Source organism: Asaia sp. VD9, from assembly GCF_037150015.1.
Taxonomy (GTDB): domain Bacteria; phylum Pseudomonadota; class Alphaproteobacteria; order Acetobacterales; family Acetobacteraceae; genus Asaia.
This window is the reverse complement of sequence record NZ_JBBCQM010000004.1, coordinates 172,457-230,127: the sequence shown is the minus strand read 5'-3', so window position 1 is coordinate 230,127 and position 57,671 is coordinate 172,457. Positions and strand designations below refer to the sequence as shown.

Annotated in this window: 49 protein-coding genes (2 of these 49 running past the window's edge); 23 read left to right on the top strand and 26 right to left on the bottom strand. The window is 61.1% G+C overall.

The annotated features are described in order from the left end of the window. Positions 1-181 carry the start of a sodium:proton antiporter gene (locus WFJ47_RS07370; protein ID WP_336761974.1) on the bottom strand. It extends 1,070 nt beyond the left edge of the window, so 181 of the gene's 1,251 nt are visible here — the first part of the coding sequence; the start codon lies at positions 179-181; the stop codon falls past the left edge of the window. A gap of 223 nt (positions 182-404) precedes the next feature. Between WFJ47_RS07370 and WFJ47_RS07365 the strand changes: the two genes are divergently transcribed. Continuing rightward, positions 405-1,118 carry a M23 family metallopeptidase gene (locus WFJ47_RS07365; RefSeq protein WP_336761972.1) on the top strand — a complete coding sequence of 238 codons (714 nt, stop codon included), beginning with the start codon at positions 405-407 and terminating at the stop codon, positions 1,116-1,118. Positions 1,119-1,166: 48 nt separating this feature from the next. Here the strand turns inward: WFJ47_RS07365 and WFJ47_RS07360 are convergent, their stop codons facing one another. Then, entirely contained in the window at positions 1,167-1,454 is a 288-nt protein-coding gene (locus WFJ47_RS07360) for a DUF1330 domain-containing protein (RefSeq protein ID WP_127101682.1), read from the bottom strand. Then, a complete protein-coding gene (gene nth, locus WFJ47_RS07355; RefSeq protein WP_408868628.1) occupies positions 1,451-2,137 on the bottom strand; it encodes an endonuclease III in 687 nt (228 codons plus the stop codon). The genes WFJ47_RS07360 and nth overlap by 4 nt, the downstream gene beginning before the upstream one ends. 115 nt (positions 2,138-2,252) lie before the next feature. Here nth and WFJ47_RS07350 point away from each other — a divergent pair, with 115 nt between their 5' ends. Beyond that, positions 2,253-4,067: an ABC transporter ATP-binding protein gene (locus WFJ47_RS07350; protein WP_336761970.1), complete on the top strand. Its 1,815-nt coding sequence runs from the start codon at positions 2,253-2,255 to the stop codon at positions 4,065-4,067. Between the two features lie 263 nt (positions 4,068-4,330). Further along, positions 4,331-4,960 carry a LysE family translocator gene (locus tag WFJ47_RS07345; protein WP_336761969.1) on the top strand — a complete coding sequence of 210 codons (630 nt, stop codon included), beginning with the start codon at positions 4,331-4,333 and terminating at the stop codon, positions 4,958-4,960. Here WFJ47_RS07345 and WFJ47_RS07340 read toward each other — a convergent pair. From WFJ47_RS07340 to WFJ47_RS07325, 4 genes are all read right to left on the bottom strand, one after another. Continuing rightward, on the bottom strand, positions 4,943-5,689 hold the full coding sequence (locus WFJ47_RS07340) for a hypothetical protein (RefSeq protein ID WP_336761967.1): 747 nt from the start codon (positions 5,687-5,689) through the stop codon (positions 4,943-4,945). The genes WFJ47_RS07345 and WFJ47_RS07340 overlap by 18 nt on opposite strands. A 31-nt stretch (positions 5,690-5,720) precedes the next feature. Beyond that, positions 5,721-6,338: an RdgB/HAM1 family non-canonical purine NTP pyrophosphatase gene (gene rdgB, locus WFJ47_RS07335; RefSeq protein WP_336761965.1), complete on the bottom strand. Its 618-nt coding sequence runs from the start codon at positions 6,336-6,338 to the stop codon at positions 5,721-5,723. Continuing rightward, positions 6,335-7,066 (bottom strand): ribonuclease PH, encoded by a 732-nt coding sequence (gene rph, locus WFJ47_RS07330; protein WP_264815279.1) that lies wholly within the window; start codon positions 7,064-7,066, stop codon positions 6,335-6,337. Before rph ends, rdgB begins: the two co-directional genes overlap by 4 nt. Before the next feature lie 101 nt (positions 7,067-7,167). Next, complete coding sequence (locus tag WFJ47_RS07325) at positions 7,168-7,962, bottom strand: MOSC domain-containing protein (protein ID WP_233582003.1); 795 nt, start codon at positions 7,960-7,962, stop codon at positions 7,168-7,170. Between the two features lie 80 nt (positions 7,963-8,042). Here WFJ47_RS07325 and hrcA point away from each other — a divergent pair, with 80 nt between their 5' ends. Next, positions 8,043-9,089: a heat-inducible transcriptional repressor HrcA gene (gene hrcA / locus WFJ47_RS07320; protein WP_336761962.1), complete on the top strand. Its 1,047-nt coding sequence runs from the start codon at positions 8,043-8,045 to the stop codon at positions 9,087-9,089. Between the two features lie 321 nt (positions 9,090-9,410). Next, entirely contained in the window at positions 9,411-9,641 is a 231-nt protein-coding gene (locus WFJ47_RS07315) for a (2Fe-2S)-binding protein (protein WP_336761960.1), read from the top strand. Positions 9,642-9,758: 117 nt separating this feature from the next. Here WFJ47_RS07315 and bfr read toward each other — a convergent pair whose 3' ends face one another. Both bfr and WFJ47_RS07305 read right to left on the bottom strand, forming a co-directional pair. Beyond that, on the bottom strand, positions 9,759-10,250 hold the full coding sequence (gene bfr / locus WFJ47_RS07310) for a bacterioferritin (protein WP_025885276.1): 492 nt from the start codon (positions 10,248-10,250) through the stop codon (positions 9,759-9,761). 331 nt (positions 10,251-10,581) lie between these two features. Further along, entirely contained in the window at positions 10,582-12,432 is a 1,851-nt protein-coding gene (locus WFJ47_RS07305) for a DEAD/DEAH box helicase (protein WP_336761956.1), read from the bottom strand. A gap of 254 nt (positions 12,433-12,686) precedes the next feature. On the opposite strand from WFJ47_RS07305, the gene WFJ47_RS07300 reads away from it, so the two are divergent. Both WFJ47_RS07300 and WFJ47_RS07295 read left to right on the top strand, forming a co-directional pair. Further along, positions 12,687-14,867, top strand: a complete 2,181-nt coding sequence (locus WFJ47_RS07300) for an FUSC family protein (protein ID WP_336761954.1) — start codon at positions 12,687-12,689, stop codon at positions 14,865-14,867. Positions 14,868-15,033: 166 nt separating this feature from the next. Continuing rightward, positions 15,034-15,993, top strand: coding sequence for a sugar phosphate isomerase/epimerase (locus WFJ47_RS07295; protein WP_336761952.1), 960 nt, complete (start codon positions 15,034-15,036; stop codon positions 15,991-15,993). 93 nt (positions 15,994-16,086) lie between these two features. Here the strand turns inward: WFJ47_RS07295 and WFJ47_RS07290 are convergent, their stop codons facing one another. Further along, a complete protein-coding gene (locus tag WFJ47_RS07290) occupies positions 16,087-16,734 on the bottom strand; it encodes a class I SAM-dependent methyltransferase (RefSeq protein ID WP_336761951.1) in 648 nt (215 codons plus the stop codon). Positions 16,735-16,811: 77 nt separating this feature from the next. Then, positions 16,812-17,438 carry a hypothetical protein gene (locus tag WFJ47_RS07285; RefSeq protein ID WP_336761950.1) on the bottom strand — a complete coding sequence of 209 codons (627 nt, stop codon included), beginning with the start codon at positions 17,436-17,438 and terminating at the stop codon, positions 16,812-16,814. 110 nt (positions 17,439-17,548) lie between these two features. Between WFJ47_RS07285 and dapF the strand changes: the two genes are divergently transcribed. The 9 genes from dapF to WFJ47_RS07240 all read left to right on the top strand — a co-directional run bounded on the left by dapF (position 17,549) and on the right by WFJ47_RS07240 (position 31,289). After that, on the top strand, positions 17,549-18,364 hold the full coding sequence (gene dapF, locus WFJ47_RS07280) for a diaminopimelate epimerase (RefSeq protein WP_336762084.1): 816 nt from the start codon (positions 17,549-17,551) through the stop codon (positions 18,362-18,364). Then, a complete protein-coding gene (gene mtaB / locus WFJ47_RS07275; RefSeq protein ID WP_336761948.1) occupies positions 18,361-19,605 on the top strand; it encodes a tRNA (N(6)-L-threonylcarbamoyladenosine(37)-C(2))-methylthiotransferase MtaB in 1,245 nt (414 codons plus the stop codon). Before dapF ends, mtaB begins: the two co-directional genes overlap by 4 nt. 1 nt (position 19,606) lies before the next feature. Further along, positions 19,607-20,569 carry a signal recognition particle-docking protein FtsY gene (gene ftsY / locus WFJ47_RS07270; RefSeq protein WP_336761946.1) on the top strand — a complete coding sequence of 321 codons (963 nt, stop codon included), beginning with the start codon at positions 19,607-19,609 and terminating at the stop codon, positions 20,567-20,569. A 552-nt stretch (positions 20,570-21,121) separates the two neighbouring features. After that, positions 21,122-23,854: a TonB-dependent receptor domain-containing protein gene (locus tag WFJ47_RS07265; protein ID WP_336761944.1), complete on the top strand. Its 2,733-nt coding sequence runs from the start codon at positions 21,122-21,124 to the stop codon at positions 23,852-23,854. A gap of 527 nt (positions 23,855-24,381) precedes the next feature. Then, positions 24,382-25,089, top strand: a complete 708-nt coding sequence (locus WFJ47_RS07260) for a hypothetical protein (RefSeq protein WP_336761943.1) — start codon at positions 24,382-24,384, stop codon at positions 25,087-25,089. Continuing rightward, positions 25,086-26,831, top strand: coding sequence for a ShlB/FhaC/HecB family hemolysin secretion/activation protein (locus WFJ47_RS07255; protein ID WP_336761941.1), 1,746 nt, complete (start codon positions 25,086-25,088; stop codon positions 26,829-26,831). Before WFJ47_RS07260 ends, WFJ47_RS07255 begins: the two co-directional genes overlap by 4 nt. 149 nt (positions 26,832-26,980) lie before the next feature. Next, complete coding sequence (locus WFJ47_RS07250) at positions 26,981-29,446, top strand: TonB-dependent receptor plug domain-containing protein (protein ID WP_336761939.1); 2,466 nt, start codon at positions 26,981-26,983, stop codon at positions 29,444-29,446. A gap of 2 nt (positions 29,447-29,448) precedes the next feature. Further along, positions 29,449-30,639 carry a HAMP domain-containing sensor histidine kinase gene (locus tag WFJ47_RS07245; RefSeq protein WP_336761938.1) on the top strand — a complete coding sequence of 397 codons (1,191 nt, stop codon included), beginning with the start codon at positions 29,449-29,451 and terminating at the stop codon, positions 30,637-30,639. Beyond that, on the top strand, positions 30,639-31,289 hold the full coding sequence (locus tag WFJ47_RS07240) for a response regulator (protein WP_336762082.1): 651 nt from the start codon (positions 30,639-30,641) through the stop codon (positions 31,287-31,289). Before WFJ47_RS07245 ends, WFJ47_RS07240 begins: the two co-directional genes overlap by 1 nt. A 21-nt stretch (positions 31,290-31,310) precedes the next feature. On the opposite strand, the gene WFJ47_RS07235 is transcribed toward WFJ47_RS07240, so the two are convergent. From WFJ47_RS07235 to gap, 3 genes are all read right to left on the bottom strand, one after another. Then, positions 31,311-31,763, bottom strand: coding sequence for a hypothetical protein (locus tag WFJ47_RS07235; RefSeq protein ID WP_336761937.1), 453 nt, complete (start codon positions 31,761-31,763; stop codon positions 31,311-31,313). 161 nt (positions 31,764-31,924) lie between these two features. Continuing rightward, positions 31,925-33,142, bottom strand: coding sequence for a phosphoglycerate kinase (locus WFJ47_RS07230; RefSeq protein WP_127101726.1), 1,218 nt, complete (start codon positions 33,140-33,142; stop codon positions 31,925-31,927). 27 nt (positions 33,143-33,169) lie between these two features. Beyond that, positions 33,170-34,189: a type I glyceraldehyde-3-phosphate dehydrogenase gene (gap, locus tag WFJ47_RS07225; protein ID WP_127101728.1), complete on the bottom strand. Its 1,020-nt coding sequence runs from the start codon at positions 34,187-34,189 to the stop codon at positions 33,170-33,172. Positions 34,190-34,360: 171 nt separating this feature from the next. Here gap and WFJ47_RS07220 point away from each other — a divergent pair, with 171 nt between their 5' ends. Beyond that, positions 34,361-34,846, top strand: coding sequence for a hypothetical protein (locus WFJ47_RS07220; protein WP_127101730.1), 486 nt, complete (start codon positions 34,361-34,363; stop codon positions 34,844-34,846). A 130-nt stretch (positions 34,847-34,976) separates the two neighbouring features. Then, positions 34,977-35,894, top strand: coding sequence for a formyl transferase (locus WFJ47_RS07215; RefSeq protein ID WP_336761934.1), 918 nt, complete (start codon positions 34,977-34,979; stop codon positions 35,892-35,894). 129 nt (positions 35,895-36,023) lie between these two features. On the opposite strand, the gene WFJ47_RS07210 is transcribed toward WFJ47_RS07215, so the two are convergent. Continuing rightward, positions 36,024-37,433, bottom strand: coding sequence for an RtcB family protein (locus WFJ47_RS07210; protein ID WP_336761933.1), 1,410 nt, complete (start codon positions 37,431-37,433; stop codon positions 36,024-36,026). A 177-nt stretch (positions 37,434-37,610) separates the two neighbouring features. Here WFJ47_RS07210 and WFJ47_RS07205 point away from each other — a divergent pair, with 177 nt between their 5' ends. Then, positions 37,611-39,191 (top strand): RNA repair transcriptional activator RtcR family protein, encoded by a 1,581-nt coding sequence (locus tag WFJ47_RS07205; RefSeq protein ID WP_336761931.1) that lies wholly within the window; start codon positions 37,611-37,613, stop codon positions 39,189-39,191. A gap of 136 nt (positions 39,192-39,327) precedes the next feature. On the opposite strand, the gene WFJ47_RS07200 is transcribed toward WFJ47_RS07205, so the two are convergent. The 3 genes from WFJ47_RS07200 to WFJ47_RS07190 all read right to left on the bottom strand — a co-directional run bounded on the left by WFJ47_RS07200 (position 39,328) and on the right by WFJ47_RS07190 (position 42,578). Further along, positions 39,328-40,386, bottom strand: a complete 1,059-nt coding sequence (locus WFJ47_RS07200; RefSeq protein WP_336761930.1) for a redoxin domain-containing protein — start codon at positions 40,384-40,386, stop codon at positions 39,328-39,330. 78 nt (positions 40,387-40,464) lie between these two features. Then, positions 40,465-41,895 carry a PLP-dependent aminotransferase family protein gene (locus WFJ47_RS07195; RefSeq protein WP_336761928.1) on the bottom strand — a complete coding sequence of 477 codons (1,431 nt, stop codon included), beginning with the start codon at positions 41,893-41,895 and terminating at the stop codon, positions 40,465-40,467. Further along, a complete protein-coding gene (locus tag WFJ47_RS07190; RefSeq protein ID WP_336761926.1) occupies positions 41,892-42,578 on the bottom strand; it encodes an NAD(P)H-dependent oxidoreductase in 687 nt (228 codons plus the stop codon). The genes WFJ47_RS07195 and WFJ47_RS07190 overlap by 4 nt, the downstream gene beginning before the upstream one ends. A gap of 203 nt (positions 42,579-42,781) precedes the next feature. Between WFJ47_RS07190 and WFJ47_RS07185 the strand changes: the two genes are divergently transcribed. Next, positions 42,782-43,246 carry a carboxymuconolactone decarboxylase family protein gene (locus WFJ47_RS07185; RefSeq protein WP_336761925.1) on the top strand — a complete coding sequence of 155 codons (465 nt, stop codon included), beginning with the start codon at positions 42,782-42,784 and terminating at the stop codon, positions 43,244-43,246. Between the two features lie 510 nt (positions 43,247-43,756). Continuing rightward, positions 43,757-47,056, top strand: a complete 3,300-nt coding sequence (locus WFJ47_RS07180; RefSeq protein WP_336761923.1) for a TonB-dependent receptor domain-containing protein — start codon at positions 43,757-43,759, stop codon at positions 47,054-47,056. A 119-nt stretch (positions 47,057-47,175) separates the two neighbouring features. On the opposite strand, the gene WFJ47_RS07175 is transcribed toward WFJ47_RS07180, so the two are convergent. After that, entirely contained in the window at positions 47,176-48,606 is a 1,431-nt protein-coding gene (locus WFJ47_RS07175; protein ID WP_336761921.1) for a protein adenylyltransferase SelO family protein, read from the bottom strand. A gap of 171 nt (positions 48,607-48,777) precedes the next feature. Here WFJ47_RS07175 and WFJ47_RS07170 point away from each other — a divergent pair, with 171 nt between their 5' ends. Beyond that, positions 48,778-50,223, top strand: coding sequence for a lipopolysaccharide biosynthesis protein (locus tag WFJ47_RS07170; protein WP_336761919.1), 1,446 nt, complete (start codon positions 48,778-48,780; stop codon positions 50,221-50,223). 7 nt (positions 50,224-50,230) lie between these two features. On the opposite strand, the gene WFJ47_RS07165 is transcribed toward WFJ47_RS07170, so the two are convergent. The 7 genes from WFJ47_RS07165 to WFJ47_RS07135 all read right to left on the bottom strand — a co-directional run bounded on the left by WFJ47_RS07165 (position 50,231) and on the right by WFJ47_RS07135 (position 57,240). Further along, on the bottom strand, positions 50,231-51,622 hold the full coding sequence (locus tag WFJ47_RS07165; RefSeq protein WP_336761918.1) for a hypothetical protein: 1,392 nt from the start codon (positions 51,620-51,622) through the stop codon (positions 50,231-50,233). After that, positions 51,619-52,773 carry a hypothetical protein gene (locus tag WFJ47_RS07160; protein ID WP_336761917.1) on the bottom strand — a complete coding sequence of 385 codons (1,155 nt, stop codon included), beginning with the start codon at positions 52,771-52,773 and terminating at the stop codon, positions 51,619-51,621. Before WFJ47_RS07160 ends, WFJ47_RS07165 begins: the two co-directional genes overlap by 4 nt. Continuing rightward, positions 52,766-53,320: a hypothetical protein gene (locus WFJ47_RS07155; RefSeq protein ID WP_127101750.1), complete on the bottom strand. Its 555-nt coding sequence runs from the start codon at positions 53,318-53,320 to the stop codon at positions 52,766-52,768. Before WFJ47_RS07155 ends, WFJ47_RS07160 begins: the two co-directional genes overlap by 8 nt. Further along, positions 53,317-54,225, bottom strand: a complete 909-nt coding sequence (locus WFJ47_RS07150) for a hypothetical protein (protein ID WP_336761915.1) — start codon at positions 54,223-54,225, stop codon at positions 53,317-53,319. The genes WFJ47_RS07155 and WFJ47_RS07150 overlap by 4 nt, the downstream gene beginning before the upstream one ends. Next, positions 54,222-55,595 carry a hypothetical protein gene (locus WFJ47_RS07145; protein ID WP_336761913.1) on the bottom strand — a complete coding sequence of 458 codons (1,374 nt, stop codon included), beginning with the start codon at positions 55,593-55,595 and terminating at the stop codon, positions 54,222-54,224. Before WFJ47_RS07145 ends, WFJ47_RS07150 begins: the two co-directional genes overlap by 4 nt. A gap of 328 nt (positions 55,596-55,923) precedes the next feature. After that, a complete protein-coding gene (locus WFJ47_RS07140) occupies positions 55,924-56,199 on the bottom strand; it encodes a hypothetical protein (protein ID WP_336761911.1) in 276 nt (91 codons plus the stop codon). A 195-nt stretch (positions 56,200-56,394) separates the two neighbouring features. Continuing rightward, complete coding sequence (locus WFJ47_RS07135) at positions 56,395-57,240, bottom strand: aldo/keto reductase (RefSeq protein WP_336761910.1); 846 nt, start codon at positions 57,238-57,240, stop codon at positions 56,395-56,397. A gap of 175 nt (positions 57,241-57,415) precedes the next feature. Between WFJ47_RS07135 and WFJ47_RS07130 the strand changes: the two genes are divergently transcribed. Beyond that, positions 57,416-57,671, top strand: partial view of a cupin domain-containing protein gene (locus tag WFJ47_RS07130; protein ID WP_336761908.1) — the 5' portion only. It continues 710 nt past the right edge of the window; 256 of the gene's 966 nt are visible here — the first part of the coding sequence; the start codon lies at positions 57,416-57,418; its stop codon lies off the right edge, out of view.

Sequence of the window (57,671 nt, the reverse complement as noted above, 5' to 3'; positions counted from 1 at the left end):
TGGGCAAGGTGTGCAGATCCACGCTCGGCAGGGCGATATCCAGCCCCTTGACGATCAGAGACATCACCAGCGCGATTAGAAGAATGCCGATCGTCATGGGCAGTTTGAGCAGCTTGTAGTTCAGGATGCCGCAAATCGTGCAGAGCGTCAGCAGGATCGCGAAAAGGCTGAGTGATGACATGGAATCTCTTCGTCGCTGGTGCCGGGGAGGGTCGTTTTACCGCAAGGAAACGTGAACGCACGCCCTTCGTCCAGCTTCTCACATTATGTCATCCGAGCGACCAGGCTTTGCCCTGCTGAGCATCCTCTCCCATTCCGTTCATTGCGATGACCTGTCCTATGGGCCTAGCTTCGAAACAGGACACAAAGTGTCGGTTGGTTTCGCATCAACGGAGGACATCTGTATGGGCAAGACGGGAAAGATCGCAAAAACAATCTGCATCACCCTCCTTATGACGGCACTACCTCATGCTGTATCGCGTGCTCAGGCCGCACCCTCAGATAAAAGCGCGCTTGCCGCCTATCAGCGGGAATTGCGATCCATGGGTCTGCCGCCGGGACTAGGGGATCTGGCCAAGCCTTCCGATCCGATACGTGAGGTCACGCTCGCCCCTCTTTTCCACGAGCCTTTTGTTTGTGGCGAGCATCCGCTGGGCCAGTTACTGGGGGCAGGCGATGCCTTGGGAACGGACTGCATGATTGTGGGGGGCGCCACGGATGAGACGCACGGCTACAACAGGTTCTACCGGGGACTGGGTGAGAAAAACGAAGACTGGTATGGCTGGCATAAGGAAGTTCACGCGCCGTTCGACTCAGTCGTGACCTTCGTTCACGTGAATCCGGTCACCAATCTGCCCGGCAGCATGGGCAAGCCACCCGCAAGTATCATCCTGTTCCAACGCGCTGACGGCCTGAACGTCGTCTACGCTCATATCACCGATATCCGCGTCAAACCGGGCGATCATGTCAGAGCCGGGGATGTCGTAGCCCTCGACGGTAATAATGGATTTGCGCGCAACCCACATGTGCATGTCGGTGCCTATAAGGGCACGGAGCCGTTCCAGATCCGCTGGGACCTCAAGGCCATGGGGGCCGTCCCGGCACTTCGCGCCAATTAGGCTTGTTTGAGCCGCCCCCGAACGGCTCAAACAACGATCCCAACCGGATCATACGCCTTCGACGATTGTCGCGCGATATTTCGCACCGGCAAAGCGATGCTCGCGCACCTTGCGATAGGCCTCGCCGTCATACCAGGCCAGAGCCGACTCCCGATCGGGGAACTCGACAATCACCACGCCATCGGGACCGGTGCCTTCAAGGGTCTCCTGGTCGCCATAGGCAGCCAGAATCTTGACCGGGTGGCCCTTGAACGTCTCGCCGACGAGACGCGAATAGGTCGCCATCTCCTCAGGATCGAGAATTTCTTCACGCGTAAAGACGATATAGGTGCTCATCCAGCTTCTCCTTTGTTGCTGCTGATCTGGGCCTTGAGCGGGAAAAGGCAAGGCGTGAAGGCAACGCAGCGTCCGCATTCAGGACTGCGTGCCTTGCATACATAACGGCCATGCAGGATCAGCCAGTGATGTGAGGGGCGGAGCATGTCAGGCGGGATACGCTTGATCAGCCCCTCTTCGACAGCGCGCGTCGTCTTGCCCGGCGCCAGCCCGGTGCGGTTTCCAAGCCGGAAGATATGCGTGTCCACCGCCATGGCACTCTCGCCGAACATCACGTTCAGCACGACGCTCGCCGTCTTGCGTCCAACCCCGGCCAGAGCCTCCAGCGCGGCGCGGTCTGAGGGAACCTCGCCACCATGCAGGGCCAGAAGCTGCTCCGAGAGCCTGAGTACGTTTTTCGCCTTTGCGCGCCACAGTCCGATCGTCCGGATATGCGCGGCAATGCCCTCCTCCCCCAGAGCCACCATGGCACGGGCATCGGGCGCGTCGCGAAAGAGCCCGATCGTGACCTTGTTGACCGATTTATCCGTTGCCTGCGCCGAGAGGACAACGGCCACCAGAAGCGAGAAGGCGTCGGTGTAAACCAGCTCGCTCTCGGCATCGGGCATGGACTCGGCAAGGGTGGTGATGAACTGGCGGGCCTGCGCGCGGGTCATGGCCCGCCTGGCCAAAGGAAGAGACATCAGAACCATTTCATCATGTTGCATAAGGGCGTTCGACACCCCACAATAAGCGCTTCCCGCCCGAGACTTCCAGTATGCCCGCCCGGTCGATCGTCAGGCGGAGGAGCTTTCTTTCGTGTCCGACACTGACCAGACTACCCGCCACAAGCGCGACATCGCGTTTGTCGATATCGTGCGCTTCGTCATGCGCCGCTGGCTGGAGCATCCGGCTTTTCTGACACGTACCGTGCTCGGGATCGGGCTCGCGACCATTGCCGATGTCGCGACACCTGTGCTGTCGGGTCGCCTCGTTACCGATATTTCCAGTCATGCGGGCGGCGGGCCGCATGATGCGGCTCAGACCGCTCTCCGCAACGACGCGCTTCTGATGGTGGGCGGGCTGATCGCTCTCGGGCTGGTCGGACTGCTCGGGCGGCGCTCCTCCTATCTGGGGATCACTCATCTCAGCCTTGCCATCATGCAGCGCGCCCTGTCGCAGGGCTTTGCACGCGTTCAGCGCTTCTCGACCGACTGGCATGCCAATAATTTCGCCGGCTCCACCGTGCGCAAGCTCACACGCGGCATGTGGGCCATCGACACCCTGGATGACACGCTGCTCCTGCTGATCGCTCCGGAAGTGCTGGTCCTGACCGGCACCACGCTCGTTCTGGCCTGGCACTCCCCTTTCATGGGGGCGGTGCTTGCGCTCTCGGTGGTGCTCTTTACCTGGCTCTCCGTGGTGCTGACGCTGCGCTATGTCGCGCCCTCCGCCCGCTCGGCCAATCGTTGGGACACGAAAGTAGGGGCAGCCATTGCCGATGCCGTAACCTGCAACGCCGTGGTAAAGGCATTCGGTGCCGAGCATCGCGAGGAGCGCCGTCTCGGGCGTGTTCTGCGTGCCTGGAGCGCGCGCACCGCACGTACCTGGATCAGGGGAACGAACAGCGCCAATCTGCAGGGCTTTGCCTCGCTGGTCATGCGCATGTCACTCGTCGCGCTTATCGTCTGGCAGTGGTGGCAGGGCAAGGCGGGGCCGGGCGATGTGGCCTATGTGCTGACCATGGTGTTTCTCGTGCAGGGCTATCTGCGCGATCTCGGCCAGCAGGTGAGCCAGGTGCAGCGCTCAGTCAATGAGATGGAAGAGCTTGTTGCGATTTTCGACGAGGCGCCCGGCGTTCAGGACCGTAAAGGCGCCCGCAAGGCCGCCTTTACCGAGGGGCGCGTCCGCTTCGAGAACGTGACCTTCCAGTATCCCGGACAGGACACGCCGCTTTACGAACATCTTGATGTCTCGATAGAGCCGGGTTCACGTGTGGCGCTGGTCGGGCCGAGCGGTTCGGGGAAGACCACTTTCACCAAGCTCATCCAGCGCCTGTACGATACGAGCGACGGGCGCGTGCTGATCGATGATGTGAATGTCCGCGACGTCACGCAGGAATCGCTGCGCGCACGTATCGCCATCGTGCCGCAGGAGCCCATGCTCTTTCACCGTTCCCTTGCCGAGAACATCGCTTATGCGCGCCCCGGTGCGACCCAGGCCGAAATCGAGCGGGCGGCGCGTCTGGCCAATGCCAGCACGTTCATCGAGCGCCTGCCGGAAGGCTATGCCACGCTCGTCGGGGAGCGCGGCGTCAAGCTGTCGGGCGGCGAGCGCCAGCGCGTGGCCATCGCCCGTGCCTTTCTGGCCGATGCGCCTTTGCTCATCTTCGACGAGGCGACGTCCAGTCTCGACTCCGAGTCCGAAGCTCTGGTGCAGGACGCCATGCACCGCCTGATGGCCGGACGTACCGTCATCGTAGTGGCCCATCGTCTTTCCACGGTCATGGAACTCGATCGTATTCTGGTCTTCAGCAAGGGCAAGCTGATGGAAGACGGAACCCATGGCGCGCTCGTGCAGCGCGAGGGCGGGATCTATCGCCGTCTGTTCGAACTACAGTCTCTCGAGGGCTAGGCCGCAACATGCATCCTGCACCGCCCTCCGGGGCGAGCAGACACTCCTGTCAGAGCATGATCAGGAGGGGGCGATCAGGGCGCGTCCGCTACGGCCCTGAGGCCGAATGAGACGATTGGGTTCGCACGGGCGCTTCATCGTCCGGATCTTCATCGAGGGGACTTCGAAAGCCTCCGCGCATTTTATGGGCTTTCAGGCGCGGTGGGCTGTGGCAGGGTTCGCCTGCACATTTTTCCCTCCTGCAAGACTTAGGGACGTCAATCATGACCCTGCAAACCTGGTGGCTCTTTGTCGTCACCGTGTTCTTCATCTCGGCTACACCGGGGCCGAACATGATGCACGCGCTGAGCCGAAGCGTTCAGGTGGGGTTCAGGCGCAGTATCGCTGCCATGGCGGGCTGTATCAGCGCGTTGCTCCTGGCTCTCGTGCTTTCGGTGGTCGGGATCGGGGCGGTGCTGGTGGCCATGCCGCATCTATTCGAGATCATCCGGTACGCAGGGGCAGGATATCTGGTCTATCTGGGTATCAAGGCCTGGCGGGCAAGCGATGATCCCGAGCAGCCCGAGGCGCTTGTGGAAGGGCGTGCGGTCATGACCCCTTTCATGCTGTATCGCACCGGATTTCTGGTCGGGATCAGCAATCCGAAATTGCTGCTTTTCGCGGCGGCGTTTTTTCCGCAGTTCATCGATCATCATCAGCCTGTCCTGCCGCAATTCGGCATTCTGGTCGTGACCTATCTGTTTTCGGATGGGTTGTGGCTGACGGTTTACGGGTTGGGTGGCCGTTCGCTCTCGCGCTTTCTGGCGCGCCGACCGGTCAGACGGGCATTCAACCGTCTGACCGCCATCGTGTTCGTGGCGTTCGGGATCGTGATCTTACGAGCGAAGGCGTGATGAGGCGACACCGTGGCGGGCGCTCAGCCCGGTGAGCGTGACCACCACCTGGTCGGGCGTCGTGCCGATGTCATCCACGACGTGAGCCCCGGTGCGGAACATGACCGGAATGGCGAGCGCCTTGGGCGCAAGGTGGAACTGGCTCTGCGTCCCGTTGATCTCGGTGCCTACCAACCCGTCCGGACGGGTCTGGAGCACGATATGCGCGCTATGGGTCGAGTCCAGTGTGCCGAGCGTCATGCCATTGGCAGTCGCCTCGTTGATCTGACCGTGCAGGACGATGCGATCGCCATCAACCAGAATGCGCATGACGGGCGCGTTATCGTCATCAGGCCCAAGCTCTGCCAGAATGACCGAGCCGCGCTTGGGAAAGCGGTCGATATGGATCGTGGTATCGAGCGACGCGCTTGCATCCTGTACCCGCCAGGGGCGGATTTCTGACAATTCGGTGCGCGGCTGGCGGGCATGATAGGCTGTTGGCTTGCGTGCCTCGCTGCTCAGCACGATGCCGCCCGGCACCAGACGATACGGAGCCGTCCCCTGAGCGAGGTTCTGCTTCTCGCCGAGTGAGGCGGCAGGCTCCACGGCAATGCTGAACGCCTTGGTCTCGCGCAGCTCGAAGCCGGCAGGGTCGAACGAGGGAACTGCAAGGGCAGCAAAAGCGACCATCTGCGACGCCGCCATGAAGGGAGCGAGCGCACAGGCAGCGAGAAGGAAGGGGCTCTTCATGGGGATGACTCCTGCAGGGGCTTCAGCATGTCTATGGCGCGACACAGCTTTCCAGAAACCGCGCCAACGCGCGACCCCGATGGCTGGTCGCATTCTTCTCATCCGCCGAGAGTTCGGCAAAACTGCGGCGCTCGCCCTCCGGGACGAAAATCGGGTCATATCCGTGCCCCTTATCGCCGCGCGGTGGCCAGCAGACCTGACCCGAGCAGCGTCCTTCGACAAAGCGCGTCACGCCATCGGGCCATGCCAGACAGAGCACAGCCACGAAAGCCGCCGAGCGGTCTTCATGTGCGCCCATTTCGTCATGAATACGCTGCATGGCATGCATCATGTCCCCGTCCGGACCGGCCCAGCGTGCGGAATACACGCCAGGTCGGCCATGCAGAGCCGAAACGCAGAAACCGGAATCATCCGAGAGCGCAGGCAGGCCTGTGGCTTCTGACGCGGCACGCGCCTTGATGGCGGCGTTGCCCTCAAAGCTGTCAGCCGTTTCCTCAGGCTCGGGCAATTCGAGTTCGGCAGCGGAGACAATTTCGATACCGCTCCCGGCCAGAAGGGCCTGGAATTCGACCAGCTTGCCCTTGTTATGACTGGCAAGCACGATGCGCTGGCCAGGATGCAGGCGACGGGACGCTTCTGCCTCGCTCATGCAACGCCCTCAAGTGCAGCGCGCTGCGCGTCGAACAGACGTGCCGTGCCGGTTTTGGCGAGTGCCATGAGGGCATTGAACTCAGCCTCGGAGAAGGGGGCGTCTTCGGCCGTGCCCTGAATCTCGACGATGCCGCCTTCACTGGTCAGGACGAAATTCGTATCGGCCTGGGCAGAGCTGTCTTCGATATAATCGAGATCGAGCACGGCGCCGGCTTCGGTCAGCCCGCAAGAGACGGCGGCCACCTGAGCACGCAGAGGCGAACGCTTGAGCACACCCGCCTTCACCTGCTTGTCCAGCGCAATGGCCAGAGCCACCCAGGCACCGGTAATGGCAGCACAACGCGTGCCGCCATCGGCGTTCAGCACGTCGCAATCGAGCGTGATGGTCATTTCACCCAAAGCGCGCAGATCGACACAGGCGCGCAGGGCACGGCCAATAAGGCGCTGAATTTCCTGCGTGCGGCCCGATTGCTTGCCTTTTGCAGCCTCGCGGTTGCCACGCGTGTGGGTGGCGCGCGGCAGCATGCCGTATTCCGCGGTGATCCAGCCTTGGCCCTGCCCACGCAGGAAGGGCGGCACGCGATTTTCGATGGAGGCCGCGCAGAGCACCTCCGTACCGCCCACGCGGATCAGAACCGAGCCCTCGGCATGGCGGGCGAAGCCCGGCTCGATCGAGACAGGACGGTTTTCATCGGCCTTGCGGCCTGAAGGGCGGGGGCTGGACATCGGATTTTTCCTCACTCAGTGGCGCAGGCGCGCATGCTCGGTGCAGCCTTAGCGCGTCAGACCCGGATTGACAAAGCCGACGGCCCTGGGCGCGTCTCTGCTCAGCCTAGGATTTCCACGACATCGCCCAGCCCGATCGACCCGCTCCGGCCGATCACGGCATTCTCCCCGAACATCACACCACCAGGGCGGAAGCGAAACCCGGTCAGTGTCTTGAGCGGCTCTCTCGGTACGGGGATCACGCCGGTTTCCTGATCGATGGTCGTCACGATGCAGCGGCTGCACGGCTTGACGAGTTCCAGCTCGACCGCTCCGATACGCAGCCGGGTCCAGTCATCTTCCCCCCAGGGCGTTTCGCTCTCGATCACGATATTGGGCCGAAAGCGTTCCATCGGAACAGGCTCCCCAAGTCGCGTATTCAGATCGTCCAGCGAGGCCGTATTGGTGACGAGCAGGGGAAAGCCATCGGCAAAACTCACACTGCCGAAATCCGTCGGTCGGGCTCGGTCCGGCTCAGCCATATGCACCAGACGGCACGGGGTATCGAGCTGCGCACTCAGCCAGTCTGCCGCCTCATCTCCGGCATCACGTGCCGCAATGGCGTGATCCTTCCAGACGCTGACAGTGCGCGCGTGGGCGTCGGGGGCAGGGGGCGCTACGCTGAGGGTAAGGCCAGGGTCCTGTGCCGCGCTCAGGGTCAGGATCTCGCCATCGAGCCGCGTCAGGATCAGCGCCATCGCCGGAAACTGACGCTGCGTCATGAACCGCCCGTCGGGTGTGATGACCAGCCAGCGCCTGTCCCCTCTGGGGCCCCAGGGGTCGAGATCCATCCGCTCGACATCGATCCGATGCAGGCTTTTGACAGGATGAATATATAAGGCTGCAATACGGGTCACGGTCACGACTCCAGATCCGGAATTTGAGGCAGGCAGACCATGGCCTTTCTCGTCGGGCGGGTCACGCGAAAGGGCAGGGCATGATCGATCTCTCCAACCTGCCGGGCGGCATGGATGCGCGGTCAGCCAACGTGCTGCGCGAGATTGTCGAACAGTATATGGAAACGGGTGATCCTGTCGCCAGCAAGACCCTGGCCCAACGCCTTACACCTTCTCTTTCCCCGGCGACCATACGCAATGTGATGGCAGAGCTGACCCAGGCAGGGCTCTTGTTCAGCCCGCATGTTTCGGCAGGGCGCCTCCCGACCGAGAAGGGGGTAAGGCTGTTTGTCGATGGCCTCCTGCAATTCGGCGCGCTGGACGAAACGGAAAGGGCCCAGATTGCGGGGCGTCTCGCATTGAGGGGGCGCTCGATGCAGGAGACCCTTGCCGAGGCCTCAACCATGCTGTCAGGTCTCTCGGCAGCCGCCGGTCTGGTGCTGGCACCAAAGGGTGATGGTGCGCTCAAGCATATTGAATTCGTGGCCCTTGGGCCGGGCAAGGCGCTGGTCATTCTGGTGGCGGCCGATGGCCAGGTCGAGAATCGGGTGATCGAAACGCCGCCTGGATTACCGCCTTCGGCTCTGGTCGAGGCTGGGAATTACCTGAATTCCCTTTTGGGCGATGTGACGCTCACGGCGCTACGACAACGTGTGTCGGAGCATCTGCAGCAGAATCGCTCCGATCTCGATGCGCTTGCCACGAGTGTGATCGAGAGCGGTCTGGCCATGTGGGACGAGCAGCATGGCACGCTCTATCTGCGCGGTCAGGGCAACCTCCTGACCGATATCACCGAGATCGAAAAACTCACCACGATACAAATGCTGTTCGAGCGTCTCGAGGCGCAGGAAACGATGTTGCGTTTGCTGCAACTCGCGCAGGAATCCGATGGTGTGCGGATCTATATCGGGGCGGAAAGCGGTTTTTTCGGCATGTCGGGCGTGTCGATGGTGGTGGCTCCGGCGCGTAACGAACAGAATCGTATTGTCGGTGCGATCGGGGTGATCGGGCCGACGCGCCTCAATTACGGGCGTATCGTACCCGTCGTGGATTACACGGCGCGCGTGATCGGACGCTTGCTGAGCTGATTTCGGATGCTCCGGTCCAGAAAAGGGGTCTCCTGACGACGGGCTCTGCCATCAGGGGCGCCATACGGGTCATAGCTTCAGCGCGAATGCCGATCCCGTGCGTAAGAGCTGGATGAGCAAGGTCCTGCCCCGCGATTCACAGGCGGTGGATGGATAGGGAGAAGAGGGCCGTAGATCGACGAGCAACTGAACTCCGTCTGCCGCTCTCCTCAGAGAGGTGAGGGTGGGTTGACATGTTTTTTAAGAATCGCTCGCAATTTATCTATTGAGAATTATTCTCATATGCTGTTAGGGTCGTGCCGTTCTGGAGTGGAATGGCTGATGATCGTCTGTTCGTGTAACGCCCTGACCAATCATGATATCGCCGACGCCGTTCGTCGGGGCGCCTCACGACCCAAGGAGGTTTATGCCTCCAAGGGCTGCAAGGCGCAGTGCGGCAATTGCGTACCGGGCGTCGTGTGCGCTTTGCGCAGCCTCATTCGTGAACGCAAGGAGGCCGCAATGGCCTTCGCCCCTGTTGACCAGGGTGCGGGTAGTGTCGCCTACGCCTGAATGGGGGCGGACCTAAAAGAAAACCCGCCAGCCTCTCGGCTGACGGGTTCTCCATCTCATCTTCGCAGTCTGGATCCTCGAGGGACACAGCTGACCCAGCGTTGAGTGCCGGAACGCTTACTCTGCCGTCTGTTCGGGGGCCGGCGAGGAGTTCAGCGTGATGTAGCGCTGGATACCGACCTGCTTGATCAGGTCGAACTGGCGATCAATGAAGTCCTCATGCTCTTCCTCATTGGCGAGGATGCGGATCAGCAGATCACGCGACACGTAGTCACGCACGCTTTCGCAATAAGCGATGCCTTCGCGCAGATCAGCCAGAGCCTTCTCTTCAAGCTTGAGATCGCAGGCCAGGATTTCCTCGACGCTCTCGCCGATCAGGATCTGGTTCAGGCGCTGCACGTTCGGCAGGCCGCCCAGATACAGGATGCGCTCGATCAGCCAGTCGGCATGACGCATCTCTTCGATGGACTCGTCATATTCCTTCTTGCCGAGCTTGGTCACGCCCCAGTGGTTCAGCGTGCGCGCATGCAGGAAGTACTGGTTGATGGCGGTCAGTTCGTTCGTCAGCTGAATGTTCAGATGCTCGACGACTTTCGGGTCCTTCAGCATGGAATGCTCCTTTCTCTGTCCTGTGGCGATGGGGCAGCACAAGGCTGTCCCTGACAGGCTGTGTGCAGTCCTTCAAGCATGGAAAAGATATCAGTGCAACAGAAATAACGTTGATGATAATAAAAGTATCGGTGTTGAGAATGACTCTCTTTATTTATACAGAATCAATAAACGAAGTTGATTTTCAGTCGCAACAACATCCCATATTCTGACTCTGCCTCTCAAACGCAAAACGCCCCGCACGAGGCGGGGCGTTTTGTGGGGCACATTCGAGGCGCGCCCGTTAGTGGGCCCGACAGGGCAGGCTCATATCAAGAGGAGGGCGGAAAGATCAGTAGCGCTTGCGCGAAGAGCCCTTGCCGTTGCCGACATTGCCGCCCTTGCGGAAGGACGGACGATCCCCGCCCCGGTCACCACCACGCTCCCCACGGTCACCACCGCGCTCGCCGCGATCCCCGCCACGCTCGCCACCGCGATCTCCACGGAAGCCACCCTTGCCACGGGGCGCAAAGCCCCCTTCACGCGGGCGGCGCGGTCCACGCGGCGGAGCGGACGGGCCGGTCGGTGCCGAAGCGGGTTCGATCTTTGCTTCGTCAGCATCCGCACCTGCCACGCAGGACCGGAAACGCTCGGCGCTATCGGGAGCGATTTCGAACAGGGTGTGCTCCACATCGATATGGATCGCCCCGATCTCGCTCTTGGTCACGCCGCCCAGACGGCAGATCAGAGGCACGAGCCATTTCGGGTCGGCACGTTCGTTACGTCCGATGGCGAGGCTGAACCACTCACCCCCGAGACGGTCCACGCGGCCGGTGAATTCACGCGGAGCGCGATCGTCACGGGTGCCACGCGCCGAGGCATCAACGCTGACAGGGCGAATGGACTCGACGCTTGGCAGACGACTCTTGTAGAGGCGGACCAGAGCGGTCGCGAGCTGATGAGCGTCATGGACATCGGCAAGCTGCGACGCCAGCGCGTCTTCATTCGCCTGTGAGGGCGCGAAGAGCGTCTCGTCTTCCATAAGGCGCTTCGCATCCTGCTCCAGAATCGCGTCGGCCGAGGGAACGCTCTCCCACTCGGCATTGCTGATCTTGGCGTAGGAGAGCAGACGCTCTGCCTTGCGACGCTGATTGACCGGCACCATCACCACGCAGGTGCCCTTGCGTCCGGCGCGGCCCGTACGGCCCGAACGGTGCAGCAGGGTTGCGGCCTCGCTTGGCATATTGGCGTGGATGACCAGAGAAAGAGCCGGAATATCGATGCCGCGAGCGGCTACGTCGGTCGCAACGCATACGCGGGCAACTCCCGAACGCAGGGCCTCGATGGCGCGCGAGCGTTCGTTCTGACCCATCTCGCCCGAAATTGCGACCGAGGCAAAGCCGCGCTCGACCAGGGCTGCCTGCACCTGCGCGACCATGGCGCGCGTGTTGCAGAACAGCATGGCCGTGGGGCTCTCGTAGTAACGCAGTACGTTCACGATCCCGCGGCCGATATCATTGGGCGACGTCAGCACACATTTATAAGTGATGTCGTCATGCTGTTTGCTGGTTGATACCGTGTTGATCCGCTCAGCGTTCTTTTGAAAACGACGCGCCAGATTGGCGATTTCCTTGGCGATGGTCGCCGAGAAAAGCAGCGTGCGACGCTCTTCGGGAGCGGCGTCCAGAAGCTGCTCCAGCTCTTCGCGGAAGCCAAGATCGAGCATCTCGTCGGCTTCGTCGAGAACCACGACGCGCAGATCCGACAGGTTCAGGGCGCCGCGCGACAGATGATCGCACAGACGGCCCGGTGTCCCCACCACGATATGCGCACCGTTGGACAGGTTGCGTGCTTCGCGGCGCGCATCCGTACCACCGATGCAGCTCACGATACGCGCGCCCGTCTCGGCATAAAGCCACTGCAATTCGCTCTGCACCTGAAGCGCGAGTTCACGCGTCGGGGCGATCACCAGAGCCAGAGGGCTGTTCGCGGGGGGGAGGCGCTCACTACCCTCGGGAATGAGGGTCGGGGCGAAGGCAAGACCAAAAGCAACCGTCTTGCCCGATCCCGTCTGCGCTGAAACGAGCAGATCGCGTGTCTCCAGCCCCGGCTGCAACACAGCTTCCTGCACGGCGGTCGGTGTTTCATATCCGCGTGCCGCCAGAGCGCGACTGAGAGACGGGACGGTATCGGGAAAGGGCATGCGGTTCGGACTCGATCAGGACTATGCGAAGGGGGAACGCCGTAACAGGAATGCGCTGTCCGAGCGTGGCTCGCGGCGTAAGGAAGGCGGTCAATAAAGAATATGCGAGCCGAAATCTAGGATTAAACGGCAGAGATGCCGAAAAGGCTTCTCTCCTGGATGTGACTCGTGTCTGCCCCAATATATGGGATTGTCGACATGATTTGAAGCGATCACGGCCATGCCTTGCCTAAATTTCGGGTAAGACGCGGGGCATGATTGCAGCTTATCTTGCCCGACAGAACGCGGCGCTCGCGCGTTGGCGGGGGCGTCCCCGGCCTTTTTCGTGGCTCTTCGCCCCAAGCATGAATGCGGTCGAGTTTGCCTTGCGCAACACCATCGCATCGCTCGTCGCCCTCGGTATTGCTTTCTGGATGGAACTGGGCGAGCCGCAATGGGCGGCCATGACCGTCTGGATCACCGCCCAGGGCTCACGCGGGGAAAGTCTGTCCAAGGGACGGTGGCGCCTCGTCGGAACGGTGCTGGGGATGGTGGGCGCGGTCGCGCTCGTCTCAGCCTTCCCGCAGGCACCCTGGCTGTTCATTCCGGCCCTTGGGCTCTGGGCGGGGCTCTGTACCGGTCTCGCGACATTATTCCAGAATTTCCGCGCCTATGCGTTTGTGCTGGCGGCTTATACCTGCGCCATCATTGCGACCGGAGCGCTGAACGCCCCCGATCATGTGTTCGAAATCGCCATGGCGCGCGGAACCTACATCTTCCTCGGGGTAGTGTGCGAGATGGTGGCCGGGTTGGTATTTTCGGCCTCGCTCGCGGTCAAGGCGCGCCGCACCATGAAAGCCTGGCTGAACGAGGCAATAGGCGCCGCCTCTCATCTTATCGGAGATGTGCTCGATGGCGCCGCCCCGCCGGAGGCAGCCATACGAGCCGTTTTCAGCAGGACGCTGAAACTCAACGAGCAGCTTGAATTTACGGTGGTCGAGGTGGGGCGCAGTGATCATGCGATCGCCTGTGCCTATGCCACGATCGGCATTCTCTCGAAGATTGTCTCACGCAGCCTCGGTATGCAGGCGCGTCTTTCGACAGCGTCCGCGTTCTCGCCCGCCACCCTGACCGATCTGCATGAGGCGGCGTCATTCATCCGGTCCCTGCCGACGAGGCTGGAAGACAAGACGATGAGAGCCGTGTTGCGAGCAGAGCTCACGCAACTAAGAGCGCGTTTCGATGGCGCTTCTCGTCTGGCCAATGAGTCTTCCGAAACCCGGCTTCACCCGGAGGAGATCCAGCGCCGCTCGGCAGAGGACAGGATCATCCTGCATGGCATCAGGCTCATTCTGGAGGAATACACGACTCTGTTGCTTTATCTCGAGGCAGATCCGCGTGAGGCGCTGGCTCCCGCGCGGTTTCGCCTGCGCCGGGTGGTCCATCTTCACGCAGCCTTTCACAACGCCATACGCTCTGCGATTGCGATCTGTCTGGCAGGATTGATCTGGGAGGTGACAGCCTGGCCCCAGGGGGCGTCCTTCATTTCTTTTATCGCGGTTGTGGTCGGTCGCTTCGCCACGACCGATAACACGGTCCTTGTCAGCAACAGGTTTTTCTACGGTGCCTGTATGGCCGCGCTCGCCTCGATCATTCCCGTATTTTTCGTCATCCCCACAGGGACCGGATTCGAGGCCCTGATTGTCGCGCTTGCGCCCCTCATGTTCATCGGTGGTCTGGCAGCGCGCAATCCCGCCACCGCCACAGCGGCGGGCGCCTATAATACGTTTCTGCCTGCCCTCATCGGTCTCGATAACCACGCGCGCATGGACGAGCTGACCTGGTTCAATGCAACGATCGCGCTTGTTCTGGGCCTTGGCGCCGGAGTGCTGGTCTTTCGTTGTATTCTGCCGTTCAACATTCATCAGCTTTGTGTGCTGCTCCGTCGCCGCGCCCTACACGGGCTGATGCGTATCTGCGCGCCCAGACGCCGAATACCTGCGGAGAATCGCTGGATCGGCCTGATCACCCAGGGGATGGAACGGGTCATCCGCTATGCGGGCGCGCGGCTCACGCCTTTCATGGAGCTCAATCTCCACGGCCTGCTTTCGGTCATGACGTTGGGCCGCAACCTGCTTTTCCTGAGGATGATGGCGCGCCGTCCCGCCCTTCCTTCCGAGCTGGCGGAACTCATCGCCGGGTTCTTTACGGGGCTCGGACCCCATCTTCTGCGAAGCGCGGCGCGCGAGGAGGCGGGCTTCACCCGAAAGATAGAGCAAAGCATCGCGATCTTGCGCGATCGCCTGGATACGGTCGGGGAGGAGACGCGCCCCGCCTATTGCGAGGTACTGGGCAGCCTGATGGTGGTCGATCATGAATGGCGCAACAATCAGACCTGGCTGAATGACCGGAGCTTCAGGCGCGCCTTGCAACAGGCGCGGCTGGAGGGCGTCTGACACCTCAACGCTGCCGCACTGACCGAGTTAACACTGAAGTCACAGTGATATGATGCTTTCATAACGAATTAATGTTCCGATTCTTCCGCTTAAAGAGAATATAAATTCCCGGACCGGCAGCATCTTCGCGATGCGGCCCGATTTCACTGGGAGTGGTGAGCGCATCATGAAGATCGGATTTGTTTCTGACAGTCTCGGGAGCTTCTCGCTCGAGGCGGTGCTGGATCAGGCTGTGGCCCTTGGCGTCTCTGGGGTCGAGGTGAACACGGGGGGCTGGTCGCATGCGCCGCATCTCGATCTCGCCCAGCTGCGTCAAAGCCCGGCGGCACGGCGTGAGTTCACGCAGGCATTCGAGCGCAGAGGGCTCGAGATCATCGCTCTCAACGTGAATGGCAATCCGCTTCATCCCGTGGACCATCGTCAGAGCCATGATCTGCACGAGACCATCCGTCTGGCCGGAGATCTCGGAATCACCAAGATCTGCACTATGTCCGGCCTGCCAGAGGGGCGCGAGGGAGATCTGTTGCCCAACTGGGTGGTGAGTTCCTGGCCGCCTGAAGGGCAGGTGGCCAAGGAATGGCAGTTCAGGGAGCGCCTGGTACCCTATTGGGAAAAGATCTGTGCCATGGCCCCTGATCATGGGGTGACCCAGTTTGCGCTGGAACTTCATGGCGGACAATGGGCCTATAACGTGCCCAATTTCCTGCGTTTGCGCGAGGCGCTTGGTTCAATAATCGGCGCCAATCTCGACCCGTCGCACATGTTCTGGATGGGTGCCGATCCGCTGGCGGCGATCGATGCGCTGGGCAACGCGATCTGCCATGTCCATGCCAAGGATGCGGGCTTCAACGAGGCGAAGCGCAGCGTCACATCCAATCTAGAAAACGGGCCTCTGGGTCTCCCCTCCAACCGGGCATGGTCCTATCTGACGCTGGGTTACGGTCATGACCCGCTCTGGTGGCGTCAGTTCTGCTATCGCCTTCGGATGGTCGGTTATGATGGGTGGCTATCGATCGAGCACGAGGATCCGCTTCTCGATCCGGTGGAAGGGCTTTCCAAATCCGTGGCCCTGCTGCGTGAGATTGCACCCGTCGCGATCGGGGGCTTCACCCAGCAGGAGATCTGAGAGCGTTTCGCCTGGGTGACGGGATCGGCACGCCAGGCTTTGTTCCGCACAGGACATGGCGCGCGGCTCCGTTGCCCGGAGCCGCCGACAGGCTCACGCCGTCAGTTTCTTGCGTCCGATCACGGCATGGACCGTGTCGTTCCACGCGGTCAGGTCTTCGGGCGGGACGACCTCGCCTGTATCGAGATCGGTAAGCCCGGCACGATCGAGAAGCAGCGTGATCAGGCGGGTGCGGTCTGCGGGCTCGAGCGCCTGCCAGAGTGCCACCGCCTTCTGCGGGATGAAATTGTCAGAGAAGGTGACGATCAGCGGGGCACCGGGGCGGAGCAGTCGATTGATCTCCGTGAGAATCGCAACCGGGTCGGTCAGGTAGGCGAAACCATCACAAAGGCAGACCGCATCCAGCGAGGAGTCCGGCAGATCAATACGGGGCTTCTCGTTGATGTCCTGCACCACACGCTGCGTGAGGGATTTGTTTGCTTCAAGCGCGGCCCCGTTCACATCGAGTCCGATCACCGTGTCATGGGCGGATTCTTCGGGCAGATGGCTCAGCGTTCCGGCCATCAGATCGAGGATCACCCCCGAAGCGGGCAAGGCGGTCTGGTAGAGCGCTGTCACGGCAGTGCGCGCGCCAGCGTCCATCTGGGTCGAGTCGCTACGCCCGGCGTAGAATTCGGGATCGGGGTCATTATTGGCACGGGTGAAAGCCGCAGGATGCAGCCCCGACGGGGTATCAGTCATTGGCTCTGTCCTGTCTGGTTCAACGGAGAATCAGGCAGGGATGCAGGGGCTGCGCCATGGCGTCAAGGCAGGGCGGGTCAGAGTGCCGCGCCATGCCATTCGAAGGGACCGTTCGATATTCCTGCAATACGCGCATGGCCATCGAGCGGAATCGATTGCTGGCGCAAGAGTGGCATCAGCGTTTCGCAGACGGCGCGATAAGGTGCACGAGCGCAGGGCGCCATGAGTATGACGTCGAAAATGCCGAGCTTTCGATAATCGTTCAGGCGCTGCGCGATCTCCTGCGAAGTTCCAATCAGGGCGGAGGCTGCAATCTGGGTAGGTAGACCCTCATGGATGAGGGTCTCGGCGTCTTCCCAGGCCTCCTCCGTGTTTTCACGCAGGACAATGTCCAGCGCGACGACCGAGCGAGCAGGGTGGTCTGCAATCTGCGAGGGCAGGCAGTGAAGATAAAGCGCCATCGTTTCCGCCAGGCTGCCATCGAAGCGCAGGCGCTCTATTCCGGCATCGGTCCGACGCAGCAGATTATGGCGCGGCGCCTGCTGGCGGAGCCAGTCGATATCTTCATCAGCAACGAGAAGGCTCGACCCTGTCGGCAATTGCGACAGACACGATTTCATGTCCTCCCGGCTCATATCAAGGCACGACCAGATCAGGCGCAGGTGACGTGCGATGGCAGGCGTATCGTGGGAGGTAATGAACATGGGTCAGTTTTCCTGCATCGCGGAAGGCGATGCGTCGGCATGAAAAAAATACGAGATGAAACCGGAGGTTTCCCGTGCCGGACAGGCCCGGACCCTCTATAACTGCGCAAATGATGATCCGGTTTCATAAGATGCAGGGCCTCGGGAATGACTTCGTCATCATCGACAGGCGCCACAAGCATTTCGACGTCCCATTACATACTATGTCCCTGCTGTGCGACCGACGTTTCGGCGTCGGATGTGATCAACTCGTGCTGCTCGATCCCCCTGACCGTGACGGGGCGACTGTCCAGGTGAGGTTCTTCAACCCGGACGGGTCCGAGGCCGGGGCATGCGGGAATGCCTCGCGCTGCGTTGCCGCCCTGCTGGGCGATGCACCGGTGCTTCAGACCCGCGCCGGGTTGCTGCCCAGCTTCATCACGCCCGCGGGGGAAATTGGTGTGGATATGGGGCCACCCGCTCTGGACTGGCAGGATGTGCCCCTGGCCCGCCCCATGGAAACGCTCGAATTACCTCTCTCCGGCAGCCCCGCAGCCTGCTCGATGGGCAATCCGCACGCGACTTTTTTCGACGGAATGGAGCGCGCCGAACGCGATGGCGCGGCGCTCGAGCGCGACCCTCTCTTTCCGGAGCGCGCCAATATCGGCTGTGCCGAGATCGTGGCACGCGATCATATCAGGCTGCGTGTCTGGGAGCGCGGGGCGGGACTGACCCTCGCTTGCGGCTCGGGCGCCTGCGCAGCTGTGGTCAACGGGGTGCGTCGCAGCCTCCTGGACCTCGAATGCCGGGTGGAAATGGATGGCGGGTCCCTGCGTATCCATTGGCGCGAGGCAGATAATCATGTGCTGATGATCGGCCCTGCCACCCATGTGTTCGAAGGGCTTTGGCCGACTGTCTCGATAGAGGGGGCGAAGCCAGGCGTATGAGCGGCGCGCGGCTTCTGACCTTTGGCTGTCGCCTCAATTTGCATGAGAGCGAACGCATGCAAGCCCTGACAGCTCACCTGGATGATGTGGTGGTGGTCAATACCTGCGCCGTAACCACCAGTGCGGAGCGTCAGGCGCGGCAGGCCATACGCAAATCCTACAGGGAAAACCCGGACAAACGCATTGTGGTGACCGGTTGCGCTGCCCAGATTGCGCCGGAGAACTGGCGTGGCCTTCCGGGTGTGGCGCAGGTCATGGGCAATACGGAGAAGCTCAAGGCGGCGAGCTGGACCCAGGACGCGCTGCGCCGTGAGAGCGTCATTGCCGACATCATGGATACTGCTCCCGTGCCAGCCTCTTCCGTGGTCGAGACAGGCGGCCATGTGCGGGCGCTGTTGCAGGTTCAGCAAGGCTGCGATCACCGCTGCACCTTCTGCATCATCCCCTATGGGCGCGGTCGATCCCGCTCCGTACCCGTCAGCGAGGTTATCGAGCGCGCGCGTGGGCTCGTGGAGGCCGGACACCATGAAATCGTTCTGACCGGTGTCGATATTGCATCATGGGGGCGTGATCTCGATGGAACACCCGCGCTCGGGACCTTGTGCCGGGCGGTGTTGCAGGCAGTGCCGGAGCTTCCGCGCTTACGGCTTTCCTCACTCGACCCCGCCTCTGTCGACCACGATTTGTGGCATCTTCTGGCGGAGGAGCCCCGCTTCCTGCCGCATCTGCATCTTTCACTCCAGGCTGCGAGCGATCTCGTGCTCAAACGCATGAAGCGACGTCATTCCGTACGGGATGCGGCGGATCTCATCAGGCGCGCCCGCTCCCTGCGCCCCGATATCGCCATCGGTGCGGACCTGATTGCCGGTTTCCCAACCGAGACGGACGAGCAGGCTCAGGAGACGCTGGATTTCGTCACGGCCCATCGCCTGCCTTATCTGCATGTCTTTCCCTATAGCGAGCGCCCCGGTACTCCGGCAGCACGCATGCCCAGCGTGCCGAATGCCAGGCGTCAGGCCCGTGCGGCGGCCTTGCGGGCGGTCGGAGAGACCAATCGGCAGGCCTATTGGCTGGGAATGATCGGTCAGCCTCTCGACGTTCTGATGGAGGGGGCGGAACGCGGCCACTCCGCGCATTTCATCCCTGTGCGCCTGAAGGGCGGCCAGGCACAGCGAGGGCAACGCCTGACCCTGAAAGCGCGTACTCTTGACGAAGCTGGGCTGGTAGCAGAGATCAACTGACATGGCCGGATTTTTCTCACGTCTGAAACAGGGGCTGACGCGCTCGACGCAGAAGCTGAATGCTGCTCTCACCCATCGCTATCTCGATGAGACGGCGCTGGAGGAGCTCGAAGACGAGCTGATCGCTGCCGATCTGGGTCCAGCGGTGGCTGGACGTGTGATCGAGGAGTTCCGCAGCTCTCGCTTCGGGCGCAACGTGACGACCGAGGAAATCCAGGAAGCCCTTGCGACGGAAATCGCGCGTGTGCTCGAGCCCGTGGCCCAGCCCTTCGAACTCAAGACCGAGCACAAGCCTCATGTGGTGCTGGTTGTGGGCGTCAATGGCGTAGGCAAGACCACCACCATCGGCAAAATGGCGAAGTGGTTCCGTGATCAGGGCCGCTCTGTCATGATGGTGGCGGGCGATACCTTTCGCGCGGCGGCCGTCGAGCAGTTGCAGGTCTGGGGCGAACGCACGGGCGCACCTGTCATCGCAGGCAAGCCGGGTGGCGATGCGGCAGGGCTGGCCTATGAGGGCATCAAACAGGCGCGCGAATCCGGCACGGATCTGCTTTTCGTCGATACGGCCGGGCGTTTGCATAACAAGGGCGCACTCATGGAAGAGCTCGCCAAGATCATCCGCGTGATGAAGAAATTCGACGAGACGGCGCCGCATTCGGTTCTGCTGGTTCTTGATGCTACGACCGGGCAGAATGCGATGGAGCAGGTGCGTGTATTCCGTGAACTGGTCAATGTGACCGGTCTGATCGTCACCAAGCTCGACGGCTCGGCGCGTGGCGGGATCGTGGTCGCGCTGGCTGACGCGTTCAAGCTGCCCGTGCATCTCGTGGGTGTGGGTGAGCAGGTGGAAGACCTGCGTCCCTTCTCGGCACAGGACTACGCTCGTGGTCTTGTGGGGGGGACCGGTGGCGATTTGACACGACATCTTGTCGATGAGCCGCAAGACCCGCCTGAGCTGAGCTGAGCTGAGCTGAGCTGAGCTGAGCTGAGCTGAGCTGAGCTGAGCTGAGCTGACCGGCCAGGCTTTTTGCCTTTTAACGGTGAGAGGGGACCTATTCACGGTCTTCATGGATGCGCTCGCCCATGTGGCGGTTTTCGCGAGCCCGTCAGGCGTGCGGCACAGACCCTTTTTTCGATAATCGTTAAAAGAGCCGGAGGAGCCGGAAGAAGCATTGCGTGCGCTTGCTTCACTGCTTTGGCGGCACATTTGGGGCAGACGGCCCGAGAATTGTGTCTTTTACGCAACGACTGTCTGGATAGAAATGTCAGAATTGACGTTAATTTGACGAATTAACGCTAATTCAAATTATTTTTAAAGTTCGACATAAAACAGCAACATTAAGTCGCACTCACCGCTTTCTCGTTATGCCAGCGTTACGTTTCGATTAAATGTCGTTACGTATGGAGCGTGTAAACGATGGCGTTGAGCCTGCGCAGATCTTTTCTTTTGACGTTTACGGCCGTTGCCGGCCTGTCCGCCTCTGGTTTCCCTTCCGCCTCGGCTGCAAGCGTCCCCATGGACGCCACCGCCACCAAGAAGAAAATCGTGGTCAAGACCAAGGACGCCTCGCCCAAATCCGAGACCATCATGGTCACGGGGTCTTATCTGCGCAGTTCCAACAACAGCTCCGCCAACCCGGTCCAGGTCATCACGGCCAAACAGATCCAGCAGACCTCGGCTATTTCGCTCGGAGATTATCTTCAGCGACTGCCGTCGATCGGCTCTTCAGGTACGCCGAACCAGCAGACCAATGGCGGCGGTGGCGTGAGCTGCACCGATATCCGTAATTTCGGCTCCAAGCGTGTACTGATCCTGATCGACGGCAAGCGTACGGCGATCAACGCGGCCACGTCCTGCGTCGATCTGAACACGATCCCCGTCGAGGAGATCGCGAGCGTCGAAATGCTCAAGGATGGCGGCTCAGAGCTCTACGGCGCCGATGCCGTCTCGGGCGTGATCAATATCAAGCTGCGCCATGATGTGACCAAGGCCACCATCACCATGCGCGGCGGTATCTCGCAATATGGCGACGCAAAGACTGGTTTGCTCTCGGCCATGAAAGGCTTCAATTTCGATCATGGCCGCGGCAATGTCACGCTATTCGGCCAGTACAATACCTCCGGCGGAATCATGAGCCAGGATCGCGCCTGGGCGGCTAACCCACAGCAGACCAATCCGGTCACCGGTACGCCGGTCTATGGCTCATCCATCATCCCGGCTGGCCGCGTGACCAACCCGATCACGGGCGCCAATCTGGTATCGAATGGCGACGGCACTTTCCATCGCTACAGCAATGCTGATCGCTATAATTTCGCCAAAGATACAATGGTGCAGAATTATAATCAGAACTCGGCGCTGTCTGGCGATGCGCATTATGATGTCGACAGCCATTTCAAGCCCTACGCCAATGTGCGTTACAGCCATACCACCACGGCGCGCCAGATGGCTGCGGCCCCTGTCTCGGGTGGCATCAAGCCGTCTCCGCTTCTGTCGTCCTGGACCATCCCGGCGGGCAGCCCCTACAACATCTGGGGACGTGACGCGATCATGTCGCGCCGCATGAACGACCTTGGCCCGCGCAAGATGGACTACGCGACCGATACCTGGACCGTGATTGGTGGCGCCAAAGGCAAGATCTGGCGTGGCTGGGACTACGACGCCTCCATGACCTACGGTCAAAGCCAGTACACGGCCAATACCCAGAACATGGGCAATTACCGTCATCTGCTTCAAATGACTGGCGTCCGCCAGCTCGATCCGACCAACCCTGCGAGCAAGATCGTCTATGATCCGACGGTCTGCACCAGTCAGCCGGGCTGCGTTCTTTCCAACCCGCTCGCGCCGCTCTCCCCTGCTGCTGCTGAGTACGGCAAGTTCACGCAGCACGATCACGCCATGTATCAGCTGCGCGACTTCAATCTGCGCATCAATAACAGCAATGTGGCGAAGATGCCTTGGCAGCATGGCGGCGATCTGGGCATTGCCTTCGGCATGGAGCATCGCAGCGAGCAGCTGAGCAGCAAGCCTGATCCAATCGTCATTGCTGGCGACTCTACGGGAAATGCCACCAGCTATACGGGTGGCGGCTTCAACGTGAATGAGGTCTACGCAGAAGGGCAGATTCCCCTGCTGCAGAATGCGTTTCTGGCCAAGGATCTGACGATCGACGGCCAGGGGCGGTGGTCCGATTACAATACCTTCGGTTCGACCAAGAACTGGAAAGTATCGATCAACTGGGCCCCGGTGCGCGATATCCGCTTCCGGGCCACGCTCGGTACGTCCTATCGCCAGCCGAACGTCTATGAGCTTTATGGCGGCCAGCAACTGGGTTATCCGTCTGCTGTCGATCCCTGTGCATCGCTCTCGAATTACGGAGGCGCACAGGCGGCTGCCGTTCTCGCGCGCTGCAACGCGCAGGGCATCAACCCCGCGACATTCGTGTCCCAGAACACGAGCCAGGTTCCCACCGTCTCCGGCGGTAACGTGAAGCTGCAGCCGGAAAGCGGCCGGACCTACACGATTGGCACTGTCGTGACACCGCGTTGGGTTCCGGGGCTGTCAGCATCGGTGACCTACTGGCATTACTCGCTCAATAATACCATCGGCACTCTTACCACCCAGTATATTCTCGATCAGTGCTATACAGGTGCGGATACAAGCCAGTGTGGTGCCATCGCGGCGCGCTCGGTTTCCCAGCAGTTGACTTCGGTCAGCGCCATCTATCAGAATCTGGGCGGTATCCGGACCAGCGGTATCGATTTCGATCTGGACTATCATGTACGTCTGACGCCGCATGACGGGCTTACCATCTCGAACAACATGCAACAGCTCGTCAGCTATCTGCAGCAGAACGTGCCGAATGGGCAGTGGTACAACTATACTGGCCGCCTGTTCTATCAGGGTGGGAGCGGTCAGCCGCGTGTCAGTGACTACGCTCAGGCGACGTGGCAGCATGACGATTTCAGCTTCACCTATATGATGCGTTATATCGGTGGCATGGTCTGGAACAACGGTGTGACTGACGTGACCCCCAAGACGGGTGGTCAGTACAAGACGCCGGGTATCTTCACCCATGATATCACACTCGGATACCGCCTCAATCGCTGGAATTTTGAGGCCGGTGTGAGCAATCTGTTCGACAAGAAGCCACCTTTTGTCATGGATACCTCGACCAATACGAATATCTACCAGTACGGCAGCCTGATCGTCGGCCGCTACGCGTTCCTTCAGGCTGGGATCAGCTTCTGATCCCAGAGGGAGACGCGGGTCAGGGCACTTTTTGCGCAGTGCCTTGATCCGCTCGCTCAGCGTTGGCGTCGAAGCCAGCGCGAGGCGAAACATCTGTCACTTCTTCCTGGAGAAGAGACATTCGACGAAGGCCGCGATTGCCGTTTTCAGTCGTCTCGGTTTGCCGACCCGTTCGGTCATTTCCGTAAAATCACGCACATACGCTGATACCTGAAGATAGGCGGGTAAAACGCTGGGTAGCCGAACTCCTGCATCCGGCGGGGCTCTGGACTGAGGCTTCGCCTCTGAGGGCACGCCTTGGACAGACCTCAGGATCCAGGCGCGTGATCCCCTTGCAACACAACAGCTTCCACCTCGAGGCGGGTAGGGAACGACCCGCCGCTATCACGGTTTGGTGATATAAGCCCGTATCTCGTCTTCCCTTGCTTGCGGATTGTCTGTTGCGCCGTCTTCGCCTCCCTGTGTTTCGTCCGGAGAGCATAGCCGTTCTCACGCTGCTTGCTCCGATATTCCTCAGCATCCCCTGCATGGCGCAGCGTACTGAGGGCGCACAATCGGCGGGTGGGTTTGCTCCTGGCGCGCGCGCCTCGGCTTCGGCCAATGCAACACTGGATAGCGTGGTGGGTAATCGCCCTTCACCGGTGAAAAACGAGGTTTCTCTCGGCGGCATCACCTACCGGGTTTCGCCTCAGGGTGTGGTCAGCGGTCCTGACGGAAAGGCCGTGGCGGGGGGATGCCCGTCTCCCGTTTCCGTGGCTTCGGGTCAGTTCGTAGCGGGCGGAGCACCCGCCGAGCCAGCATTGCTCGGCTCTCATGGTGCGGGGATAGGCGCAGGGAAGAGCGAGGCGGTCATGATCGGGGTGACGAAACAGCCCCCTCGAATCGCTCCACCGAACGTACCGCCCGCATCAGGGGACATGCGGGATTATGCAACGATGAACGCGTCTTTCGGCCCCTCTGGCGTCTATGTGCTGCCCCATCCCTGCCGTATAAGCGGTGCGGATAAGCAGGCTATGATCGCAGACGCCGCAGCGTCTCTCGCCTCGGCGGGGGGGAATGCCTTTGCTCTGGCCGGTAATCGCGAGGGTGTCCAACAGGTGGATCGTGCCACGCCTCTGCCTGGTGGCGACGTGATGCTCAGCTCCGATCAGGCCGCAAAGGCGGCGCCACAACTGACAACAAATGCCTCTGAGCGGCAGGCTGTGCCCGCCATACCCGCAGGCGAGCAGCCATGAGGCGCCTTCGCACTTTAGCGGGCCTGATCATTCTGGTCGCCGGGGCGTTTCTCCTGCCGCATGAAAGCGCAGCGCGTTCGATACTCAGGCCGGGTGGGGCCGCCTCTGCCTTGCCAGAACTCTCCTCATCCGCCCCCCGAAAACCGGCGCTCGTTCCCCAGGCGCTTAGCTCCTCCCGTCCGGCTTTACCATTTTTACGGGCGCTGGTTATCGCCCCGATGGGGATGAGCGCGCAACAGGAGCGAGACGGAGCGCTCACTACCGTCAATCTACCCTTGCTTGAAACCGCTGCGTTCTCCAAGCGGATCATGCCCTTCATCGGGCATTCCCTCAGCTTCGGTCAGATGCAGGAACTGGTGGATATTGTCGTCGGGTATTATCGCGAAAAAGCCCATGCATTCGTGACGGTCAGTGTACCCCCCCAACGCGTTCATGCGGGCGTCCTGCGTCTCGACGTGCTGGAATATCGCATCGGCGCCCTGCGCGTGATCGGCAATCAGTGGTTCTCTGACCGTATCATCCGCCAGCAAAGCGGTCTCTCCAGCGGTCAGTTGCCGACGCTCGATGCATTGCAGACGGATCTGCGCTGGCTCAACACCAACCCGTTTCGCACTGTCGATATGGTGTATCGGCCAGGCACCAAACCCGGCGTGACCGATGTTGATCTGCGCGTGGCCGATCGCCTGCCGCTTTACGTGTATGGTGCTTATGACAACCAGCTCGACCCTACTTTGGGGCGGCTGAACTGGGATTTGGGCGTCTCCTGGGGAGACGCATTCCACCTTGGCCAGACACTGACCTATCAATTGCAGCGCAGCGTATCAGGGCGGTTCACCGGTCATAACGCAAGTTGGGAAATTCCCCTTACATCCCGTGATGCCCTGCTGGTTTTCGGCAATTATTCGGTCTCTTATCCGGTGGCCGACCAGCCTTTGAGCAATAAGGGTATTTCGGGGCAGGCCTCGTTACGCTGGCTGCACATGCTGCCCCATCTGGCCCTTGGGGCGCGGTTTGGTGTGGATGGCACGGTTCAAGCGGGGTTCGACTGGAAATCCACGATTTCAGACCAGTTCAGCGCCGCCGTGCCCCTCATTCTGGCCAATGCCGAGACCAATCAGTTCGTTCTCGGCTTTATCGGCTCCGTGCAGGACCCTTGGGGCAAGACCGAAATCAATAATCAGATTGTCTATGGCCCGCCGGGTATCTCCGCCTATAACAAAAGGGGATGGTACGAGACCATTTTTCCTAACGCCAAGCCGAATTACGTCTATGACCGGCTGCTCCTGAAACGCGCCCTTTCTCTGCCTTTCGGCCTCACGGCCAATACGAAATTCGGCTGGCAGGGCGCCACGCATAATCTGCTCTACAGTGAGCAACTCATGATTGGCGGCATGGGTACCGTGCGCGGGTATTACGTGAATACCTCCTTTGGCAGTCGCGGTCTGATGGCGAGCGAGGAAATCGACACACCTGGCTTTTCTCTGGGTAAATGGATCGGGCTGAATGCGCTTGATGACAAGAACACGTTGGGTGCCTTCTGGGACTGGGGCGATAATTCCCAGGTTCACCCTGCGGGGATAGGGCCGCGTGTCGTGACATTATCGAGCCTTGGCACCGCGCTGAGCAGCAAGATCAACCGTCATCTGAATGTGAGCGTCGATGCTGGCTGGAGGCTCCGGCGGGCTGCCAGCCGAGGAAGTCGAGGTGTGTTCTGCGACTTCAATCTCGTCGCTGGATTCTGATGGGGATAAAGTATCGTCCGTCGTAACCTCCAGTAAGTATTGCCTGGGATACCAGACCTATACTTTGGTATAGAGAGATCATACCAAAGAGGGCATTTGAACAGAAGCGTATTGTCATTAGGGAATCCCCGAACAGGGAAGATCTCGACATGAGCCATGATAAGCATCTCCGGAAAATCGCCTTTTCCTGTGGGAATCAGACCATTTTCGCGCGTCAGGCGGCCTGCATGGCAGGCCTGATGCTACCGCTCCTCCTGCCCTGTGAAGCTGCGCTGGCCGCGGAGCGTATCGCGACGGCAAAAGCCACTTCTGAGGGGAAAAATCATGCCGGAAACGCGGCCAGATCCGCAGATCGGAAAAACGGCCGAACTGTCAGCCGGGCGAAAGGAGGGGACCGTCAGATTTCGGGAAAAACTGCTGCGTCCCAGACCGAGACCATCAGGGTCGCCAGAGATGCCCATCGCGCAGTCCAGCCCAATATGACCGTGCTGACCCCGGCCGACTGGCGCAATACGCTGAGTGGTTCCAATCCACTCGCACTCCTCGCCCAGACGCCCGGTGTTTCCTATACGGCCTCGGATTCCTACGGTCTCGATGAGTCCGATGCGAGCCTGTTCCTGCGCGGGTTTCATATGAACGAACTCGGCATTCTCTTTGAGGGCATTCCGCTGAATGATTCGAGTTTCGGTACGCTGAGCGGAACAAATGTGCTCAATATCAGCGTCCCCGATACAATCGGTTCCATTGTCGTGTCGCCTGGCACCTCACGTGAGAGTACCTATTCGAGCAGCAATAATGGCGGCGAAATTCGCTACGCGCTCATGGCGCCTGCGGAAACGCGCAGCCTTGCCGTCAATCAGGCCGTAGGCAGCAACAACACCCTTGTCACGACGTTCATAGGGCAATCCGGTACGCTTGGCACGTCGGGACCGCGTGTGCTCGCCGGTTTCCAGCGCATCAGCAAGGATAAATATCAGGGGCAGGGCTCGCAGAACATGCTGCGTGGCAATATCAAGGCGGTGCAGGATGTCGCCTGGGGCGATCTGACCGCCTTTTTCTCGGCCTCGCAAGCGCAGGTCTGGGGCTATAACAACGTGTCTCACGATATGCTGGACAAGCTAGGCTGGCGCGGCGCAGATTTCACCTATCCGAATTATGGGGCGGCTTACGACATGGCGCGTCCCGAAAATGCCGAGGCGCAATGCGGTCCCTATAGCTGTGCGGAGCGTGCGGCCCTGACCCCGTATGACAGCGGACAGGTCTCGCAGGATTTCATAGGGTCACTGGCTCATCGCTTCAGGATCGGGAGCCGCCTTCACGGCAAGGCGCTTTTCTACGGGGCGAGCACTTATACCGACGCCAGTGTTTCAGACCCGACAACCCCTTCCGAAACTGGCGCCCCGTTTTCAGAGCAGGTCTGGCATTCTGCGGTCCGGCGCTTCGGCGGCAGCCTTACCCTCGACTACCGGATCGGCCATCATCTTCTTTCTGCAGGACTCTGGCAGGAGACATCGCGCTCGATGGCCGATCAGTCCTGGTATAACGAACCGCTCCTGGGGACTGGGGCACCACTCAGGGCTATCGGACCGTTTGATCGCTACGGACCCGCTTTTCAGACACAAAATCTCTCCCATTGGCACACATCTTCGCGCCAGATCTTCTTGCATGACGACTGGAAGCTCACGCCCTCCCTGCTCCTGGGGTTGGGGTTCAAGGCAATAGATGTGCATTCCTCGGGGGGCGGTGTTGGGGCTGATGGCGCCCCCCGCGGGAATCTGCGCTCGCAAAACGGCTTCCTGCCGCATCTCTCCCTGCTCTGGACACTGTCGCCCCGTCAGGATTTGTTCATTGATGCCGCCCAGACCCAGAGCGGCTACCGCATGTCGCCTCGCGGCAATATCGGCTACTCCGCCTCGATCTGGTCCGCTTCGGATCAGGCAAGTTTCGATGAGGCCCTGTCGCGTATCGCCCCCGAAAAGGACATGACAGTCACGATCGGCGGACACCGAAAAGAGGGGCGCTTCAGATTGTCATGGGACGGGTACTTCTCGCTTGTCGAGAACCGGCTTGTTTCCGCGTCGATCGGCACGTTGCATAGCCCGGTCAATACCGTCGGGATCGTGCGGGCATCGCATATCTGGGGGGGAGATGTCGCGGCCAGCCTGCCTCTGGGACCGTATCTGACACTCAGCCAGTCACTTTCGGTCAGTCGCTTCCGTTACGGTGGCGATCTGGTCGCCGGAGGTGAGATCTTCCCGATCAGGGGAAAGGCCCAGCCGGGTTACCCGGCGCTGTCTCTGCAAAGCTCGGCCTTTGTGCATGTCGGACAGGTCGAGGCCGGTGCGACGAGCGTCGTGTATCTTGACCGTCCTTTTTCGTACACCAACGACATCATGGGGCCGAATTACTGGAACACTACGGCCTATATTGCGTGGAAACGCCCTGGCCATGCAGGCTGGCCACCGCTCGACATGCGTCTTGATGTCTATAATCTGCTCAACAGCAAGATGATCGGCAACCTCAATGTGGACGGCGCCCCGTTCTCCGGAGATTATCAGACCATGCAGCGCTCGGCGCCGAGACAACTCGTTTTCAGCCTGGGTACGAGGTTCTGATCATGAGAAGAGGGAGCGGCAGGCCCGAGACCGCCCGCATGGTCGCCCGCATGGCCCGGCAGGGAAAACGGCAGGGTCCCGAGCCACGTTATCCCGGTTCACTCGGCTCGGGCTCTGGCTCTGGCTCCGGGAAGGGGGGGCATGGTGCACGACCCGTTGCCAGTGCGACCCGTCCCATCCTGCTCGGCCTGGCCATGGCCGCCATTTTTGCTGCCGATACGATCACCCATTACGAGATCGCGATACCGGTACTCTATACGGTGGTGCTGTTGGGTGCCGCCTTCTCTTTTCGGCCCGGAAGTCTGATCTGGCTTGGCTGCCTGTGTCTTGGCCTGACCGGGGTGAGTTTCGCCTTCACCCTGCATGGCAACGCGGCCACCGGATTGATCAATCTGCTGATCAGTTCGGCGGCGATCGTCATCACCGCCTGGCTTGCCATCCGGCTCCAGCATGCCAAGGAACTGGCCCTGCAGGGGCAGTCCCAGCTGACACGCATCGCTCATGCGCAGATGGTCAGTGGTCTGACCTCGTCCATCGTGCATGAACTTAACCAGCCCCTCGCAGCCATCGCCACTAGCGGGCAGGCGTGTCAGCGCTGGCTCTCCGCAACACCGCCCAATGTCGACCGCGCGAATGCCGCGCTCGAGCGTATCATACGCGACACGACGCGCGCCGCTGATATCCTGACACGCATGAAGGATCTGACACGTGGCAAGGTGACCGAATGTCGGCGTTTCAACCTGGTCGATGCTGTGATGGATGTGGTGGCCATGGCTCAGCATCGTCTTGAGCGCCACGACATCGCGGCACGTATCCGCTGCAAGGCAGGCACTCTGTCTGCCTGGGGAGATCCGGTTCAGATTCAGCAGGTTGTGAGCAATCTCCTGCTCAACGCGATCGAAGCAATCGCGGTCCAGGGTACGGGTGGCGGCCATATAGAGATCGCCCTATGGGAGGAGGATGATTCCTGCCTGTGCCGGGTGAGCGACGACGGTTCCGGGATCGCCCCCACCCTCACGGATCACCTTTTTGAGCCCTTTTGGAGCACGAAGCAGGAAGGGACAGGTATTGGCCTCGCGATCAGCCGCACACTGATCGAAGCCAACAAGGGCAGGATCTGGCTGGCTCAGGATCGTCGTGAAGGGGCAGCGTTCTGCTTCAGTATCCCTGCGGCACGCGAGGAGGAATCGTGATGGATGCTCGAAATGGGCTTACCGGAGAAACGATCGTCTACGTGGTCGATGACGATGCCTCGATCCGTCAGGCACTTGATGATCTGTTGAGCGCGGTTGGGCAAAAAGTTCGCTGCTTCGCCGATGCGGAGAGCTTCATTGTTGCGCCGAAAGAGAACTGCTCTGCGTGCCTGATCCTCGATATCCGGATGCCGGGCCTGTCCGGCATGGATTTTCACAGGCGCATGGCCGGGCTCGGTCTGGATTATCCGGTGGTCTTCATCACCGGCCATGGCGATATTGCCATGGGGGTCGAGGCCATGAAGAACGGGGCGATCGAATTCCTCACCAAGCCGTTTCGCGATCTTGATCTGCTTGATGCCATCCAGCGCGGCCTGGCAATCAATGAGGCATCACGGCGAGAGAGGGCGGAAGGCGAGGCGCTTCTGGGACGCTGGCGCAGCCTGAATGCGGGTGAAAAGCAGGTCGCCCGTCTCGTGGTGACGGGGCTGCTCAATAAACAGACGGCGGGAATACTGGGTGTCAGTGAGATCACGGTAAAAGTGCGCCGCGCGCAAATCATGCGCAAGATGGAGGCGGGCTCGCTGCCCGATCTCGTGCGTGAGATGGATCGTCTGAGAGGGCTCTCGCCAGCCGAACTCGAAAGCTGAAGGAAGGCCGATCCGCATGCTTCAGTTGAGCGGGATGGCAACCGCTACACCGGCGGCCATCGAGCCATGGCCCCGTCTCTGGTCATTGGCAGCGGCCCCGCCAGAAAGCGCATCACCTACCTGATGATGGTTGCGCTGGAAAAAATCGGCCTTCAGCGTAGCGTCGTCATTGCCGCCGTGTTCCTTCGGCGCATCCATGTCCTCATCGGGGAGAGGGGCTTCGCTGAAACCATTGGCCGCTGACGTAATGGGCGCCTTTACCGTCAGGGAAGCCTGCCGGATCAGTGGCTCGGTGGTCGTGACCGGGTCGAGGGAGAACGAGGAGACAGTGCCAAGCCCGGCCCCAGAGACCGACCGATGAATGCTGTGATGAGAGGCAGACGGCGCTGGCTGCGACACGGTATCGTCCGCCCAGACAGGCCTAGGCAAGGCACAGGCAACCAGGCCGAGCAACAGAACAGGATAGAGACGCACCGACGCGTTCCTTCTTGCGGATGACAGTATCGATTTACCGGGGGCCGGTGTGATGGCCAGCGACGAATACTGTAATCAGGCAGGAAAAGCGGATGCAACAGGAATGGACCGATTGTATCACGTCGACATCAAACGTGATGCAACCGGTCCGGGCAGGATACTCAGATCGGGAAGGCATTATGTGCTGCGTCGGTCAGCACCGCAATTCCCGGGAGGAGCTTGCCCTCGAGCCATTCAAGGAAGGCACCGCCAGCTGTCGATACATAGCTCATCTTGTCGGCTGCATCGGCATGGCGCAGGGCCGATACCGTGTCACCGCCACCGGCAATGGTCTTGAGCTGGCCAGCCTTTGTCAGCGCGGCGGCCTTTTGAGCCACCGAGACGGTTGCCGCGTCGAAAGGCTTGATCTCGAACGCGCCAAGTGGGCCGTTCCAGACCAGGGTCTTCAGGGCTTCGAGCTTCGCATTGATCAGCGCGACGGTTTTCGGACCGGCATCGAGGATCATGGCATCCGCCGGTACCGCATTGATGTCGCACACTTCCGAAGGGGCTCCTTCACGGAATTCGCGTGCGATCACGGCATCGACCGGCAGAATGATCTCGCACTGGCCGTCCTGGGCCTGCGCCATGATCTTGCGCGCCGTCTCGTGCATGTCGGCTTCCTGAAGCGACTTGCCGACAGAAACGCCCTGCGCCGCAAGGAAGGTATTGGCCATTGCGCCGCCAATGAACAGCACATCGACCTTGCCCAGCACGTTCCCGATCAGATCGAGCTTGGTCGAGATCTTGGCGCCACCAATCAGGGCCCCCACCGGGCGTTCCGGCAGTTCGAGCGCTGCAGTCAGTGCGTTCAGCTCCGCTTCCATCAGGCGTCCGGCATAGGCCGGCAGATGATGGGCCAGACCCTCGGTCGAGGCATGGGCACGATGTGCGGCCGAGAAGGCGTCATTCACATAGACGTCGCCCAGACGGGCGAGCATGTCGGTGAAAGCCGGGTCGTTCTTTTCCTCACCCGCATGGAAACGGGTGTTTTCGAGAACGCAAACTTCGCCATCCTTGAGCTTTGCAACGGCTTCTTCCGCCTTCGGTCCAACGCAGTCGGACACGAAATGCACCTTGTGCTGGATCTTGGATTCCAGCATTTCGGCCACGGGAGCAAGCGACATGCTGGGCACGACCTGACCTTTGGGACGGTCGAAATGGCTCAGAATGATGACGCGCGCGCCCTTGTCGGCCAGCTCGCAGATGGTCGGAATGACGCGGTCGATACGCGTCGTGTCCGTGATGGCGCCTTCACGCACCGGCACGTTGAGGTCGGCGCGCAGAAGAACGCGCTTTCCCTCAGGAGACAGGTCATCGAGCGTGTGGAAACTGGCCATGCGCTATACTCCCGTTTTTCTTGGTTTTTAGAGGGTGCCGAAAAGCGCTGCCGTGTCGGACATGCGGTTCGAGAAGCCCCACTCATTGTCGTACCAGGAGCAGATGCGCACCATCTTGCCGCCATCGATCAGCGCCGTCTGGGTGGAATCGAAGGTCGAGGAAGCATAGGAGTGATTGAAGTCGCTGCTCACCAGCGGGGCATCATTATAGTCGAGCACCCCCTTCAGCGGGCCCTCGGCAGCGGCGCGCAGGGCGTCGTTGATGGCCTGAACCGATGCCGGAGCGCGGCTCGGAATGAAATCGAGCGAGACGACGGAGACATTCGGCGTGGGAACGCGGATCGAGGTGCCATCCAGACGGCCCTTGAGGTGCGGCAGAACCAGACCGATGGCCTTAGCTGCCCCCGTCGAGGTCGGGATCATGTTCAGCGCGGCGGCACGAGCGCGGCGCGGGTCGCGATGATGCGTGTCCACCGTGCGCTGGTCACCCGTATAGGAGTGGATGGTCACCATGTAGCCGCATTCGATGCCGAAGGCCTCATCCAGCACCTTGGCGACAGGAGCCAGACAGTTGGTCGTGCAGGATGCGTTGGAGATGACCGTCATGTCCTTCGTCAGCATGGCATTGTTCACGCCATAGACGATGGTGGCATCGACATCGGTGCCCGGAGCGGAAATCAGGACCTTGCGAGCGCCAGCCGTGATGAGGGCGGAAGCCTTCTCCTTGGTGGTGAACAGGCCCGTACATTCCATGGCCACGTCAACACCCTGGAACGGAACCTTGGTGGGATCGCGCTCGGCGGAAACGCGGATCGGACCATAGGTGCGACCATTGGCTTCGATGATCAGGTTGTTGCCGTCGACGCGAATGGTACCGGGGAAGCGGCCATGCACGCTGTCATAGGCCAGCAGATGGGCGTTTTCTTCCACCGAGCCGAGGTCATTGATGGCGACAGGCACGACATCCGTACGTCCGCTTTCAATGATACCACGCAGCACCAGACGTCCGATACGTCCAAAACCGTTGATCGCGATTTTCACAGCCATTGTAGTCTCCCGGCCAGTAGGCGGTTTCGTTATAAGAGGCGAAACCATAGCACCCTTGGAAGACGAGACGAGAGGGGGCTACCAAGAATCTTATCGATATTTTCGTGAAAACTGGTCTTTCTGTTCCCGCTCTCTTGCTTGTGTCCGGTCTTCCTGCAAGTTCTCTAGGTCATGACGATGACGAATGCTTCCAATTGTGGTTTTCTGAAATTTCGCGCTTTGGCAGGCATCGCCATTTGCCTGTTTTCAGGCGTATTGACCGCCTGTACGCCACCCGACCAGCGCCTGTTCAACGCTAATGCGGGCAAGCCCCCCAAGCCCTATATTCCACCGCCGCCGCCCTCCAAGCCGCCACCGGCACCGTTCCTGCAGATCGTGGCAGGCACCCCGAAAGAGGAATGGGCTCCCGCCGTCGAACGCAGCACGAAACTGGCCCTGTCGCGCAGGCCGACCATCGTTTTCGTCGTCAATGTGCTGTCTCCGGAGGCTGGAAGTCCGGTCGCACAGGTCAAATCGATCGAGGCCTTGACCCAGCAGGACGGCCAGGCAGTGGCTGATCAGATCGTGGCCGCGGGAGCCCCCATCAATCAGGTGCAGATCGAGGCCAGAACCGACACGTCCAGCCCCAAGGGCCGTATCCGTATCGATTTGCGCTAGGCGGATACTCTCTTGCGCCGCTCCCTCGCTGACCTCATCGCGGCCAAGGTATGACATCCGGCTTTGGGCCATTCCGTAAACCGGGCGGGGGTGTTAACCACCCCCGATATTGGCCCAAGGAGGAATGATCATGGGGTTGCGCAAGGATATCTGGCGGACGGGCATTCTCGAAGCCCCGCTCGCCACGCTGATCGAGACGTCCGACTGGTCCCGAATTCCCTGCCATTTCCTGCCTGACATGCCTCGCGCCTTTCAGTTCCGCGCTGACCCGTTCGGCGTGTGGCATGACGACAAGCTGCACATCTTTCTCGAGATCTATGATTATCGTGATCGCATCGGCGCCATAGAAGTCTTTGTCTATGACCGGGCTTACACACTGCTCCGGAACGAGGTCGTCCTGCGTGAGCCATGGCATCTGTCCTATCCGCAGGTTATCGAGGCCGAAGGGAGTTATTGGATGCTCCCTGAAGCGCACCGCTCCGGCACGCAGACCCTCTATCGTGCCGAACGCTTTCCGGATCGCTGGGTCCCGGAAGCGACGATCGACCTCGGAGGCGAGATTGCGGTCGATGCGACCCTGCATTTTCAGGAGGGTCTCTGGTGGCTGATCTACACGCCGGTGGAAGCCGCCAAGAAGGCGCCGAGCCGCCTGCATGTAGCCTATGCCCGAACCCTGCATGGGCCCTGGACGCGTCATCACCAGAATCCTGTCCGCATCGACCCCTCAAGCGCCCGAGCGGGGGGAACCCCCGTGATGATCGATGGGCGGCTCATGCTTCCCGTGCAGGATTGCGCCCGGACCTATGGCGGGGCGATCCGGCCGCTCTGGTTCGATGAGCTCACGACAAAGCGTATCAAGACTCGCGCGGGCGCGGCTTTGCCCATTACCGCGACCTATGCCCCCTACAATGAGGGCATGCACACACTTTCTGCCGTGGGAGAGGTCACACTGTTCGATATCAAGCGCACTGAACTCTCGCCTCATGGCCTGGTGATCGAGGCCGGACGCGAGATACGCAAGCTGCGCAGGCGTCTCGGCCTGTCATGACACGCCCGCGCTCTGTCGACGCAGCCGATCCTGCTTGACGATCGCAGGAAACGACATCGGCACAACCCGCCATCGGGCGTATCTGTCGCCATCACACAGCATGCCGGTAGCGACAGACCCCGGACTTTTCTAACTTCTGCGGCCCGAGCGATGCCCGCTCATCCAGGGTGGAGGCATGTCCCCCGCCATGATGCAGCCAACAGGGTCGATATAATCCTCGATATCGGCAAGGCCGTATCGCCCGATCTGCTCCACGACGCTCGACGCCCGCTTGTAGCTCGACGGGAGTTCCGACACATCGATCCTGCCGCCCGAGAACCGGATATCAAGTCCGGGTGTCTCGGCAGCGAGCAGGGCCTCGGGAGTGGCATCGCCCATGCGCCGACGATGCTCGGTACGTGACATGTTGCGCCCTGCACCATGGGGCGCAAAGCCCAGCGCATGAGCGGCATCGCGTCCCCGCGCGACTAGAACTGGCTCGGCCATGTTCAGCGGGATCAGCACCTTGCCCGTCGCGTCATCGGCATAGCTTCCCCAGGCGGGGGTAGCGCCTTTGCCATGATGGTACAGACCGTCGCGCTCGAAAACGAAATTATGCTCATTCCAGAAACGCTCCACCGGGGTGAGGCACAGGATCTCCGTTACCGCCTGATGAATGGCATTGTGGTTCGCCTTGGTCCAGCGACGGATGATCTGCAGCGCCTGCCAGTAATCGCGCCCCTCATCACTATCGGCCGGAATCCAGGCGTTCTGGCGCAGCGTCTCGGGTGAGAGACGTCGCCTCCAGCGTTCTGCCACCTCCACTCCGGCGCGATAGAGCTGAGCCCCTGGCCCGCGTGATCCATGATGCGTCACAAGAGCGGTATGACCTGTCGCGCGAGACCGACCGACGAACAGGAAGTGATTGCCATCGCCCTGCGTGCCCATATGGGCCTGCGCCGTATGCAGCATCTTCTGATGACCCAGAAACGGATTGGCGCGAAATGCATCGAGCAGATCGAGTGACAAGGTGAAGCGCCGCCCCTGATCGCGCCCGCCTGCGCCGAAATGGGTGATGCCCGCAGCCGCATCGAGCACGGTGCCCGGATCTACCGGCCCAAGATCCGTCATCATGACCGAGCAGCAGATATCGGGCGAATGCATGCCAGGATGAATCGCATTGCGCGTGCTCACAATGCCGCCGACGGGGATTGTGCCGAGCGGTCCCGCCGGGCAGGCATCCGGCATGATCGCTGCTGCAACCACGGTCGGGGTACGTACAAGGGTACGCATCGTGTCGATCACGCGCTCACGGTTCTCCGCCTCGTCCTGTGTGTCCGCGTCGAGCGAGATATGTAGCGGAATGGTAGCCGCTTCCTGCAAGGAGAGCTTCTCGGGCAGCGGCGGAGGGGGCACCGCAGCGCGAATGGCGGCCTCGTCGTCGCCCTGCGCTGCGAGTGCGCGCGCCCTGTCGAGCACGGCTCCAAAGCCAGGGCCGGGCATATGGCCCCAGCCAATAAGAACCTTCCCGTCGATCTCCATGGGCGCGGTCATGTTCATGTCCTTTCTCTTCGATTGATGCTTCTGGTCTGAGCATGAAGCGGGAAAGGTTTTGCCGATAGGAAATCCTGGAATCCTTTTAAGAAATTGATTTCTATGATTTATTCCGAGTTTTCAACTTGCGGATTTTCTCGAAACGATCTTTTCGTATCGTGATTTATCTGAAATGATCAGATCATGAGAAACGTTGTCATCGGTCTGCTTGGTACCAAAATCGATCGGATGCGCGGAGTCGGTTCATGGCAGCCCAGTATCAAGCTGTGCGGCCACGACTCCCTTCCGGTCGATCGCTTCGAGCTGCTTCATCCCGGTTATGCCGAGGCTCTGGCCCATCATGTCGCGCGTGGCATTGCCGCGCTCTCGCCGGACACAGAGGTGCGTCTCACTCCGCTCGATTTCGACAATGCATGGGACCTCGAGGAGGTCTATGCCAAGCTCTACGACTTCGCGCAGGCCTATGGGTTCGATGAGGACCGTGAGCGTTATTTCGTTCACCTGACCACTGGCACCCATGTCGCCCAGATCTGCTGGTACCTGTTGACGGAGAGCCGCTACGTTCCGGCCCGGCTGATCCAGATGGAGCCGGAGCGACCCGGCACCGGGCCGAACGGGCGCCTTAACGTCATCGATCTCGATCTTGCGCAATATGATGCGATCCAGCAGCGCTTCGATCTGGCTTCTGTCCAGCACTCGACATTGCTTCGGGGTGGTATCGGCGGCACCGATCCGGTGATCGAGCGCCTTATCGATCGGCTCGAGCAGATCGCCCTGCGCTCGGACGCGCCCATCCTGATCACAGGTGAAGCCGGGAGCGGCAGGAGCACACTTGGCGCGCGCGTCCATGAACTGCGACTTCAGCGCCGGCAGCTGCGCGGGAAACTGGTGCGCGTCAGCGGCATAGCCCTTGCGACACCGGATGGGGCCGCGATGCTGATGGGTCAGAAGCGCGGCCTCGGCAGCGCCGCAGGAGCTGAACGGGCTGGATTACTGGCGCAGGCGCATCGCGGCACATTGCTTATCGAGGGGATGGAGCACGTCCCCCCGGCCTTGCGCGACAATCTCTTCCGCGCCGTGGAGTGCGGGCAGTACCGTCCGGTTGGCGGGGAGACAGATCTCGATATACAGATCCGCCTGATTGCCACTGCCCGAGATGGCGCAGGGCTGGAAACGCTTTTCCAATGGATCCTGCGCCTTCCTCCTCTGCGGGAGCGCCTGACAGATCTCGAAATGGAATTCGATCATGCGCTGGATGTCGCTGAGCGACGACTGGGTGCCAAAACCGGTTTCGCCCCGGGTGCCCGTGCACGGTATCTGCGTTTTGCGCGCTCTGCCGAGGCCTGCTGGGCGGGAAATTTCCGCGATCTCACGCAATCGGTGCTCAGGCTATGTACCCTGGCGGATCGCGGAAGAATCACACTCCCCATGATCGAGGACGAGATCGGGGAACTGACCGAGCGATGGCGAAACTGCGAGGCTGACACAACCAGCCCGGCTCGGCCCGATGACCGGGCGTTGCTGGCAGAGATCCTGCCTGATCCCGCAGAGATCGATGTTTTCGATAGCGTTCAGCTTGCCGCGGTAGTGCGTGTTTGCCGTCTGTCGGCCAGTCTCTCCGATGCAGGCCGCGCCTTGTTTGCGGTCTCGCGCACGCAGCGCGCAAGCCGTAACGATGCCGATCGCTTGCGCAAATATCTCGCCCGCTTCGGCCTCGACTGGGATGGCGTGAAATCAAGGGGCGGCCCTGGATTGCCCGTCTGAGTCCGAGCAGTAAGGGTTCGATGAGGGCGCGTATGTTCACGGCCATAGGCAGGCAGATCGGAGGAACAGAGTATGCGCGCAGGATCTGCACGCATCCGAAGGTTGTAAGCCAGTCAATGCGGGGGAGATGTCCGGTTTAGCGCGTAACACGCTCGAAATCCTCGATCTGTGCAGCCAGATCGGCCCGCGTGCCATCGAGTATCTTCGCCAGATGTCCGTCCTTGGTGATCAGGGCAATTGCCGGGATCTGACGCACACCAAAGCGTGTAAAGGCAAGATTGTCGCTGTCCAGCAATACCCGGAATCCTGGGCCGAACAGCGTGCCGAACCCCACCATATCTCCCTGTTCGGTCCAGAGTCGGGCACCGATGACCGTCCAGTCGATCCCGGAATGGGGCATGAGCTTTTGAGCAAGCTCTCTTGCGCGGGCGCAGTGGCGCGCGGTCGGTGGATCCATAGTCGCGAGGTAGCTCTCGCACCAGGGTGCGGTGAACAGCAGGATCTGAGCCCGCGTCGATCCTTCCGGGCGGAGGGAAGCGCTGGCGCCCTGCGTATCCGTGAGGCTCATCGCCGGTAGCTTTGCCCCGACGGCCAGGCTTGCCGTTTGGGTAACATCCGCAAAATGAAGGTCGTTCGTCGTCCGAGGCGTGGCCAGGACGCGTTCCAGGGCTGCGCTGAGCGCCGGGCCATCCTGATGGCCGAGATAGGCGAGGCGCCCGTTACGATCAATCAGCACGTGCAGCGGCGTCGCGCGGATCTGAAGCCAGTCGCTCAGTTTCCCGTCATCCATCACGACCGGCATGGTCAGTCCGGTCTTGCGCACGAAAGCGGCGATTTTTTCGCGGTTCTCGCCAAAGCCGATATCGACCGCAACAACGCTCATACGGGATTTGTAGCGCTGATAAAGCGCCTCGAAGCCCGGCATCTGGGCACGGCAGGGAATGCAATAGGTCGCCCAGAGTTTGAGATAGACGGGGCCCTTGCGGGTGAGCGCCGCCATGTCGAGCGTCTGTCCATCCAGTGTCTGCCAGCGCATGGCGGGGGCGGGGCGGCCGACCCTCTGCGCAAGTGCGGGGTCTTCCGCAATGAAGCCTGCCGGGTCGGGCGCAGGTGCCGTCTCGGCCCGGGAGGATGAGGGGAGTGACCACAAGGCAAGCAGGGCGATGGCTGCAAGGCCATGGTGAAAACCGGGCATGGAATTGCTCCGTAGCGTCAAAAGGGGAGAGGAATGAAGGCACTGCGTCGATCAGCGCAGAATGCCGGAAGCCCGGCGCTAGAGGGCGGAGCGCATCAGGGCGAGGAGCTGGCGGCAGTCGCCCTCGACCCGCTCGGGGCGGCTATTCGCGATGCCCAGAATGACGCCCGATCGCGCTCGCGATCCCTTGGCGAACCACGCCGAGAGAGGGGAGACACCCAGCGACGCCGCACGTGCCTGCAGGGCAAAGCGGGCATCGTCAAACCCCGAGGGCAGGGGGACCATGACGGACAGGCCTGCGCTCTGAGCCGCGGGAGCACCGCATCGTTGCAGCGTGTCGCATAGCAGTGATCGGCGTTCGGCATAGATCTGGCGCGACCTGCGGAGATGCCGGAAATAATGTCCTTCGCGCATAAAACGTGTCAGGGCAATCTGCACGGCATTATTGGGGGGGGTGGCGAGCCACCAGGCCATCTCGGTCAGGCGTTTCACGAGGCCCGGGGGCGCTACGACAAAACCCAGCCCTATCATGGGGGCAAGTGTTTTGCTGAAAGTGCCGATATGGATCACGCGATCCGCACCCTCGCCTGAGGCGAGAGCGGGCGGCGCACGTCCCTCGAGATGCAATTCGGCCAGATAATCATCCTCGATGATCCATCCATGGCTCTCTCTCGCCCAGTCCAGCAGGGCTTTGCGCCGTGCGGGGCTGAGGGAAACTCCCATGGGGGCCTGCTGTCCCGGTGTCACGAGGGCGAAAGATGCCGAGGGCGCCATGAAACGCCCCTGCGCGACATCGAGCCCCTCAGGGTCCACCCTGATCGGAACAGGATGTACCCCGGCGCTTTCCAATGCCATGCGCGTAACGGGAAAGCCCGGGTCTTCCACCCAGGCCTGTCTTCCGGGACTATCGATGGCGCGAAGCACCATAGCGAGCCCGCTGCGAAATCCCGTGGTGATCAGGATCTGATCGGGCGTGCAGCTCAGCCCGCGCGCAAGGGCGAGATGCGATGCCAGAGCCGCCCGTAACTCCGGCAGGCCGCGTGGGTCCATCACCCCGGCATGCAGTGCCGATATCTGGACGCCGTGGCGGTGCAGCCGCGCCCAGAGTGTGGCGGGAAAGGCATCCTGCGCCGGGATACCCATCTGAAAAGCAAGCGGCTGCTCGTTTCTCTGCCGGAACAGGGCCAGCGCGCCATAATCGTCGGATACGGAAATCTCCCCTCTGACAGAAGCGTCAGGCACTTTGGGGGGCTCAGCCACCCGCGTCCCTGCAGCCCCGGCGGCCCGCAGCAGATGGCGATCGATAAGCCGGTCATAAGCGGTACGCACTGTGCCGCGTGCGACCCCAAGCTGCGTCGCAAGGTCACGCCAGGAAGGAAGGCGCGCGCCTTCAGGAAGCGTGCCTGAAAGAATGGCGCCTTCGATATGCTTCGCGATCTGCTCGCTCAGGCTACGCGGATTGTCCCTGTCGAGCGAAAGGCTTGCGAAGGGCGGTCGTGAGTCTTTCATATGTGCGACCGGGACAGATGGGCCATGCGCGCTCGGGCGTCAGGCCCTGACGAGGTGCCTGTCCCGATAGGAGAAATCGTGGTCAGGAGAACTGGGTCGAGCGCCAGGAGAGCCTGATCGAGAGCGGACTGGCAGGCTTTGCTATCGTGGAAGGCAGTCCCTTGTACCGGGATGAAATGCACATTGAACAACCCGATACATCCGAGAACCGCCCGAAGATACGGGGTAAAGAAATCCGGCTGTTGCGCCTCTTCGCCCAGAATGAATCCGCCCGCTGCGACACCGATCAGAACGGGCCGATCGGCAACGAGCCCCTGTTTTCCATTGGCGCCCAAGGCGAATGTGCGGTTCAGCCGCACCACATGATCGAGCCAGGATTTGAGAGCGGCCGGTACCGTGAAATTATGCACGGGCGCTCCCAACACCATGACGGACGCAGCCTCGACTTCGTGGATCAGGATATCCGACAGTTCCGTCGACCCTTCGGTTCCCTCGTCGCTCGCGTCGGCAGGTCTCGCGAGCAAGGCAGCGTAAGATGCATCCGGCGGGGAGAGCGCACTGATGTCACGTTTGACGATGGTCGCCTCAGGAATCAGCGTGCAGATCCGCGCAACGATCTCCGCAGAGATGCGCCTGCTCTGCCCATCCTGTCTGGGGCTGCAATCGATATGGAGGATCTGCATCGCCGGGCACCGTGCGGTTCTCGAAAAGGGGCTTGTGTCATCAATCCACCGGACGCGTGATGACAGGCCCATGAAACCGATATCGGAGTATACCAAGAATCTTGGTCCTGTCGGAATCTGCGTTCTTCCACCTGTCATGCGCCCCGGCATGACGGGAGAAGAGGTGAAGCGCCTTGGCGTTCCACCGAAGGAGATACCTGCTGATGACACAGCGTCTCGACTACGAAGCTCTCGCCCCGGAAGCTGTGAGCACCCTGGGGGAAGTCTATCTCTATGTGGCGCGGTCAGGGTTGGATGGTGGGCTGGTCGAACTGGTCTATCTGCGCATCTCCCAGATCAATGGCTGCGCCTACTGTCTCGATCTGCATAGTCAGGCTCTGCTGACCAGAAGAGTGCCCTCTCGTAAGCTTGCTGTGCTTCAAGTCTGGCGTGAGGCCGAGGGATTTTTCAGCGCGCGTGAAACCGCCGCTCTCGCCTGGGCCGAGACGGTTACCTGCGTGCGCGAGAGCGGTATTCCGGATGGCGAATTCCAAAGGCTCAGCGGGATCTTTACGGAAGAGGAGATCGTCGATCTGACGGTCGCCGTGGGGATGATGAACCTGTTCAATCGTCTGGCGATCGGATTCCGACGCGCACCCGCCCCCCTTATGAAGCAAGAGGCAGGCTGACCCGCTCACGCATCCGCTTCCGTCAAACGACGCTTCGGGCGCGAATCACGTCCTCGGCCGGGTTTCACTGCCCGGCCCTTGTCCCTGCAGCACCTAGGCGGCTTGCTGATCCTGAGGCCTGATCCGGTTCGTGGGTGACGTGGATCGTCGCCTGGATCGGGCGTTCACTTCCCTGATCAGCACAATGGTTCGGCTGTCTGAACGCACCCGATTGCGCCGTTTCATCTGTTGGGACGGAAACGTCGTTCGTCAAAAACGACCGTTATAGAGCCCTTCCGCAGCGCTGCATGAAGCGAGGAGTCTGGCGCCGGCATCCGGTATCGCTCCGTAAAATCTCATCACAGAATTGTACGTCGCCTGACTGTATGTTGCGCTTGAGCAACAAAGATCACGATAATTCGTTAATCACCCATTATATTGTTTCGATATCGAAAAGCAGACTTACTATGACACATGTTGAAATAACGACAGCTATGACGAAAGGGCCCAGGAATGGCATCCGGAGTGATCTTGCCGCGGCGCATTAAGGGGTTGAGGCATAACGCCCTTATGGTCTCTCTGCTTTGCACGGTTTTCGCCTGCCCGACGATGGCGCAGGCCCAGACCCAGACTGGACCGACGGCAACGCCCCATAAGAAGGTCTCGACGCACAAGGCCTCGAAGGCAAGGCGCGGGGCGGCAGCGCGTGCGTCAAAAGCCGTGCCAGCCGGGACGACTGCCCAGGCGAATGCGCCTGCTTCGGCAACGCCCCCGGGCACGAATACGCCTCAGCCCGTTCTCGCCAGCAGTGCCGCATCGACGCCAGATGCTGCTCCTCAGAAAGAGATGATCATTGTCACGGGCACACGTCTTTCACAGTCGCGTCTGACCAATGTCATGGCCGGCTCGACGCTGACCGCCGAGCAGATCCATCGACGCGGGTATTACGATCTGGGAACGGCGCTGCTGCGTGAAAACCCTGCCATCAGCCAGGGCGGCAATTCGACGATAGGCAATCAAGGGAGTTTTGGTGCCGGTCAGTCCTTTATAGGCCTGCTCAACCTGGGCGCCGAACGTACCCTGACGCTCATCGATGGCATGCGCATGGCGGGCGGTGCGACTGCCTCGATCTATGGCGCAGGGTCAGGCTCGCAGGTGGATGTCAGCACCATTCCGACATCGCTGATCAAGGGCATCGATACGCGTCTTGGTGGTGCCGGCGCGGCCTATGGTGCCGATGCCGTTGCGGGTGTGATGAACTACACGCTCGATGATCATTTCACAGGTGTCGATTTCAACGCGCAGGGCAACTGGTCGCAGAAGCTCGATGCTCCTGGCGAAAAGCTGACATTCAAGGCAGGCCGCAATTTCGATCATGACCGGGGCGGTATCGTCTTCGACGTCGAATATCGTAACCAGGGCGGCATGGTCGCCAATGACAGGCCGGATGTGTTCGGGCGCGATGCGGTGCTCTATCATCGCGTACCTCTGGGACAGAGCGCACCGTACACGTATGTTCTCGGAGCGGGATCGCGCTTCATCCAGAACTCGGTCACGGGTATTCCCATGATCACAGGCGATTATGGCAATCTCCCCGTATATGCAGGCTCGGCAGGTGCTGCTCTGGCGGGGCAAGCCAATAATGCGGTAGCCAATGCAGCCAATCAGCCGCTCATGTTCAGTCAGAACGGGCAGTCGCTCATTCCGCTCACTGCTGGCACGTTGCTCAAGGGCGATACGACGCATGGTATTGGTGGCAATGGCATCGCGCTTCAGGACTACAACCAGCTGATTGCGCCCAATGACAAGCTCAATCTTACCCTGTTGGGCCATTACGACATTACTCGCCATATCCATGCGACATGGCAGGGATGGTATGCGCGCGGCAGCGCGGAGAGCCAGGTCGGTCAGGGAACATGGAGCACAACCCAGTTTGACAATCCGCTGACGCTCAATACCGCTGGCCCCATGAGCAGCAGCTACTACACCAATGATGTGGTCAATGGTGCCTATGCGCTCAGCACCAGCAATCCTTATCTGACCAGCGCAGAACAGCAGACCATCAAGAATGCCCTGGCAGCCAATGGCCAGCCCACCGACACGTTTTATCTCAACAGGCTGAACCAGGATCTCGACGCCGGGCTCTATCGCACCACGGTGCAGATGTACCGCTTTCAGGGGGGGCTTGCGGGTGATTTCAATGCGGTCGGGCGCAAGTTCGACTGGAAGGTACGTGGTGAATACACGCGCTACATGAACAATACCTGGACGCCCTCGATCGTCACAGCCAATCTCGTGAACGCGCTGAACGCGGTGCAGGATTCCAGCGGCAATATCGTCTGCGCGCCTGGTTACCAGAATGCGCCCATCGCCACCCGCAGCGCGACCTGCGCACCGCTCAATCCGTTCGGCTATAATCAGATGACGCCGGGTGCGCGTGATTACGTTATTTCCGACGCGCATTCGACCAACAAGAATACGCAGCGCGATATTCAGGCCGAACTGAGCTCCACCGTTTTCCGCCTGCCTGCCGGCGACATTCGCTGGGATCTCGGGTATGAGCATCGCCGCGAAGGCTACCACTTCGATCCGGGTGCGTTTTTCCGCGGCTGGCCGCAGGGCGATGGCACCTATCAGCAATACGGCAACAGCACGGCCATTCCCCCAACGGGCGGCGCCTATCATACCCATGAGGCGTTCGGCGAACTCGACGTTCCCTTCGTGTCGCCCGCCATGCATGTGCCTGGCATCTACAATCTTTCAGCGACGGCAAATGGCCGCTTCATCAATAACAGCATGACCGGCAATTACTGGACGTACATGTTTGGTGGGGCCTGGTGGCCGACCGAGGATTTCGGCCTGAGTGGCAATTACGCCCAATCTGTGCGTAACCCTTCCGTGACTGAACTCTTCTCACCGCGTTCGACCGATTATGAATCGGGCACCGATCCCTGCTCTGATGCCGGTATCGGCTCGGGTCCCAATCCGGCCATTCGTGCAGCAAACTGCGCCAAGGCAGGCATCACCCAGCCCTTTACCTCGAACTTCAATTTCTACACCATTCCGGGTACGGCTGGCGGCAATCCCAATCTGAAGAACGAGACGTCAAAGAGCTATACGGGATCGCTCGAGTTTCGTCCGCATTTCGTCCGTGGTCTCGACATGAAGGCCTCCTTCGTCGACGTGAAGGTCAAGAACGCCATCACCTCGCTCGGGCCGCAGGATCTGATGAATGCCTGCTATGACTCCAGCAGCTACCCGTCGAACGCCTTTTGCAACACTTTCACCCGTGACTCTTCGGGCCAGCTTTCGACCTTCAATGCTGGCTATTACAACATCGCCAAGTATGAGACCCAGGCGCTGCAGGCGACCATGGACTATTTCACCCCGCTCACCCGTTTCGGCTTCGGCGCCGGCGCTGGCGAGATCGATCTGAGCGGCAACTACGTCCATTATCTCAAGAGTCAGGACACCTATCTGGGAAGCACCTATCTGCTCTCGGGCACGACGGATGCGCCCAATGACAACTTCACGCTCAACCTGAATTATATGAATGGTCCGTTCTCGGCCCAATGGCAGACACTCTGGTATGGCCCCACGCAGTATGCGGTCCAGGTCCCTGCCACGCGCTATCAGGATAACAAGCGTCCGTCATTTGCCTATTTCAACCTCTCACTGGCCTATGACATCACCAAGAATCTTTCGGCCAATTTCGTGATCAACAACATCACGAACGCCCTGCCGAAGGACCCCGGGATCTATGACGTCAATCGCTACTACGAAGCTCTCATCGGACGGAATTTCCAGCTGAATATCGGCGTTCATTTCTGATCCGAAACCGATAGGAGAGTTCAATCGAAAGGGATGCCACAGTTCGGCATCCCTTTTTTTGTCCAGGTGATGCCAACACCGACGACGAAAGGCAGGCTCGCGACCGTAGGCTTGAGGTCTCAGGTGCCGCAGAATGTAGCCTGCACCACCTCCTCGGGGAGGGGCGGTGTCTCATAATCGGCGTCATCCTCGAACGGGCGTACAAGACGCGCGAGCAGACGCTGGAAAACCTCGAAATCTCCATGCTCGGCGGCGTCGATGGCCTCGGCGATCCGATGGTTGCGGGCGATCACTGCGGGATTGCTTTGCGCCATCAGGCGGTTCTGCTCTGCTGGTAGGGCCTTTTCCCGGGCGCGGCGTGTCTTCCAGTCTGCCAGCCAGCCACCGAGCGCGTCAGAGACAGGTTTTTCGCTGAGGGGCTCGTTCCGTGAGAGACGTCTGAAACTCAGCGTCCAATCCAGTTTTTCCTCTTCAAGGATCTCGAGAAACCGCACGATCAGCGTCTTGTCCTCAGCCTCGCTCTGCATGAGGCCCAGCTTTGGTCGCATGCGCTCCAGCCAGGCCGTATCATAAAGCGTGCCGAACTGGCCAAGCGCCTCCTGTGCCCGGGCCAATGCGCGCTCCTCGTCAGGGTCAAAAAACGGCAAAAGTGTCTCGGCCAGACGAGCCAGGTTCCATCCTGCCAGGCGGGGCTGATTGCCATAGGCATAGCGCCCGTTCCGGTCGATCGAACTGAACACCTTGTCATGGCGGTATGCGTCCAGAAAGGCGCAGGGGCCATAATCGATGGTCTCTCCCGAAATGGCCATATTATCTGTATTCATCACCCCATGCACGAAGCCTAGGCTCATCCAGTGCGCGATCAGCCGAGCCTGCGCGGCGACGACATTTTCGAAGAGTGCGCGCACCGGGTTTTCCGCTGAGGCAGCGCCCGGATAATGGCGTGCAATCGCGAGATCACACAAAAAGCGCAGGGCCTCGCTGTCCTGGCGCGCGGCAAAATATTGAAACGTGCCCACGCGCAGATGGCTTGCGGCGACGCGGGTCAGAATGGCCCCGGGCAGGGGCCGGTCACGCCACACAGTCTCGCCTGTCAGCACGGCGGCGAGGGCACGCGTTGTCGGAACACCCAGAGCGGCCATGGACTCGCTGACGAGGTATTCGCGCAGTACAGGGCCAAGTGCGGCGAGCCCGTCGCCGCGTCGGGAAAAGGGTGTCGGCCCTGAGCCTTTGAGTTGCACATCGAACGTGCTGCCCTGGGCCGTACTTACCACCCCGAGCAGATGCGCCCTTCCGTCGCCCAGTTGTGGCACGAACTGCCCGAATTGATGGCCGGCATAAGCCTGCGCCACAGGCTGCACAGCCTCATCGCGCCATTGTCCGCTGAAAAGCGCCACAGCCTCTGGCGATCCGAGCCATTCCGGTGAGAAGCCGAGTGTCTGTGCAAGCGCCGAGTTGACGGCAATCAGACGCGGTGCCCTGAGCGGCGCGGGAGCGGCCTGAACGGCCATGCTGGTAGGAAAAGGAGCGCGACGGAGGGGAAGCGACATGAAACCTCATGGGCGTAACCCGAATGACACCTGTCATCCCGGCAGGAACGAGCCTGATATTTGCTCAGAGATGGCGTTATCCCCGGCCGGTGCAAGCGCAAGGATCGAGGGGGCCGAAGTTTTTTCAATCCCTCTCTTCCCATTTCAGGGCGGCACGTTCACAACCCGTTCATGCCGAAGCATCCGACAGCCGCGAAGAGGATCATCCATAATGTCAGCTTTCTGACCTTGGGGCGCATTGCCACGGCCATTTGCAGCTTCGCCTATATTGCGTTTGCCGTACGTGCCCTTGGGCTTGCCCAGTTCGGCCTGCTGATCCTGATCCATTCTCTGGGGATCATGGCGTCCACCTTCTCGCGTATGCAATCCTGGCAAACATTCATCCGCTACGGCAATGAGCCCTACGCGCGGCGCGACCTCGCGCTTTTGCGACAAATCCTCGGCTTCTGTATCCGGCTGGACATGCTCTCGGCGGTGGTGGCCATCGCGATCGGGGTCATCAGCGTCGCGTTTTATAGTCATGTCGCTCACTGGACCCCCTGGGTCACGATGCTCGCCTATGGCTACGCTCTCATCTGTCCGTTCATGTATACCGGCTGGAGCAACGGGGTTCTGCGCCTGACGGACCGTTTCCATCTCGTGCCGATCAGCGATACCTGCACCGCCATTTTCCGTACGGCGGGAACGGCGCTGGGCTTCGTGCTGCATCTCAAGCTCGGCTTCTTCGTGCTCGTCTGGGCCGGAGCCGTGTTGATGGATTACGGGTTGTTCCTGTATTTTGCGCTTACCACCCTGCACCAGAAAATCGGTTTGCGCCTGCATCCGCGTGATGTGTTCGGTCAGTGGCGCTGGCAATTGCCGGGAATGTGGGCCTTCACGCGTTCGACCAGCATCAATCAGACTCTTGGTGCCGTGTCCGGGCATATCAGCACGCTTGTCGTCGGGTCGCTTCTGGGTTCGGCCGAGGCCGCCGTGTTCCGTATATGCCGACAGATTGCTGACGGGATCGTGACCCCGGCCCAGATGCTCTCTCCCGTGCTCTATCCCGAACTGGTCAAGATGCGCGATCGTCAGGACTGGTCGGGACTCAAGCGGATCACCTGGAAGATCTTCTTCATGCTCTGCGCCGTCTCGGTGGCGCTGCTGCTGGTGGCGGCGTTCTTCGGGGGGCGCATCTTCTCGCTGATGCTGCATATCCATCTGCACGGCACGACCTATTACATCTCGATCATGCTTGTCTCGGCGGTCCTGACCCTGCTCGTCGTGCCGCTCGAACCGCTGCTTACCGTCATGGGGCAGATCGGCTATCTGATGGCCAACCGCACCTGGATCACCCTGGCCTATTTTCCGGTGCTCTATGGTCTGACTTCAGTATGGTCGCTCAAAGGCGCCTGCTATGCGACGGTGTTCAGCAGTCTGGCCATGTTTATCACGCGGCTCTGGCGCGCCATCATCTGCTCGCTGCGTCCCACGCAGCATGCAGGCATGACCGGGGGAGGCGGGGTGGCCAAGGACACAGCCAGGGAAGCTTCTTCCGTCTCGCCGCCCGATACGGCTCCCGACAGGATCCTGAAGCAGCCCGTCGACGAAGAGGTGCCGATCAAGGCCTTAACCTGAAGCCATGCTATTGTTCCGCCCCGCCCGGATCATAGCCAAGCGAGGCCAGAACGAGGCGATCTTCCCAGCTGCCGCGCATCAGCGAGGGGAGGACCGACAGGGTTGCAAGGGCCGGGTCGCGCAGCATGAAGCCATCCAGGCAGGAATCGCGCAGTCTCACCCAGCACCAGATTTCACCGTGCGGCCCTTCCACCGCGCCAATGCCCTCGCCGCTACCCGTCGCGATCGGCTCAGCCTGGGGAAGTGGCGCGCCAAACGCCGCAGCAACGCGCTCCAGCCGACGCAGGGAGTCGCGTATCTCGTCGAGGCGAAGGCATTGTCGTGCCCAGCCATCGCCCCCCAAACGCGATCCGGCGCGACCGGGAACGTGGCGCATGTCGTCTTCGAGTTGACGCAGATCGAAGGAGCGCCCTGAAGCGCGAGCGACCAACCCGCCGAGACAATGCGCCTCGGCCCGCCCCGGCGTGATGACGCCAAGTCCCTCGAGGGATTCTGCCATGCGGGCGTGCAGCCCCTCGATCACGGCAAGGCGTGGCATGAGGGCGTCATGGATCCCATGGGCCAGCGCGCAGATATCGATCCCGGAGGCAATCCCATCGGGGGTGATCGTATCGGTCAGACGTCTTGTCGCCCCATGGTGAAGGCAAAGCTCAGCGCAGAGATCCTCGGCCAGAGCGGCGTGGCTTGCGAGAAGCGTGAACCCGGTCAGGCGTGCCATGAGCGCCATATCGCGACAATGCACCGTGATGCGCTCGATTTCTGCCAGCATGATCCGGGCATCGCGCAATGCCGCAGAGGGGACGATGCCCAGCGCCTGCTCGATCGCCTGAGTATAGGCAAGGGGGGCCGCGACGAAAGCGGATGAAACGCTGCGTCCGATCAGACGCAGGGCTTCCTCCGGCTTTCGGCCAAGGACCCCCTGCAGAAAGCCTCTATGAGCGGCACCAGGTATGACCTGTCCCATCTCCCAGGCGAAGGGCGGCATGTCGGTCTGAAGCGCCGTCCCGAAGGCAGCAGATGGTGGAGCATGATCTGAGGGGACCGAACGGCGCGAGAGCGGTGCGATGCTGGCCCATCCCCCGCGATCGAGAGCGGGCTCCGTTTCAATCGCACCAAGAGGAAGGCATCCCCACAAATCCTGAGCAATACGCTCAGGCCATGACGCGGCGGGGAGCACGGATGAGAGCGCGAAATACCGTCCCTCGATCAGCGGCGTACTGGCCATGACCGGTGTTTCCTGATCGAGAAACAGGACATAGGCCCGGCTGTCATCGCACCAATGGGCGATGAACCAGCCGGCCCTGGCCGCGATCATCGCGCGCCATTGAGTCTCATCAAGCGCATGATGGAAGGGCGCTATACGCTCGCCGGATCGGATGCGCGCGATCATGGTCGTCATGGCGCCATCCAGCCCAGGGAAAAATCCTGTCCTGTGTGCACCGCCGGGAGAAGGAAGGGCGCGACAAGACCCAGCCCAAGGAGCAGAAGCAGGATCAGCCGGTCGCGCCATACGCAGGGAAGAGCGCCAGCCAGACCGGATCGGCTGGCCATAACTCCCAGCCCAATCACCGTGAGTAGGGCGGCGAGCCCGCCCGAGAGCGGGCTGCTCCGCATCAATCCGGCCAACAAGCCGCAGCTCGCGGCAAATGGCGGCCAGGGGGGCAGGCCGCAGGCGACCCAGCGCCTTGAGCGGCTGTCGAGCGCCGGTTCGGCTGCGAGGGCGAGCCCCGTGCTCAGAAACAGCATCGCCGGAACATGCCCGCCCGGTATGGCGGTAGAGACGATGGCGAGTGCGATAAGAGAGCGTACGCCGTCCTGCCGCGCGAGAATTCCCAGCCACAGGGCAGCCAGCCCGGCCAGGACCAGCACGGTGTGCGTGATGTCGCGTTCGGGCAGCCGGATCATGAGGGCAATGGCGGCGATGCAGAGCAGCATGTCCAGAAGCGCGCTGGCGCGTTCGGTGGGCGGGATCAGGCTTGAATCGAAGGAAGAGGCCAAGCCACCCGGTGCACCCAGTCCCGCAAGCAGGCATAGCCCAATGGACAAGAGGAGATCGCCCAATCTCAGCGTGGCCGGATCAGGGCTGAAACTCGTCAGGCTTGAACCAAGCAGGGTCAGGATCGTCCCGGCCAGACGCAGGCGCATCGACTCCCAGGCCTGCCTTGCCCGTGTGGTGGCAAGGGACTCCCGCAGGGCGAGAAGGAGCGCCCCACAGGCAATCAGGCAGGCAACGGGGAGCACGGCATGAAGGCCGAGAGCGAGCATGGTCACGAAACAGGCGAGAAAATCGAGACAGAGCGTGAGGCGTCGGCTCCCCTCACGCCGGGAAAGAAAGGGAACACTTGCCGCCAGCAGCCAGGTCCAGCGCGTAATCAGATCCTGCCCGGCAACAAGGGGGGTGAGCAATACGGTCAGCGCCAGACCGGTCAGAGCAAAGAGACGTGCCGAGCCCGCTGCCCGCTTTTCCGGCAGCAAGGCGAGCAGACAGGCGGCAAGCAGGGGCCAGGTTGGTATCAGGAAACGGGCGATCTGATGCAGGGTTTCAGCCATGGCTGGTACTATCCGTTCTGAGCCAGGCCAGGCGGGGCATAAGCCAGCGTCCGAGGGCCAGGAGCCCGATCCAGACCAGTGCTGCGCCAAGAACGAGCGCCCAGCTTTGTCGGTGCGCCCCCATGAGGAGAAGGCCGTTCAGCGCACTCAGCAAGCCGGTGAGCTGCATCAGGGGCATCGGCAGGGAGGCCGCGCAAAGCCCAGAGAATACGATCCCGATGCAGATCAGAACCGGCAAGCCCGGCGTTGCCGCAAGCGCCGTCAGAAGGAGCAGGGCGATGGAGGCACAGACAGCGAGGGAGGCAGCCTGCTGCGCAGCACGCCGCGCGCGAAGATCGCCGGCACGCCAGCCGGTATGGCGGCGGAGCATCATCCAGCCTGCACCATTCAGCAAGGGAAGGAGGATCAATGCCGTCAGGGCGGGCGCGCCATAGCCGATCGCGGAGACACAGGCGGCGGCGCAGGTGCCGTGAAAAGGCAGCACGCGGCTGTCGCGTCCTATGGCGGCGAGGGCGATCAGCAGCATCAGGCCAAGCAGAACCGTCACGTACCCAGCCTCCCGGCAAGAACCAGCAGAATGGCCGCACCGCTCAGGACCAGGGCCAGACGCCCCGAGGGCAGCGGGCGTATGGCGCGCCAGGCAGCGGCGAGACAGACCAGCAGGGCGAGCTTAAGCGGAGCCGCGACGCACCAGAGCAGGGCGAGATGCCCGATGGTGGCATTGCTCGTGGCCAGGGAATCCGGCCAGACCAGATCGGCGACCAGAAGATACCAGCAACAGACAGAGAGATCGTGGCGGTAGCGCATCAGGCTGCGATGGCGCCCCTGCGTCCCTGCAATCAGGTCCTCGTTCCAGGATTGGGACAGGAAGCGCCGATTGAGGACGAGCAGGATCGCAGCCGCCATGAAGACGAGACCGCCCATCAGGGCCGGGGCGGGCTGCAGCAGGCGTTGTTGCAGCAGACCCAGAAGCGTCCCCGCGCCGGGAAGCCCGACCGTGATCAATGTTCCTGTGAGTGCGAGCAGAGGCACCAGAAACATAAGATCGTGCCCCAGCCTCCCGAGGGCAGCCCTAAGACGCAGGGCGATCACGGGGGTCGGGGCAGCGTTGACAGTCTGAGCCCAAAGACAGCCCGATGCCAGGATCAGCAGGACACCGCAGGCGAGAGGCTCGGACAAAAAGCCGAAGAGCAGCCTCGTGCTGGCCAGGGGGATGCCTGTCATGGCGAGAAGAACCGAGCACAGGCTCAGTCGGCTCAGGGCTGGAATAGCCCCTCTCTTGCGCCAGCCTGCACGTATCTGTCGCCAGCGCCATCCGGGCAGGACACCGCTGCGGCCAGCCAGAAGATTACCGGTCAGGCATTCCAGATCGGTCAGGAAGGGCGCCAGAAGCGCGATCGTGACCATCTGGGCGACGGTGATGAGCAGAGCCAGAAGAAACGCAGCGATCATGCCGTCCAGCCCAGCCAGGCGAGGGCAACCGCCAGTACTGCCAGCCAGAGCGGGAGTGCTTGCCGGATGAGTGGGGTCTCAAATGCGCGGGTCGATCGCCCGTTCATCTGCCCCATGTCCCTCGCGCCGTGCAAAAACGTCACGAGCGCACCAAAACGCTGCACCCCGGTTACGATGAAACGCTTGATCGTCCACGGCAGGCGCAGCCGGAATTCCGGAATCGGCCAGGGCGGGATGCCTGTACGAGTGGGCAGGAGGGGCCCGATCAGGAGAGGCGCGACGAGGGCTGGAATCAGGAAAATCAGCGCAGGATACCAGAAGGCGCCATCGCCCCCGGCAAGCGACCAGAGCGGCCAGCCACGCCAGGTATCGCCGCTGCTGCCCGCCATGACGAGCAGGGCCTTGTGCACGAGACCGAGAAACAGACCGGGACAGATCGAGAGGACCAGCCCGAGCGTGACCGGAGCAAGAGATGTCTGGCTCAGAGAGGGTGGAGAGCGCGCAGCCTGCTGCCATGCGGCGAGCCAGCTTCGGATCATGAGCACGCCGATCACGAGGCTCAGCATGACTCCGCCAGCGGTCCAGGCAGGAGAGAGACCACAAAGCGCATCAATAACGTGAAGGGCCAGCCAGAAGGGCAGAAACCCGGCGAGTGGAGGCAGGGGCGTCCGGAAAAGGAAGCCGGTTTTCCCGAGCCCCGTCAGAGCCAGTGCGAGGATCGTTGCTTCTGCGCCCGCCATGGCCGTGTCAGGCAGATTACCGATCCGGGCGCACATGGTCAGCCCGAGCAGGAGCAGCGGAAAGCCTGCGAGTCCCTTGCCGACTGGCATTGTCAGGCAGAGCCCGCCTCCCACGAGGATTAGGCAGAGTGGCCAGAACAGGGAGGTCGTGTCGAGAAGGGCAGGCACGAGAAGCGCATAGGCCAGAAGCGGGAGCTCGGCGAAAGCCGGCAGCAAGCCGAGTCCAGCCAACGGTGCCAGAAACGCCAGGGCGGGGACGAATGGAAGCAGGGCAAGGAGACAGGAGGCCGGCGCCAGCAAGCCCAGCCGCCAGGCCGAGCGGGGCGGCGCCACGTCTGCATCCGGTATCTGTCTATGTGTCTGCGCGAGACAGGGCAGAAAGCAAAGCAGGGCGAGCGTCGTGCTATCGCAAAGCAGGCCAAGCCCGCCCAAGGCCTCTGTCAGGGCATCCTGTCTCGCGGCGTGAGGGATGCGCGACACCGTCCAGAGCAGCAGCCAGCAGGCATTGAGCGGGTCGAGCGTCAGGGCGGAAAGATTGGCTTCATGCGGACTGAGCGCGCCACAGAGCGCTGCAATTGCTTGCAGGCCAAGCACGACGCCGCGCGACACTGCCGCTGTCGGTCCCTTCAAAGGTGCCGATACCAGGCGCACGACCAGGCAGATCAGCAACAAGACGAGGGCGAAAGCTGGAAACAGGGGAAAGTCCTGACATGGCCGGGGTGTTCAGGACCTGTCTTAACGCAATTCCCGGTCGAGCCCAATTCCCGCGTGGGAAATCCGGGGATGCGAAGCTTCCTCCGGCGCGTCCCCGTATCCGGCGCGTCCCGTATCCGGCGCGGTGGGTGGAAGGCGCTTCGCTAAAACCAGTCGATCCAGTGCGCCAATAGGTCCTTGGAGGGTCCTGAGCGCCTCGCCGTCATTGCAGAGCGTCGGATCACGCGCTGTTCACCATGGCGCTTCAGAGCGGACCGTATTCCCCGGCGCGCTGTTGCGCGAGCGTCAGCAGATCATTGCTGCCATTGCCTGCGGCTTCGGGGTCGTAGAGCACGAATTCCAGTTCAGGCTCGATCTGCCTGAAGGCGAGAGTCATACCAAGACGCTCGCCAAGAAATGCCGTGAAACGCTCTATCTGGGTGCTGGGAAGGCTCGAAACCCAGACCCGGCGCTCACGCTCCAGATCACGGGAAATCTGGGGGTGTGCCACGAGATAGGTCTCAAATTCTTCTTTCGTCATCCCGTTTCTCCGCCGGAGATTGTTTTATGTCAGGATTATCGCGCGGGGAATGTGCGTTATCCAAGTAAATAATTCTGTGACTTTAAGCATTGCAGGCCATTCTACTGGTATGAAACGTAGGCAAGGAGCGATCGGAACGCATCTCGCACCTGGATTGCGTCTGCCAGTCTAGGTTGCCTGCGTCATTCTGTGGTGTCAGATCATTTCGAGAGGCCTCTTTTCATCAGGTGGCGTGAAATGCGCGTCCAGCTGGGCCAGATCCTCTGACGTCAACTCTATGGACAGCGCCGCTATGTTTTCACGCAGATGGCGGCGTGAGCCTGCTTTGGGGATAGAGAGAAGGTTCGGATGCCTGATCGTCCAGGCAAGGGCGATTTGGGCCGGTGTGGCAGGGCCGTTTTTCGTCTCATGGGCGCGGGCTATGGTGGCAAGTACGGGCTCGTGCAACAGGGCGCCCCCCTGACCCAGGGGCGAGTAGGCCATCGAAACGATCTGCGCCTGCCGGTCGCGCGCCAGCAGGTCATGATCCACGCCGCGCGCTTCGAGATTGTACAGAATTTGGTTTGCGGCACAGTCCTCATTAAGGCTGTCCAGCTCCTCCATATCTTCCGTGTCGAAATTCGAGACCCCCCAGCGTCGGATCAATCCCTGATCCTGCAGATGAACGAGCGCATCCAGCGTTTCCTCAAGCGGTACGCCACCACGCCAGTGCAGCAGATAGAGATCGAGATGATCGGTTCCCAGCCTTTCGAGCGAGGCCGTGCAACTGCTGAGCGTTCCCTCATAGGTGGCATTGGAGGGCAGAACCTTGGAGACGAGAAAGACCTGATCCCGCCTGCCGCGTATGGCCTCTCCTACCAGCCGCTCAGACCGGCCACTGCCATACATCTCAGCTGTGTCGATCACGCTGAGCCCCAGATCGAGCCCCTCCTGCAGGCTGGCGATCTCCTCAGCGCGCGAGACCACCGAGTCGCCTATGTTCCAGCTGCCCATTCCCAGTGCTGGAACCGAGAGGCCATCGCGAAAAACCACCTGTTTCATGAAAACTTCCTTTTCATTCCAGGGATCGAAGCGCCAGATGAGGAAAGACGTTTGTTGACGTGCTTCAGCGACCGATCACGACTCCGTGAATATTAGGCGTTTCTTTCCGGCCTGACGTTATCCTGAGCGCGGGGAATCATGGAGATCGCAGCCGAACCAGAAAAGGAGGCCAGCCATGGCGTCTTTCGACCATCGCGTTATCCAGCGACTGTTCGGGCTGAACGGGTCGATGGCTGAACCGTCCAGCGAGGGACGGCCTGGTCCGTTCTGGGCGACGCGTTTTCGTGACAGAGCGCGCTGTCGCGTGCGGTCGCCAGGCGCAGGAACCGAGGGATGGGCGTGGTCTGAACGCGTTGCCCCTTATGGCGTGCCCGATGTCAGGGTCGAACATCATCATCTCGGTGCCGGTTCGGATGAGGGGGCTTCCCGCT

Bases quoted from the DNA above. Each gene is read 5' to 3' on its own strand.
- WFJ47_RS07365 (WP_336761972.1), top strand. From the start codon at position 405: ATGGGCAAGACGGGAAAGATCGCAAAAACAATCTGCATCACCCTCCTT.
- WFJ47_RS07360 (WP_127101682.1), bottom strand. From the start codon at position 1,454: ATGAGCACCTATATCGTCTTTACGCGTGAAGAAATTCTCGATCCTGAG.
- nth (WP_408868628.1), bottom strand. From the start codon at position 2,137: ATGTCTCTTCCTTTGGCCAGGCGGGCCATGACCCGCGCGCAGGCCCGC.
- WFJ47_RS07345 (WP_336761969.1), top strand. From the start codon at position 4,331: ATGACCCTGCAAACCTGGTGGCTCTTTGTCGTCACCGTGTTCTTCATC.
- WFJ47_RS07340 (WP_336761967.1), bottom strand. From the start codon at position 5,689: ATGAAGAGCCCCTTCCTTCTCGCTGCCTGTGCGCTCGCTCCCTTCATG.
- rdgB (WP_336761965.1), bottom strand. From the start codon at position 6,338: ATGAGCGAGGCAGAAGCGTCCCGTCGCCTGCATCCTGGCCAGCGCATC.
- rph (WP_264815279.1), bottom strand. From the start codon at position 7,066: ATGTCCAGCCCCCGCCCTTCAGGCCGCAAGGCCGATGAAAACCGTCCT.
- hrcA (WP_336761962.1), top strand. From the start codon at position 8,043: ATGATCGATCTCTCCAACCTGCCGGGCGGCATGGATGCGCGGTCAGCC.
- WFJ47_RS07315 (WP_336761960.1), top strand. From the start codon at position 9,411: ATGATCGTCTGTTCGTGTAACGCCCTGACCAATCATGATATCGCCGAC.
- bfr (WP_025885276.1), bottom strand. From the start codon at position 10,250: ATGCTGAAGGACCCGAAAGTCGTCGAGCATCTGAACATTCAGCTGACG.
- WFJ47_RS07305 (WP_336761956.1), bottom strand. From the start codon at position 12,432: ATGCCCTTTCCCGATACCGTCCCGTCTCTCAGTCGCGCTCTGGCGGCA.
- WFJ47_RS07300 (WP_336761954.1), top strand. From the start codon at position 12,687: ATGATTGCAGCTTATCTTGCCCGACAGAACGCGGCGCTCGCGCGTTGG.
- WFJ47_RS07295 (WP_336761952.1), top strand. From the start codon at position 15,034: ATGAAGATCGGATTTGTTTCTGACAGTCTCGGGAGCTTCTCGCTCGAG.
- WFJ47_RS07290 (WP_336761951.1), bottom strand. From the start codon at position 16,734: ATGACTGATACCCCGTCGGGGCTGCATCCTGCGGCTTTCACCCGTGCC.
- WFJ47_RS07285 (WP_336761950.1), bottom strand. From the start codon at position 17,438: ATGTTCATTACCTCCCACGATACGCCTGCCATCGCACGTCACCTGCGC.
- dapF (WP_336762084.1), top strand. From the start codon at position 17,549: ATGATGATCCGGTTTCATAAGATGCAGGGCCTCGGGAATGACTTCGTC.
- mtaB (WP_336761948.1), top strand. From the start codon at position 18,361: ATGAGCGGCGCGCGGCTTCTGACCTTTGGCTGTCGCCTCAATTTGCAT.
- ftsY (WP_336761946.1), top strand. From the start codon at position 19,607: ATGGCCGGATTTTTCTCACGTCTGAAACAGGGGCTGACGCGCTCGACG.
- WFJ47_RS07265 (WP_336761944.1), top strand. From the start codon at position 21,122: ATGGACGCCACCGCCACCAAGAAGAAAATCGTGGTCAAGACCAAGGAC.
- WFJ47_RS07260 (WP_336761943.1), top strand. From the start codon at position 24,382: ATGGCGCAGCGTACTGAGGGCGCACAATCGGCGGGTGGGTTTGCTCCT.
- WFJ47_RS07255 (WP_336761941.1), top strand. From the start codon at position 25,086: ATGAGGCGCCTTCGCACTTTAGCGGGCCTGATCATTCTGGTCGCCGGG.
- WFJ47_RS07250 (WP_336761939.1), top strand. From the start codon at position 26,981: ATGAGCCATGATAAGCATCTCCGGAAAATCGCCTTTTCCTGTGGGAAT.
- WFJ47_RS07245 (WP_336761938.1), top strand. From the start codon at position 29,449: ATGAGAAGAGGGAGCGGCAGGCCCGAGACCGCCCGCATGGTCGCCCGC.
- WFJ47_RS07240 (WP_336762082.1), top strand. From the start codon at position 30,639: ATGGATGCTCGAAATGGGCTTACCGGAGAAACGATCGTCTACGTGGTC.
- WFJ47_RS07230 (WP_127101726.1), bottom strand. From the start codon at position 33,142: ATGGCCAGTTTCCACACGCTCGATGACCTGTCTCCTGAGGGAAAGCGC.
- gap (WP_127101728.1), bottom strand. From the start codon at position 34,189: ATGGCTGTGAAAATCGCGATCAACGGTTTTGGACGTATCGGACGTCTG.
- WFJ47_RS07220 (WP_127101730.1), top strand. From the start codon at position 34,361: ATGACGATGACGAATGCTTCCAATTGTGGTTTTCTGAAATTTCGCGCT.
- WFJ47_RS07215 (WP_336761934.1), top strand. From the start codon at position 34,977: ATGGGGTTGCGCAAGGATATCTGGCGGACGGGCATTCTCGAAGCCCCG.
- WFJ47_RS07210 (WP_336761933.1), bottom strand. From the start codon at position 37,433: ATGAACATGACCGCGCCCATGGAGATCGACGGGAAGGTTCTTATTGGC.
- WFJ47_RS07205 (WP_336761931.1), top strand. From the start codon at position 37,611: ATGAGAAACGTTGTCATCGGTCTGCTTGGTACCAAAATCGATCGGATG.
- WFJ47_RS07200 (WP_336761930.1), bottom strand. From the start codon at position 40,386: ATGCCCGGTTTTCACCATGGCCTTGCAGCCATCGCCCTGCTTGCCTTG.
- WFJ47_RS07195 (WP_336761928.1), bottom strand. From the start codon at position 41,895: ATGAAAGACTCACGACCGCCCTTCGCAAGCCTTTCGCTCGACAGGGAC.
- WFJ47_RS07190 (WP_336761926.1), bottom strand. From the start codon at position 42,578: ATGCAGATCCTCCATATCGATTGCAGCCCCAGACAGGATGGGCAGAGC.
- WFJ47_RS07185 (WP_336761925.1), top strand. From the start codon at position 42,782: ATGACACAGCGTCTCGACTACGAAGCTCTCGCCCCGGAAGCTGTGAGC.
- WFJ47_RS07175 (WP_336761921.1), bottom strand. From the start codon at position 48,606: ATGTCGCTTCCCCTCCGTCGCGCTCCTTTTCCTACCAGCATGGCCGTT.
- WFJ47_RS07170 (WP_336761919.1), top strand. From the start codon at position 48,778: ATGCCGAAGCATCCGACAGCCGCGAAGAGGATCATCCATAATGTCAGC.
- WFJ47_RS07165 (WP_336761918.1), bottom strand. From the start codon at position 51,622: ATGACGACCATGATCGCGCGCATCCGATCCGGCGAGCGTATAGCGCCC.
- WFJ47_RS07160 (WP_336761917.1), bottom strand. From the start codon at position 52,773: ATGGCTGAAACCCTGCATCAGATCGCCCGTTTCCTGATACCAACCTGG.
- WFJ47_RS07150 (WP_336761915.1), bottom strand. From the start codon at position 54,225: ATGATCGCTGCGTTTCTTCTGGCTCTGCTCATCACCGTCGCCCAGATG.
- WFJ47_RS07140 (WP_336761911.1), bottom strand. From the start codon at position 56,199: ATGACGAAAGAAGAATTTGAGACCTATCTCGTGGCACACCCCCAGATT.
- WFJ47_RS07135 (WP_336761910.1), bottom strand. From the start codon at position 57,240: ATGAAACAGGTGGTTTTTCGCGATGGCCTCTCGGTTCCAGCACTGGGA.